38 protein-coding genes (1 of these 38 running past the window's edge) are annotated in these 57,671 nt (G+C 49.9%); 28 read left to right on the forward strand and 10 right to left on the reverse strand.

Annotated features, from left to right (window positions below; all coding sequences use genetic code 11):
• Positions 1-232: 232 nt before the first annotated feature.
• The 3 genes from SE18_RS00010 to SE18_RS00020 form a co-directional block, all read right to left on the reverse strand.
• Positions 233-1,207, reverse strand: a complete 975-nt coding sequence (locus tag SE18_RS00010) for a hypothetical protein (protein ID WP_054532362.1) — start codon at positions 1,205-1,207, stop codon at positions 233-235.
• A 36-nt stretch (positions 1,208-1,243) separates the two neighbouring features.
• Positions 1,244-2,332 (reverse strand): hypothetical protein, encoded by a 1,089-nt coding sequence (locus SE18_RS00015; RefSeq protein WP_054532363.1) that lies wholly within the window; start codon positions 2,330-2,332, stop codon positions 1,244-1,246.
• Between the two features lie 258 nt (positions 2,333-2,590).
• Positions 2,591-3,805, reverse strand: coding sequence for a S1C family serine protease (locus tag SE18_RS00020; protein ID WP_054532364.1), 1,215 nt, complete (start codon positions 3,803-3,805; stop codon positions 2,591-2,593).
• A gap of 160 nt (positions 3,806-3,965) precedes the next feature.
• Here SE18_RS00020 and SE18_RS00025 point away from each other — a divergent pair, with 160 nt between their 5' ends.
• Positions 3,966-6,773, forward strand: a complete 2,808-nt coding sequence (locus SE18_RS00025) for a penicillin-binding protein (protein WP_054532365.1) — start codon at positions 3,966-3,968, stop codon at positions 6,771-6,773.
• Positions 6,774-6,838: 65 nt separating this feature from the next.
• Here the strand turns inward: SE18_RS00025 and SE18_RS00030 are convergent, their stop codons facing one another.
• The gene (locus SE18_RS00030) at positions 6,839-9,622 is read right to left on the reverse strand and encodes a helicase C-terminal domain-containing protein (RefSeq protein ID WP_054532366.1); all 2,784 of its coding nucleotides are present in this window, start codon (positions 9,620-9,622) and stop codon (positions 6,839-6,841) included.
• A gap of 450 nt (positions 9,623-10,072) precedes the next feature.
• On the opposite strand from SE18_RS00030, the gene SE18_RS00035 reads away from it, so the two are divergent.
• From SE18_RS00035 to SE18_RS00045, 3 genes are read left to right on the forward strand one after another with little or no spacing between them, the layout of a single operon-like run.
• Positions 10,073-10,396: a DUF2089 domain-containing protein gene (locus SE18_RS00035; RefSeq protein WP_236706777.1), complete on the forward strand. Its 324-nt coding sequence runs from the start codon at positions 10,073-10,075 to the stop codon at positions 10,394-10,396.
• An 11-nt stretch (positions 10,397-10,407) separates the two neighbouring features.
• On the forward strand, positions 10,408-10,770 hold the full coding sequence (locus SE18_RS00040) for an SHOCT-like domain-containing protein (RefSeq protein ID WP_054532368.1): 363 nt from the start codon (positions 10,408-10,410) through the stop codon (positions 10,768-10,770).
• A gap of 12 nt (positions 10,771-10,782) precedes the next feature.
• Positions 10,783-12,345 carry an SHOCT-like domain-containing protein gene (locus SE18_RS00045; RefSeq protein WP_054532369.1) on the forward strand — a complete coding sequence of 521 codons (1,563 nt, stop codon included), beginning with the start codon at positions 10,783-10,785 and terminating at the stop codon, positions 12,343-12,345.
• Between the two features lie 43 nt (positions 12,346-12,388).
• Here the strand turns inward: SE18_RS00045 and SE18_RS26610 are convergent, their stop codons facing one another.
• The gene (locus tag SE18_RS26610) at positions 12,389-14,767 is read right to left on the reverse strand and encodes a PAS domain S-box protein (protein ID WP_160319450.1); all 2,379 of its coding nucleotides are present in this window, start codon (positions 14,765-14,767) and stop codon (positions 12,389-12,391) included.
• Positions 14,768-14,958: 191 nt separating this feature from the next.
• Here SE18_RS26610 and SE18_RS00055 point away from each other — a divergent pair, with 191 nt between their 5' ends.
• The 8 genes from SE18_RS00055 (at position 14,959) to SE18_RS00090 (ending at position 28,960) form a co-directional block, all read left to right on the forward strand.
• Positions 14,959-15,873, forward strand: coding sequence for a PIG-L family deacetylase (locus SE18_RS00055; protein ID WP_054532370.1), 915 nt, complete (start codon positions 14,959-14,961; stop codon positions 15,871-15,873).
• A gap of 203 nt (positions 15,874-16,076) precedes the next feature.
• Positions 16,077-18,761 carry a hypothetical protein gene (locus SE18_RS00060; protein WP_054532371.1) on the forward strand — a complete coding sequence of 895 codons (2,685 nt, stop codon included), beginning with the start codon at positions 16,077-16,079 and terminating at the stop codon, positions 18,759-18,761.
• Positions 18,762-18,875: 114 nt separating this feature from the next.
• On the forward strand, positions 18,876-21,566 hold the full coding sequence (locus SE18_RS00065; protein ID WP_054532372.1) for a hypothetical protein: 2,691 nt from the start codon (positions 18,876-18,878) through the stop codon (positions 21,564-21,566).
• A gap of 209 nt (positions 21,567-21,775) precedes the next feature.
• Complete coding sequence (locus SE18_RS00070) at positions 21,776-23,227, forward strand: hypothetical protein (RefSeq protein ID WP_054532373.1); 1,452 nt, start codon at positions 21,776-21,778, stop codon at positions 23,225-23,227.
• Positions 23,228-23,414: 187 nt separating this feature from the next.
• A complete protein-coding gene (locus tag SE18_RS00075) occupies positions 23,415-24,977 on the forward strand; it encodes a hypothetical protein (protein WP_054532374.1) in 1,563 nt (520 codons plus the stop codon).
• 81 nt (positions 24,978-25,058) lie between these two features.
• Positions 25,059-27,452: a hypothetical protein gene (locus SE18_RS00080; protein ID WP_054532375.1), complete on the forward strand. Its 2,394-nt coding sequence runs from the start codon at positions 25,059-25,061 to the stop codon at positions 27,450-27,452.
• A gap of 20 nt (positions 27,453-27,472) precedes the next feature.
• Positions 27,473-28,585, forward strand: a complete 1,113-nt coding sequence (locus SE18_RS00085; protein ID WP_054532376.1) for a hypothetical protein — start codon at positions 27,473-27,475, stop codon at positions 28,583-28,585.
• 3 nt (positions 28,586-28,588) lie between these two features.
• Positions 28,589-28,960 (forward strand): hypothetical protein, encoded by a 372-nt coding sequence (locus tag SE18_RS00090; RefSeq protein ID WP_054532377.1) that lies wholly within the window; start codon positions 28,589-28,591, stop codon positions 28,958-28,960.
• Between the two features lie 53 nt (positions 28,961-29,013).
• Here the strand turns inward: SE18_RS00090 and SE18_RS00095 are convergent, their stop codons facing one another.
• Complete coding sequence (locus tag SE18_RS00095) at positions 29,014-32,067, reverse strand: M4 family metallopeptidase (protein WP_054532378.1); 3,054 nt, start codon at positions 32,065-32,067, stop codon at positions 29,014-29,016.
• Between the two features lie 420 nt (positions 32,068-32,487).
• Here SE18_RS00095 and hrcA point away from each other — a divergent pair, with 420 nt between their 5' ends.
• The 12 genes from hrcA (at position 32,488) to SE18_RS00155 (ending at position 47,029) form a co-directional block, all read left to right on the forward strand.
• Entirely contained in the window at positions 32,488-33,552 is a 1,065-nt protein-coding gene (gene hrcA / locus SE18_RS00100; protein ID WP_054532379.1) for a heat-inducible transcriptional repressor HrcA, read from the forward strand.
• Positions 33,553-33,608: 56 nt separating this feature from the next.
• Positions 33,609-34,124 carry a nucleotide exchange factor GrpE gene (locus SE18_RS00105; protein ID WP_054532380.1) on the forward strand — a complete coding sequence of 172 codons (516 nt, stop codon included), beginning with the start codon at positions 33,609-33,611 and terminating at the stop codon, positions 34,122-34,124.
• A gap of 94 nt (positions 34,125-34,218) precedes the next feature.
• On the forward strand, positions 34,219-36,075 hold the full coding sequence (gene dnaK / locus SE18_RS00110) for a molecular chaperone DnaK (RefSeq protein ID WP_054532381.1): 1,857 nt from the start codon (positions 34,219-34,221) through the stop codon (positions 36,073-36,075).
• 227 nt (positions 36,076-36,302) lie between these two features.
• Complete coding sequence (dnaJ, locus tag SE18_RS00115) at positions 36,303-37,439, forward strand: molecular chaperone DnaJ (protein ID WP_054532382.1); 1,137 nt, start codon at positions 36,303-36,305, stop codon at positions 37,437-37,439.
• 284 nt (positions 37,440-37,723) lie between these two features.
• A complete protein-coding gene (locus SE18_RS00120) occupies positions 37,724-38,134 on the forward strand; it encodes a zinc-ribbon domain containing protein (RefSeq protein WP_054532383.1) in 411 nt (136 codons plus the stop codon).
• Positions 38,135-38,378: 244 nt separating this feature from the next.
• On the forward strand, positions 38,379-39,254 hold the full coding sequence (gene ehuB, locus SE18_RS00125; protein ID WP_054532384.1) for an ectoine/hydroxyectoine ABC transporter substrate-binding protein EhuB: 876 nt from the start codon (positions 38,379-38,381) through the stop codon (positions 39,252-39,254).
• Entirely contained in the window at positions 39,251-41,392 is a 2,142-nt protein-coding gene (locus SE18_RS00130; protein ID WP_054532385.1) for an ATP-binding protein, read from the forward strand. Before ehuB ends, SE18_RS00130 begins: the two co-directional genes overlap by 4 nt.
• 672 nt (positions 41,393-42,064) lie before the next feature.
• Positions 42,065-42,697, forward strand: coding sequence for an HAD-IA family hydrolase (locus tag SE18_RS00135; RefSeq protein WP_054532386.1), 633 nt, complete (start codon positions 42,065-42,067; stop codon positions 42,695-42,697).
• A 96-nt stretch (positions 42,698-42,793) separates the two neighbouring features.
• Complete coding sequence (locus SE18_RS00140; protein ID WP_054532387.1) at positions 42,794-43,645, forward strand: aldo/keto reductase; 852 nt, start codon at positions 42,794-42,796, stop codon at positions 43,643-43,645.
• Positions 43,646-44,134: 489 nt separating this feature from the next.
• Positions 44,135-44,827, forward strand: a complete 693-nt coding sequence (locus SE18_RS00145) for a response regulator transcription factor (protein WP_054532388.1) — start codon at positions 44,135-44,137, stop codon at positions 44,825-44,827.
• Positions 44,824-45,636 carry a sensor histidine kinase gene (locus SE18_RS00150; RefSeq protein WP_054532389.1) on the forward strand — a complete coding sequence of 271 codons (813 nt, stop codon included), beginning with the start codon at positions 44,824-44,826 and terminating at the stop codon, positions 45,634-45,636. The genes SE18_RS00145 and SE18_RS00150 overlap by 4 nt, the downstream gene beginning before the upstream one ends.
• Positions 45,629-47,029: a hypothetical protein gene (locus tag SE18_RS00155; RefSeq protein WP_054532390.1), complete on the forward strand. Its 1,401-nt coding sequence runs from the start codon at positions 45,629-45,631 to the stop codon at positions 47,027-47,029. Before SE18_RS00150 ends, SE18_RS00155 begins: the two co-directional genes overlap by 8 nt.
• On the opposite strand, the gene SE18_RS00160 is transcribed toward SE18_RS00155, so the two are convergent.
• Both SE18_RS00160 and SE18_RS00165 read right to left on the reverse strand, forming a co-directional pair.
• On the reverse strand, positions 47,026-47,487 hold the full coding sequence (locus SE18_RS00160; protein WP_054532391.1) for an OsmC family protein: 462 nt from the start codon (positions 47,485-47,487) through the stop codon (positions 47,026-47,028). The two genes, SE18_RS00155 and SE18_RS00160, sit on opposite strands and share 4 nt — an antisense overlap.
• Positions 47,488-47,783: 296 nt before the next feature.
• Entirely contained in the window at positions 47,784-48,914 is a 1,131-nt protein-coding gene (locus SE18_RS00165) for a M20 family metallopeptidase (RefSeq protein WP_054532392.1), read from the reverse strand.
• Between the two features lie 120 nt (positions 48,915-49,034).
• Between SE18_RS00165 and SE18_RS00170 the strand changes: the two genes are divergently transcribed.
• The 3 genes from SE18_RS00170 to SE18_RS00180 all read left to right on the forward strand — a co-directional run bounded on the left by SE18_RS00170 (position 49,035) and on the right by SE18_RS00180 (position 54,139).
• Positions 49,035-50,279 (forward strand): PP2C family protein-serine/threonine phosphatase, encoded by a 1,245-nt coding sequence (locus tag SE18_RS00170; protein ID WP_083469615.1) that lies wholly within the window; start codon positions 49,035-49,037, stop codon positions 50,277-50,279.
• A gap of 97 nt (positions 50,280-50,376) precedes the next feature.
• On the forward strand, positions 50,377-51,246 hold the full coding sequence (locus tag SE18_RS00175) for a fumarylacetoacetate hydrolase family protein (RefSeq protein WP_054532394.1): 870 nt from the start codon (positions 50,377-50,379) through the stop codon (positions 51,244-51,246).
• Positions 51,247-51,532: 286 nt separating this feature from the next.
• Positions 51,533-54,139, forward strand: a complete 2,607-nt coding sequence (locus SE18_RS00180) for a choice-of-anchor J domain-containing protein (RefSeq protein WP_054532395.1) — start codon at positions 51,533-51,535, stop codon at positions 54,137-54,139.
• Between the two features lie 69 nt (positions 54,140-54,208).
• Here the strand turns inward: SE18_RS00180 and rpiB are convergent, their stop codons facing one another.
• Together rpiB and tkt are read right to left on the reverse strand one after the other, a co-directional pair.
• Positions 54,209-54,652, reverse strand: coding sequence for a ribose 5-phosphate isomerase B (gene rpiB / locus SE18_RS00185; protein WP_054532396.1), 444 nt, complete (start codon positions 54,650-54,652; stop codon positions 54,209-54,211).
• Positions 54,653-54,728: 76 nt separating this feature from the next.
• Positions 54,729-56,735 (reverse strand): transketolase, encoded by a 2,007-nt coding sequence (gene tkt / locus SE18_RS00190; protein ID WP_083469616.1) that lies wholly within the window; start codon positions 56,733-56,735, stop codon positions 54,729-54,731.
• A 160-nt stretch (positions 56,736-56,895) separates the two neighbouring features.
• Between tkt and SE18_RS00195 the strand changes: the two genes are divergently transcribed.
• Positions 56,896-57,671, forward strand: the 5' portion of a protein-coding gene (locus SE18_RS00195) for a hypothetical protein (RefSeq protein WP_054532397.1). Its footprint extends 556 nt past the window's final position; only the first 776 of its 1,332 coding nucleotides appear in the window; its start codon is at positions 56,896-56,898; its stop codon lies beyond the right edge, outside the window.

A 57,671-nucleotide genomic window follows, 5' to 3' on the forward strand; every position in this document is an offset into this window, starting at 1 on the left:
GGTGGCCACGCGATTTGAGAAACTGGCCCTGAACTATCTCGGATTCGTCCATCTGGCGATGATTCAACGCTTGGTGCGTATCCTTGCACCAGCGACATCGGTATCCTGAATTATCAGACAGAGCCTACTGATGGATGTGGTTTGCCAAGATGTGTTAAGCTGGCAGGCACCATCTTTCTCGATTCAAAATCTTGTTGAATCAATGTGATTAAACTACTGGTCGTACCAAAATCTAAGCCGAATGTTGCAGCCATTGTAATTCCCTTTCTACAAGCTGTAGAAGATTGTTTAATCGCTCTTCAACAACTTCCAATCGCTTAGGATCTGCTTGAATTGCTTCAATACTCGTAGTTAACCAACGTATCATTTGGCCTTGTAATACACCAGAAAAGTGCTCTCGTAATTCATTAGTTTTATATAAAAAAGATGCCTTCATACTATTAATATCATTTTCTAGATTATTTTTCTCTACCTCTAAATTTGTTACTTTATTTTCAAGATTATTGATTGTTGAATTTAATTCATTTATTGAATTAATATACTTATTATTCTGATCATATAGATAATTTGCTTTATTTATTAAAGCATTTGATTTATCATTGATTGAACTAATATAATCAGATAAATAACTTGATGATTCGGGATTAATAGTGAAATATGTTACTATATCTATAAGGTTATTATATGCATACTTTGAATTTGAGATTTCTTTGATTATGTATAAGTATTCATTTTCGTTTATTAGTTTATTTAATAAACTGTAATATAAATATATAGTTATAGTATTTATATTATAATCTTTATTATTTATGAAATTTCTAATTTTGGTTGATAATGAAATAATATCTCTGAAATCAATAATAGATATTATATTATCTCGTTCAATCATATATTCTACACATTCTGTTAGTAGTTTATTGATCTCAGGGATATTTTTTGTTTTATTTAAAAGTAAAAGAAATTTGTTTGTATATTCTGTTTTTTTAATAATGCACTCAATAAATTCATTTCTTTCCTCAATACTCATCTGAATTGGTTTTCTAGTTTTTTTAATTATAAGTTTGTTCGTGATTTTATCACGAGTTTTATTAGAATCATATTGAATATATTCAATAAATTGATCAATGTCTCTTTTAACCGTAGTGATAAATTCAATCCAAGGAGATTTTGGTTTTGCCGATTTTAGTGTTGAACTATCTTTTTGCATATCATTATTCCTTATGTAAATTTGAAGAAGGGATTATCAATATTGTAACCTATTTCTGTGAATCTCTGCTTTTGAATCTTGATGACTCCTTTCATAATAGGACAAACAGATTAGATGCAATTTTCTTGCATCTTGGTTGCTAACGAGATTATTAGAACTTCTGAATAATATATCTTCCAATTTATCAATGTCAATATTATTTTCTGAGTAATATAATTTATTACAAGAATCAATAACTAGTTTAGTGAGAGTATCAATTGGACATATATTTAAAGATACATTTGCCTGACTTCTCGGACAAGTACTATGAAATGTATTTATCTCTTTTTTTCTAAACATTTCTAAAGCTATTTCTAATTCTAGTAAATTTGTTTTCATCTTTGCATTAAAAATATTCAGATTTAATCTAATAGCATTCGCTATAATATTTGGGATAGTTCTGTTGTATTTTTTTAGAATGTTTAATGATGAACGCATTTTTTCATCAAAATCACCAAAATTAAATGATGATCTTCTATTTTTGGGATTATCCTTCATAACAATTCCTAAAGCATAATTAGCAAGAGCATTCTTGTAGTCTAAATATTTTGAATCAAAATTAGATTCTTCCATGAAATAATGTATATAATCATGATTTAATTGATCAATAGCTAGTTTGTCTATAAATATTTTATCAATTTCATTAAGAATGTCATCATTCATGATTTTGAATTCTATAAAATATTTTTGAATAGCATTAGGTTTATTTATTAATGTAATAATAATTACACAATCTCTTTCTTTGGAAAAGATAGATTTTAATTCTTGAATTGATATATCTTTTAGTAAACGATTATTATATTGTATTTGACATGACGAAGTATTCAATATCTCTATTGCATTAAATGATATGGGTCTTGTAATAATCTTTTTGCTAGTTATCTCTTTATCATGAATTATTAGCTTAGGAAGTTGTAGTGGATGCTCTAAATTAATATGAGCTTCACGTTCCCTTGAAGTATTGAATAAACGACCACATGTAGGGCAGGCAAATTGATGAGGTACTTTATGATCATCTTTAGCTACGATATGATTTTCCCAAAAGCGCTCAACATCATCTTCAAGTCTCCAGCCTAATGTTGGCATCTTTACTCCTTTATAAATATACATATATTCTGGTAAATTATTGATATTATGTTCTTTAATATAAGGAAAATGCAATGAGAATTCAATACCTAAAAACATCGGGCGGGTGCTATCAGTCGATTGCACCCGCCCGAGTTTGCTGTGTGGAGAGGTCTGGCATAAGGGAAACCGTGCAGCCTGCAAAAAAGATACGGCTCGCGATCCAGATCTTTGAAATATCCCCCCAAGGGGTGATAAAATTGGGCTAACCACTCCGTTTTAAGGGCGTGCCCCCAAGATTACCTCGACTGTTTGCTCTTGATCATCGCGAATAATCGTCAAATTAACTTTATCGCCAACCCGCGAATCGTTGATATGGGCAATCAGATCGTCGCTTGAGCGAATACGTTCGCCATTGAAGGCGGTCACAATATCGCTATCAATAATCAATTCAGCGCCTTCAACTTGGATGCTGTTTGTGCCCAAGCGAATGCCTGCTTGATCAGCGGGGCCATCGACAACGACATTGGTGACGAGTGCACCTTGGTTAACTGGCAATTTCAATTCTTCCGCCAATTGGGCGCTAATCGTGAGCATGCTCACGCCCAAATAGGCCGAATCGTGCTTGCCTGTTTTAATCAGATCTTCAACAATGATTTTGACCGTATTTGCAGGTACGGCGTAGCCAACCCCTGCAAAGGCTGGAGCTGCCGTCGGGTCGCTGACCCGAATTGCGGTGTTGATGCCAATCACTTCGCCGTTGCTGTTGAGCAACGGGCCGCCGCTATTGCCAGGGTTAATGGCCGCGTCGGTCTGAATGATGCGGCTGATCCGAAATTGGCCGCCATTGGCTAGGGTGCGCCCAGGCAACGAACGCCCTTCGACAGCGCTGACAATCCCCAAGGTCATCGTATTTTGCAAGCCAAAAGGATTGCCAATCGCAATCGTATCTTGGCCAACTTGAACCTCGCGTGAGTTGCCAAAAACCATCGGCGCGATGCTGCTTACTTCCTCGGCCTCAACCTTAATCACCGCAATATCGTTATCTTGATCAGCGCCGCGCAAGGTTGCTGGCACTTGGCGGCCATCGGAGAAGGTGACAAAAATGCGGGTAGCACCTTCGATGACATGGTTGTTGGTGGCGATATGGCCTTGATCATCGACCAAAAAGCCTGAGCCAAGCGCTTCTTGGGTCACTTCTTGGCTGCTTTCGCCAGCAACTTCGGTGTCGATACTGACGACAGCAGGCCCAACCCGCTTGTACAAATCGATGCGGGCTTGCTCATCGCTAAGATCATTGCTTGGGTTGGGATTAACCGAACTGGCTGCAACTGGCGTTGGATCAGCTGACAGAGTTGGCTTGAGATTTGTACTTTGCTCAGGAGTCGCTTGTTCGCTCGGAGCAAAAATCCAAATTAAGATACTGCCCAGGATACAAAGCCCTAGTGGAATAAGAAATGCTGGAATCAAAACACGCATGCTGCGTTGCTTCATGCAAAACATCCTTTCTGCATAATCACCGAAAATGGTGTAGGCTGCATGCTATAATTTTATCGCAAAATTTATTTGTGGGGGTCAGGGATTAGGGGTCAGGGATCGGGAATATGCTGATTTTAGCCAGCCCCATTGCCCAGCGACCAGTCCCCAAACGACTATGGCACAATCAAACAGCGATCAACCACAATTAACTGCTCGGCAGGAACGGCGTTCGGCGCGGGCTGCTCGTCGTCAAGCGCGCCCATGGTGGCTCAAAGCACTGATTCTTTTGGTGCAACTGCTGCTGATTGGGGTCTTTTGCATCCTTGCCGCTAGCTTGGGTGGCTATTGGTATTTTAGCCGCAATTTGCCGTCGATTGATAATTTGGGCACCCATCGCGCCTTTGAAACTACCAAACTCTATGCCCGCGATGGCACAACTTTGCTGTATGAGATTTTCGATCCTAACGCTGGCCAACGTACAGTCGTACCATTCAGCGCGTTCTCCGAGTATCTTAAACAGGCCACGATTGCGGTCGAAGATAGTAATTTTTATACTAATCCTGGGGTCAATTTGCCTTCGATTGCCCGGGCAGCGTTGGCCAATTTGACCGACCAAGAAACTGGCCAAGGCGGCGCTTCGACGATTACCCAGCAATTGGTGCGCAATGTGTTGCTTTCGCCAGAAGAACGCGGCCAGCAAACGCCCAAGCGCAAAATTCGCGAGGCAATTTTGGCCTACCAAATTAGCCAACGCTATTCCAAAGATCAAATTTTGGCCTTGTATTTGAACGAAATTCCCTATGGCAATAATGCCTATGGTGCTGAGGCTGCTGCCCAAGCCTATTTTGGGGTTAGCGTGAGCGATTTAAGCTTGGCCCAAGCAGCGATGTTGGCAGGCTTGCCCCAATCACCATCGCAACTTGATCCCTTGGTCAATGCAGATGCCGCCAAACAACGCCAAGAGATCGTTCTGGCGGCGATGGTGCGCAACAACACGATCACCCAGCAACAAGCAGAACAAGCGTTTGCTGAAGTTCTGTATGTTAAGCCGTCGCAAGTGAATTTGACTGCACCGCACTTTGTGTTTTATGTGCGCCAATTGCTTGAAGCGCGTTACGGCCCAGAATTGCTCTATCGGGGCGGCTTGCGAGTGACCACGACGCTTGATCCGCAATGGCAGGCAACCGCTCAGCAAGAGGTGCAGCAACGGGTCAGCGAAATTACGGCGCAAAACGCAACCAACGGTGCGGTGGTGATGCTTGATCGCAAAACCAACCAAGTCTTGGCGATGGTCGGCTCGGCTGATTACAACAATGCGGCGATTGATGGCCAAGTGAATGTGGCCTTAGCTGAACGTCAACCAGGCTCGGCGCTCAAACCGTTTGTCTATGCGGCGGCGATGATGCGCGATTGGACTGCGGCCAGCGTGCTTTGGGATGTACCAACCGAATATCGCTTTGCTGGGGGCGAGGTGTATGCGCCCAAAAATTATGATCGTAATTTTCATGGGCCGGTTTCGATTCGAGTTGCCCTAGCCAATTCATTCAACGTGCCAGCGGTCAAAACCCTTGATCATGTTGGCATTGACGAGTTTTTGCGCTTGATGCAGCGGGTTGGCATCAGCACCCTCGATGATCGCCCACGCTATGGTTTATCGTTGGCGCTTGGCGGCGGCGAAGTAACCCTGATGGAATTGACCACTGCCTATAGCGTGTTTGCCAACGAGGGCAATTATCGACCTGCCTCAACCATTTTGAAGGTGGTCAATACGCGCGGCGAAGTGCTCGAAGCTTGGAGCGAACCACCAAGCCAACCAGCCTTGGGGCCAGATGGCAATGGGTTGGCGTTTATCGTTTCAAGTATGCTAAGCGATAACCAAGCCCGCGAATGGATGTTTGGGCCAGACAATGCCATGGAATTGCCCAACGATCGGCCTGCGGCGGTCAAAACCGGCACGACCGACGACGACCGCGATAGTTGGACGGTTGGCTATACGCCGAGTGTGGTGATTGGCGCGTGGGTTGGCAATAGCGACAACAGCCCAATGGATGCAGTGCCTGGTTCGTTTGGCGCTGCCGTGATTTGGAATCGTTTGATGACCAAGTTTCACGAAGGCTTGCCAATCGAGCAATTTACGCCGCCAGCGAATGTTTCCGAGCACGAAGTTTGTATTCCAACTGGCACCAAACCATCGAAAGCCTGCCCTAACATTCGCAGCGAATATTTTGTCAATGGCACTGAGCCAGTTGAAACCGAAAATGTGTATCGCACAATTCGGGTTGGGCCAAGTGGCGATTGTGTGGCCTTGCCCGACCAGCCAGGCGAAGATCGGGTCTTTGCAATCTATCCCGATGAGGCTGGCAATTGGGGCGAGACTGGCGGCTTGGGCACTCCGCCAACCAAGCCTTGCGCTTTGGTGAACCCAACCAATGCAGGCAACGCCAATGTGCCAATTGCCTTGATCGAGCCAACAGACGGTGCAGCCTTAGCCGCGCCAATTCGAATTCGCGGCAGCGCTGCTGGCGATTACACGGTTGCTTGGGGCACTGGTGCGAATCCCAGCAGCTGGACGACGATTATCGAAGGCTTTGGCGGCATTTCCAATGGCTTGTTGGCAATTTGGAATGCTGATGGCTTGCCCGAAGGTCAATACAGTTTACGTTTGTTGGTCAAGCAAAGCAACGGCATGAACGAGCAACGAGTTACGATCTATCTTGATCGAACTGCGCCAACGATTAGCATCACGGTGCCAGCCACGGCCTTGCGCGGCCAATCGGTGCAGTTTCAAGCCAATGCCCAAGATGATCGGCAGCTTGCCAAGGTTGAGTGGACAGTTAATGGCGAGGTGTTTATGCGCGAGCAAGCGCCGTATAGTCTTGATTTCAGCCCAACCCAGGCTGGTACCTATCGCGTTGTGGCCACGGCAATTGATCAAGCTGGCAATCGCACAACCAGCAGCGTCAGTGTATTGAGCGTGAAATAAGTTCTTAACTAAAAAATGCTGCTGAATGTTTTTGCATTCAGCAGCATTTTTGCTTGCATTGAAATCTACACCAGCCAGCGGGCCGCAGTTGTTGCTAGCTCAGAGAGTGGCTTGCGCTGCACGGTGCACGCGGGCAATGATTCAAGGAACTGGTGGCCATAATTTTTGCTGAGCAAGCGCCGATCAAGCACCACCACAATCCCGCGATCATCCTTGGAGCGAATGAGGCGGCCAAAGCCTTGTTTGAAGCGCAAAATCGCTTGCGGCACTGAGTATTCTGCAAAGGCATCGTCGAAGCCTTCAGAACGCGCCGAAAACACTGGATCATTGGGCACGCTGAAGGGTAATTTGGTAATCACCAATACGCTCAAGGCATCGCCAACCACATCTACGCCTTCCCAAAACGAGGCTGTGCCCAGCAAAACCGTGCGTGGGTCAGATTTGAAGCGCTGGATCAACGAGCGTCGTGAGCCATCCATACCTTGCGCCAAGGTCGAAATATCTGCTTGCTCAAGGCTTTCGCTAATGCCATGATAGGTTTGGCGTAGCGAGGTATTGGCCGTGAACAAGGCTAAGGTGCGACCACCAGTCGCTTTGCATAAATGAATTAATGCATCTTCCATGGCGCGTTGATAATTGCGCTCGTTGGGTTCGGGCATATCGGTTGGCAAATAGATTAAGGTCGATTTGCTGTAATCAAATGGTGAATCGAGCTGCATGGCCGTGGCTTCGTCTAAGCCCAAGCGTTGTTTGGGATAATCGAAGCTATTGCTGACCGAAAGCGTGGCTGAAACCAAAATATTGGCCCGTTTCTTCATCCATAAATCTTCGCTGAGCAAGGGCCCGACATGAATTGGCGCTGCTTGGACTAACAATTCGCGGCGGCGTTGATCGGCGGTAAGCCAGGCCACGGTTTCTTCGTTGCCATAAATCACCAAATCAAATTGGCGTTGTAAGTCGCCGCAGGCATTGACAATGCCCTTGACCCGCATTACCAAATCGTCGTAGCCGTTAATATCGCGGCCTTCGAGATTATCCAAAATTGCTTGGAGTTTGCCAAAACCATCGCCAATTTTGCGCAAATTAATGCTCAAATTTTCCCATGTTTGCTCAACTTGGCTCCATTCGGCGTGGCGGCGAATTTTGGTCGTGATGCGCAATTGGGGATCGTATTGGGTTACGCTACGATCTTTGGCCATAATATCGTTGAAAATGCTGAACAATTGTTGGGCTGCATCGCGAGCTTTTTCAACATTCGGGCGCACATCGGCGCTAATATCTTCGAGCTTGCGTTGCTCTTTATGATCGACTGTGCTCAAACGGAAGAGCTGCGGCCACTCGTTGAGCACGCCGCTGGCCAAGCGTGCGCCGCCTGTGCTGTGCATATCGTTGAGCAAGCCGTTCAAGCTGTGCTGCGAAATCCGAAATCCCAATTGGTCGGTAGCAACATCTTCGAGGTTATGCGCTTCGTCGATAATTAAATGATCGTAGCGCGGCAAAATGCCAGGCGACTTAACATCGGCCATCAACAAGGCATGATTGGCTACCACGATATGGGCGTTTTCGGCCTCGGCGCGGGCCTTGAAGAAGAAACATTCGTTGTAGAGCGAGCAGCGTTGGCGCAAACATTGGTCGGGATCAACATTCACATTGTTCCAAACCTGCTGTTCGCCTTGAATCAACATCAATTCTGAACGGTCGCCATTGTTGGTTGATGGCAGCCACAGTTGTAGCTTCAACAAGCCGCGGGTTTGATCTTCGTTGTGGTCTGGCTGGGCGCGAAAGGCTTCGTAGCGCTTCAAACACAGGTAATTGCTGCGGCCTTTGAGCTGCACGGCGCGCAAGGCAGGCGCTTGGTCGGGATGCTCGGCCAAGAGTGCTTGCACGGTCGGAATATCTTTGGAGCACAATTGATCTTGCAAATTGATCGTGTTGGTCGAGATGACCACTCGTTCGCCGCGTTGGCGTGCCCATTGGGCGGCTGGCACGAGGTAGGCTAAGCTTTTGCCAGTGCCGGTTGGCGCTTCGATCATCAAAGTATCGCCTTGATTGAGCGCTTCGGCGATGGCCACGGTCATTTCGATTTGCGGTTGGCGTGGCTCATAGCCAGGAAACATACGGCTAAAGCCACCTTCGGCCCCAAACATTGCGCCAATCGCTTGGCTATCGAGCAACTCTTGGTTGCCAGTTGGTTCAAGCGCAACTGGGCGCACAATTGGTTTTGGCTGAAATTCAATTGGTGCTTGCCAGACCGTTTGCACGCGGCGTTTGGCAATTTCGCCAAATAATTTGGCCAGCGGCCATTGCAATTTTTGGGTGGTTTGAGCGATGTTATGCAATTCGGCGGCTGATAATTCGGCTAATTTATTGAGTAATGCGGTAAACACCAAGCGGCTAGCTTCTGCATCGGCCAAAGCGCGGTGGGCGTCGGGATGTTCAATTTGCAAATGTTCGGCGATGGTTGAAAGCGAATAATTGGGCAATTGGGGAATCAACAAGGTTGCTAAATCGAAGGTATCGTAATAGGGCTGGGTCACTTTTAGCCCTTGTTGCTGCAAAAAGCGCAAATCACCATCAACTGAATGGCCAATAATTGGGTAGCTTTTGAGAAATTTGGCCAACTGCCCGCCAATGCTATTGAAGCTTGGTGCGGTGGTCAATTCGTGAGCATCGATGCCAGTTAAACGAGCAATTTTGATTGGTAGCACCTGTTTGGGTTTGACCAACGTTTGGTAGGTTTCGAGAACCTCGTTGCCACGAAATTTAACGGCCCCAACTTCAATAATCTCATCGCGCCCTGGTTCTAAGCCAGTTGTTTCCAAATCCAAGGCGATATATATCGGTTCCACAGATGCTCCTCGCTAGCAAGCTCGATGTCGCTCAAATGTTTTGCCATTATACCTGTTCTAGGCCTCAAAACAAGTCGATCGCTTGGCAACTATAGCAGTTATGGGTTCGCGAATTATTATTTGTGGGTACTAATGATTCACCTCCCTTCCGTCCCTCCGCCGGAGGGAAACGCAAGGGGCTTTAATCCCCCTGCACCCCCTCAAGGACATGTGATGGAAGGCTAAATATCCACCGATGAAACACGGGATTGGTGCTTCTTACCGCGCTGCTATTGCATGCCACCCAGCGCTTTAACCAAATAGCAGCTATTTTTAGCTAAAACTTTCTAATCTAAAATTAATATAAGATAGATTGACAATTATTAGCAGAATAGGTTACACTTTTTCGCAGATGAACTGATACTTCGCGAGGTATTGATGAATCCTATCTTGACTCAATGTCCAGTTTGTATGGGCGAACTAACCAGCACTCGGTTGGAATGTGCAATTTGTAACACGGCGATTGAAGGCCAATTTACGCTCGGGCGCTTGGGACGTTTGACCCGCGAACAACTCAGCTTTGTGGAACTCTTGGCCCAACATCGGGGCAACGTCAACCAAGTCGCAGGATCGTTGAATGTTTCGTATACGACAGCGCGAATGCGCATGGACGAAATCGCTGCCGCCTTGGGTGCGCCGCCATCAATTTCGCGGCCTGATTCCCGCGAGGTGTTGCGGCAACTTGAAACCGGCGAACTGAGTGCTGAAGAAGCGCTCAAACTGCTGCAAGGCTAGGAAGGTATTCAATGGCAACCGAAGAACGCATGCGCATTTTGCGCCTGATTGAAAATGGCCAATTGACTGCCGAAGAAGGCGCACGTTTGCTTGGCGTGATGGAGCCAAACAATCGAATTTCTCGCCCAGTGCGTGCTCAATGGGTCCGCATTCGCGTCACCGATTTGAAGTCCAACCATCACAAAATCAATGTCAATATTCCAGTTGGCTTGATTAGCATTGGCTTGAAACTCGGCGCACGCTTTGCTTCCAACAAACATACGACGCTTAACTTTGACGAAATGTTGGAAGCAATTCGCGGCGGTATGACTGGCAAAATCGTTGATATGGAAGATCTCGAAGACGGCGAACGCATTGAAATTGTGGTTGAATAAGGAGTCTGAGCGATGCAACAACGAATTAATATTGGTACGAATCCAACTGTGGCGGTTCGCATTTGTGAAGGAAACTTACGGGTTATTGCCCACGATTTGGCCGAAGCTTGGTTTGATGTTGATGAAAATGAAATTAGTTTTCGTGCCCAAGAGGGCCATCTTTCGATCGAGCGCTGCTCCGATGATTTGGAATTGCGCTTGCCCCATGGCACAACCTTGACCCTAGAAATGGTGCAAGGCGACCTAGACATTAGTGGGATTGCGGCTGTGCACACCCGCCAAATCGAAGGCGATCTTAATATTCGCGATGTGCAAACCTTCGAAGGCGCTTCGGTGCAGGGCGATGCAGTATTAACCAAAAGCGCCACCATTAACATCGCCAACATTGATGGCGATCTCAAGATCTATGAGAACACTGATACTGTGGTAGTCAAAAATGTCAATGGCGATGCGAAAATTGGCCAAGTGCATAACCTGACGATTTTCAATATTCATGGCGATTTGAGCGCCAGCGATATTGCTGGCGATGTGGCAGTTACTCGGGTGAGTGGCGATGCAACCTTGCGTGGCACAATCAAAAGCCTTGCGCCAATTCACGTTGATGGCGATTTGAAACTGGGCATTGTTTGGGCGCCAGAGCATGTCTATCACGCCAACGCGAGTGGCGATCTGATTTTGGAAATGGCTGATGATGCTAATTTGACCGTCAATGGCTTTGTGCAAGGCGATGTTTCGGGGATGTCCGACCGTGAGCCTGGTGGAATTAGCCTGACCTGGGGCAATGGATCGGCCCGGCTCGAAGTCAATGTCCAAGGCGATTTGAGCATTCGCGGCGCTGCGGCAGCAGGCCAAGCACAGAGCGTTGGCAGCAATAATTGGGGTGGCAACTGGAATTGGAAGAGCGATGATTTCAACCGCGCAATTCGCGATTTCACCGACGATCTAGCCTCGATGGGCCGCGATATTGCCGCTCAATTCAGCGAACTCAGCCGCGATTGGCATGGTGGCAAGGGCGAAAAGGCTGCTGAACGGGCACGCCAAGCCACCGAACGCGCCGCCGAACGAGCTGCCAAAGCCGCCGAACGGGTCAGCGTGCGGATCAACGAACGCGAATATCGCTTTGACCCTGAGCGTATCGAGCGCTTGAAAGAGCAAGCCAAGCGGGCTGCTGATGAAGGCATTAGTCGCGCCTACGAGGCGATTGGCCAAGCGTTGGGCAATATCGAGAAAAATGTTGCTCGGCCAAATGCGCCACGCCCGCCAGCGCCGCCAGCAGCGCCAAATGCTCCAGCAGCACCAGCAGCGCCAAATGTGCCCCACCGTGTCTCGATTAGCGAAGATGATGGCTCATCATCAAGCCAACACGTGGCCTACACTGGCGATACCGTGCGGATTACGCCAGAGCAAGCAGCAGCCGCAGCGCAGGCAGCACCGGTTGCCCAAGCAGCTGAAACTCCAGCAGCTGCAGCGCCAGCGGTTGATAAAACCCAAGAACGCTTGGCGATTTTGAAGATGGTGCAAAGTGGCAAGATTAGCGCCGATGAAGCAGCGCTGTTGCTCGAAGCATTAGGCTAAAATTCGCTCAACAGGCGGGCTAGTTTGCTAGCTCGCCTGTTTTTCATTGCTCGCTGACTGGGTTGCGCACCTCGGCAACGCTCATGGTTTTGAGCAATTGCAAAAATACCTCAACCACCATTGGATCAAAATGTTTGCCCGACTCAGTCGCCAGATATTCCATAATTCGCTGATCCGACCAGCCTTTGCGATATGGACGATCAGAGCGCAACGCATCCCAAACATCGACCACAGCAAATACTCGCGCCGCCAATGGAATAGCTTCTGCTTGCAAGCCCTTGGGATAGCCCGTGCCATCCCATCGTTCATGATGATAATGGGGAATATCGAGCGAGCCTTGCAAGTAGAGAATTGGCGCTAGCAACTGGTAAGCATAGACTGGATGGCGGCGCATAATCACCCATTCGTCATCATCGAGCGGGCCTGGTTTGTGCAAAATTGCATCGGGCACGCCCATTTTGCCAATATCGTGGAGCAACGCGCCGCGCCGCACATGAATTAATTCCTCTGCGCTGAATTTGCCCATAGCCGCTGCGAGCTGTTCGGTCATCCACGTCACGCGCTGGGTATGGCCTTCAGTCTCGTGATCGCGCAGATCCAAGGCCCGCGACCAGCCTTCGATCGTCATATCGTAGGCGCTAGTAACTTCATGATTGATTTGTTGCAAATGCTGGAAGAGCAGGGCATTATCCAAGGCGGCGGCAACTTGGCTGGCATAGGTTTGCAGCATATCGTTGCGCTCAGCTTGAAAGAAATCTGCTTGGTTGCTTTGCAAATTGAGCATGCCGAAGGTGTGATTATGGCTGACCAAGGGAAAAGCCATGGTTTGGCTAATGCTGTCATCAAGCGGCTCGACTGCTTCTATTTCAATTTGGATGTTTGGTAGATGGGTTTTGTTATGATTGGTTTGGTCAAGCAGTTGATCACTTTGATTGAGCGTAAGCCAAGCCCGTTGCGCGCCAAAGATATTGACACAGCTATCAGCAACATCGCGGGCCAATTCTTCAACTTTGAGCTTGGTGGTTAAGCGTTGCGAGCTATAGTAGAGCGCGGTGAGCGTTTGCATTTGCAGGTCAAGCTGCTCACGGGTTGCCTTGTACGAGCTAAGATCTTCGATCATGGCGATTGTAAAGAGTGGCTGGTCGTCGCTATCTTGTACCAACGAGGCACACAAACGCCCCCAAACAATCCCACCATCGGAGCGTAAAAAGCGCTTTTCAATTTGATACGAATCGCATTGCCCAGCAAGCAACTCTTGGTTTAAGTTCATTTCAAATTGCCGATCATCGGGATGGGTAAAATTGATAAATGGCACTTGTTGCAGCTCGCGTTCGTTAAGATTCAGCAACATGCAGGCGGTCGGGTTAGCGCGGAAGGCCATCCCATTGCTATCAATTAAAACAATCCCGATCGCTGCATGCTCAAACATTGCGCGAAAGCGCGCCTCGTTGGTGCGCAACGCTTGTTCGGCAGCGCGTTGGGTGGTTATATCGCGGAGGGTGGCGATTGTCACCATTTCGCCATTGATTGGTTGAAGATCAATATTAACCAAAGTCCAAACTATGTGGCCATCGCGATGTTTAAAGGCCATTTCATAATCACGAACCTTGCCTGTTTGTTTTGCCGCCTGCAGCAGGGTGCTGCGTTCTTGGGGATTGGCATACAAATTTTCGAGCTTAAACTGCATAAATTCTGCGTGCTGATAGCCCAACATCTGGCTGCCGGTAGGATTGACTGCGATGACCGTGCCATCGATTTTGGCCATGCCAATGCCTAAGGGAATCGTCTCAAATAGTAAGCGATATTGTGCTTCAGAATGGCGTAATTCAGCTTCGATTCGTTGGCGTTCAGTCAACTCAGTTTGGGCTTTTTGCAAGGCGTTATAAACCAATCGCCCACTGACAATTTGAAAAACCAGCATCAAGCCAAAGTAAAAACTATAGCTGAGCCAGCGCGAAAATGGCGTATAAACAATTAATGACTTTGGCAGCAGTTGCTTGGTTTCGAGCACCACGGCGGCTAAGGTTACACCTAAACTGAGCATGGCAACCAGTAAGCTAGCCCGTTCGCTGAGCAAAAAGCTGGCAGCGAAAATAACGAAAAAATAGGCGATGATCGCAGGCGAGCTAATTCCGCCAGTGCTGAGCATCAAACCGCTAAACACCAGCCAAAATAAGCCAACAAACAGCTTGGCTGCCAGATTAAGGTGGTCGTGTTTGACCAAACTCCAGAGCCAAACGCAGATCAGGTTGACTACTGCAATGATTGCTAGGCGGGGCCAGCTAATATTTGCCTGCATCAAACTTAACAGAATTTGGACGGGCGTAAAAACAAAAAAGACACCCCTAAGCATCACCAGCAATAACTGTTGGCGTGCTTGAGCATCGCTTAATGTGCGTGGAATCAACGAGCGCCAATGCATAACTCTCACCATAGAATGAACGTAAACTAGCGTGATTGAGCAATGTTGGGCCGGAATGAAGCTAGGTTCGTTGGAGAACAGCGTAGCTTAAGTATACTATAGGCTTGGTATAAGGCGAAGTCGAATCTGCCTGCTTGACAAACCGCCCAAAGCGTCCGACCATAGCTATTGTTTGTGTGAGGAACGCTCCCATGCATTTTCCACGCGATCTGCGCGCTTATGGGATTGAATCGCATTGGCTGAATACTGCGCCAATGACCCGCCGCTTGCTGTTTGTTTATGCTCACCCCGACGACGAGAGTTTTGGTAACGCTGGCACGATTGCCTATTATGCCCATCACGGGGTTAGCGTGCATTATGTTTGTGCCACCCGTGGCGAGGCTGGCGATGTTGACCAAAGTTTGTTGCATGGCTATGGCGATATTGCTACCTTGCGGGCAACCGAGTTGGGCGATGCAGCTAATGCAATGGGTTTGGCCGCCTATCATTTTTTAAATTATCGTGATTCGGGCATGGCGAACACGCCCGCCAACGAGCATCCCGCAGCCTTGGTGCAAGCCCCAGTCGAAGCAGTTGCGGCCAAAATAACCGCCGCAATTCGGGCAATCCAACCGCAGGTTGTGATTACCTTTAATGAATATGGCGGCTATGGCCATCCCGATCATATTGCAATTCATCATGCAACCCATATGGCCTTTGAGCGAGCTGGCGCTGGCTCGTGGTTGCCCGAACAACTTGATGCTGGCTTGCCTACTTGGACTCCGCGCAAACTCTATTACTCGACCTTTAATCCCTTGATGATTAAATTGATGGTACGGGCATGGCGACTTTCTGGCCGCGACCCGCGTAAGGGCGGCAACAATGGTGATGTTGATTTTGTAAAGATTTTGGATGCGGTCAATCTGCCAACTGCCAGCGTCGATTGCTCAAGCGTGATTGACCAAAAAGTTGCTGCTTGGCAGGCCCATCGCAGTCAATTTGGTCAAATGGCGCTGAGCCTCAAACTTCCCCGTTTGCTGCGCCAGCGCTTTCTTGGCCGCGAGCAATTTAGCCGGGTTGTACCAGCGCCAAACGGCCACGAGCACGATTTGTTTGAAGGATTGTAATGATGAAGAGCATAGAACAGAGAGCATAGAACATCAAAAGTCAAAAGTCAGAAGTCAGAAGTCAAAAGCCCAAAGCCTTTGCGATCTTCGCGCCCTTCGTGGTTTCAAAACGAGGGGTCGAGGATCGGCCGCCCATGCTATTCCAATAGCCAAAAGCCTAGTGCCAATAGCCATTCATGATTGAATAGAGAGGAGCAATTCTGATGCAACCACAACGGGAACGAGTGAAACTGGGCAAAGATCGCAATTGGTGGCGTTTGCTGCCAGTGCTTGGGGCGCTGGGCTTAATTGGCTTCATGCTGGTGCTCACATTCATGCCAAGTAGGCTTGATGATGCCAACCTTGAACCAAGCGTCGTGGCCTTGCTTGGCTCGCCAACGCCAAGTATTCAGCCAAGCCCGACCTTGATTGCTGCGCCGTTTCCTGCGTGGCAACCAGAGAAATCAGCGCCGCCAATCCAAGTTTTGCCAGCAGACCCAGGCGAGGTTCGTTTAGCGACGATTGAACCGGCATTCACCAGCGTTCCAACCAAGGATCTGCATGATGCCGAGTTGTTGCCAACGATCGTGCCCATCATTGAACAACCAACCACGATGATTCCAGCAGCAACGATTGTGCTTCAAACGCCCACGACGCTGCCAACGTTAACTGCGCAACCTACGCCTGTTGGCCAAATTCATAGCTATGCAATTATTGTGCGTGCTGATACAGCACAATATCAATTGGTACTGCTTGAGGCCACAGACTTTGTGCCAATTGCGACCGTCGATGAGTATGCAGCAAGCTTTATGGCGCTGTTGCCTGAGCAACAAACTTTGCTGTTGCCGCGCAACCAAAACTTAGTTGCAATTGATCTCAAAACGGGCCAGCCACGTTGGAGTATGCAATTATTGCCTAAAAAACCGTATGATCGTAAAAGTAGGCTGACGATCGACAATACTGGTAGCGGGGTCTATGTGCTTGATCAAAGTAGCGATGATGCACGTTGGACGTGGAGCCATCTCGCGATTCAGGATGGTCAACTACTGGACGGTCCAAGCTCATTGCCCCTTCCAGGCCATAGCCATACCATGACCAGCGATGGCAAGATTTGGGGTATCGACGATGATCAACTGTTTCAATTTGACCCCAGAACCATGACAAAACGTGATTTTGGTGCACTTAGGATTAATTCCATTACTGGTGATGGCACGCAACCATTCTTGGGTGTGTTTCGGGCTTCAACCAGTGTGAGCCTGATCGATTGGGCAAGTGGCAACGAGCAGCAAGTAGCATTAAATCCGCCGTTTCATGGCAATCTATTTAGCGCCACGTTCTCGAATGACCAACAAACCTTGGTGGTTGAGAGCATTGTGAGCAGTGATGATCCACGTGCTGATGATGTTTATCTTAGTTCGGTCTACAACCTGCAAACTGGGCAATTGCTTGGGATTAGCGAAGTTGCCAATCTTAGCTCAATCTACCCTGGCATAACCGCTGATCAATGGTTAATCTCTAGCTCCGATTGGGAGCGTGAGCAACGGTTGGTGAGCCGATGGAATGTCGCAACCAATAGCTTGACTGAGGTTGTTCCGGCTTCAGTTTGGGGCGATCATGGCATTGTATGGCTGGGTGATCTAGCAGGCCCAGCGATTAATCTGCCAAATAGCGACTATCAAGCGGCGGTTACGCCATTACCAACCATAGTGCCAATGTATGATCAGCCGAATTTGCCAACGATTCAGCCCCCAAGCATTGAGCCAGTGGCAATTTTTGGCGATCGACTTGGCACGGATTTGCGCTTGCAACGGCTATCGTCTGATCAAACGCTTGACGTTCTGGTTGAGGAAGGCGCTAAGCTGTTTGAGCGTTATAATCAGCCGCCCTTAGTGCTGCACCATCCCAAATCAAAAACATGGCAATTGGTTGATCTGGTGAGCCAGCAAACGGTCGAATGGGAATTTGAAAAGATTTTGAGCGACGAAAGTTTTATCAACAGCATCCTTGCGCCAAATTATCAAAGCATGGTGGCGCTGGTGGGCCAAGATCTGCGCAGCAACGATCAATTTACTGGGGCAAGCCAACTGCTGCAAATTAATACCCAAACTGGCGCATGGAATGTGCTCGCCGATTCACGCAGCTGGCCAGAATTGAAATGGTCTACGCCGCTTGCTTGGCAAGGCGATAGCATCTATTTTCTGCAAGCCAGCAAAAACCCCCAACTGCTCTGGCGGGTGCAGCTTGGGCCGCCATTTCAAGCAGAAAAAATCGCTGAAATTCCAGCAATTGTGGCCAACATTCCTGATGTGAGCAGTGCGATTCTGGCCCGCGTATATGTTTCGCCCAACCAACGTTGGCTAATCTACCCGCTGGCTACTGCCAATAAAACCATGGTGCTGCGGGTGCTTGATTTGGTTAAGCAGCAAAGCCACGATATTGCGCTGCCCTTGATGCCCTTAGCAGCCGATGATCTCAGTTTTTCGCCCGAAGGCAATAGCTTTGCTTTTATGTTGCCAACAGCTGAGGGGAGGAGTGCTCCGGCCTTATACCAGTTTGAGCAGCAACGCTGGTATCAACTAGATTCAGGCGAGTATTTCGAGAGTGGCGAAAGCCCATTTTTATGGTCGCCTGATGGGCATTGGTTGTTGCTGGATTTTGCAACTATTAGCCGCGAACAACGGCTCGGCGTTTATAACGCCCAACAGCCAAGCCTCGTATTTAGTACACAGCGCGATCCCCTCAAAGAACCAGTCGCCTTGTATAACGATGGCAAAACGCTGCTCGCCCAACATTTGTGGCAACCAAGCCTTGAGCAACTCAGCTGGAATGGCCAAGCATTGCAGATTGATTGGCGTATTAGCGAGGATGTTGGCCTTTCCGAAGAGATTTATTATGTGTATCCCCGTTGATTGAGTACCGGTGTTGGTGGCGAGAGTTCAGGGGTCGGGGATCAGGGATTAAGTATGAAGCCAAGAGCTAAAAGCCGATAGCCAATCAGGTTTGAAGAGAGAGGAGTAATGCTGATGCAACCACAACGAGAACGGGTAAAACTAAGTAGGGATCGCAATTGGTGGCGGGTGCTGCCGGTGGTAGGTGCGCTGGGCTTAATTGGCTTGATGCTGGTGCTCACATTCATGCCAAATAGGCTTGATGAAGCCCATATTGCAGTGAGTGCGGTGGCCTTGCTTAGCTCGCCAACGCCAAGCATGCAGGCTATCCCGACTATGGCTGATTCACCATTTCCAACAACGTTGCTGAGCGAGCTACCGCCAAGCAGCGATTTGCCTGTGCGGCCAGAGTTGAGTGTACAACCTTCAGTCCTAGCTTTGACAGTTGATCCAAACAGCATGCCAAATGATCCAATGCTGTTGCCAACAGTTGTGCCCGTAATTGATTTTCCGACAGCAACTATGCCACCGCCAGCCAGCGCAACTGTGCCCGTGGTAGCGCAAAGCCCCACTCCCATCCCAACCTCAACCTCATTGCCTATGGTAGCTGAAGTCGTGCATAGCTATGCGCTGATTCATAGTACGCCGAATCAATCTCAATTAGTCCGTATTGAGGCGGATCAATTGATCCCGATTGTTACTGCTGATAAATCTGCCAGACCCTTGACGCTGCTGCTGCCCAAACAACAAACCTTGTTCATTCCGCGTAATCAAACCTTGCTTGCAATTGATCTTCTTACTGGGCAACCACGTTGGACATATGAATTATTGGAAAAAACAATTAATTCCTCTAGCAAAAGCCTCATCCTTGATCAGGCTGGAACGGGTATCTACCTAGTGTATCGTAACAATCAAGATCGACATTGGCAATGGAGGCATTTGGCGATTCACGATGGTAAAACCCTCACTGCACCAAAACAGCTGAACTTATCCCTCGGTCCATTCAACATAACAAGTGATGGCAAAATTTGGAAGGTTGAAAAAGGAACGCTCGTTCAGTTTGATCCATTGACTACAACCAAACGGAGTTTCGGTTTAGTCAAGCATCCTCAAATTATTGGTAATGGCCACCACCCGCTTTTAGCGGTATTGCGGACTTCAACCACGTTGAGCCTGATCGATTGGGCGACTGGCAATGAGCGGCAGGTGCCATTAAATCCGCCGTTTCAGGGAGGGATGACGCAGGCCAGCTTTTCAGACGATCAACGTATTTTGCTTGTTAGAAGCATTGTGCCCAATAGCAATGAGCTTGCTAAGCGCGATTCCCTGCTTTCGGCCTATAATCTGGATAATGGCACCTTAATTGCGACTAGAAATATTGGTGCTGCTTCCTTGTTCTACCCAACCTTGATCGCTGATCAATGGATGATTGAGCAACTTGATGCTCATAGCGAACAATCGAGATTGCTGCGTTGGAATGTGGCAACTAATCAAGTGATCGAAGTCGTTGGGCCAGTAATTTGGAGTAAGGTTAGGGCTGCGTGGATGGGCGAATTTACTGGGGCACCGATTAATCCAGTGAGCATAGAGCTTCAGACAGCAGTTACCCCACGGCCCCTTGAGGTGTCGTATGATCGCTCATCACCGTTGCCCACAATTGAGCCGCCAAGCACCCAGCCAATTGTCCTTCTTAGCGAGCGACTAGGTGGGGGGGAAACATTGCAACGCTTCAATACGGATCAATCACTTGAGGTGCTTTTAGAGGATTTTAGGTATGAGTTTCCTCGCTACAATCAACCACCTCTCTTGCTGCAACGTCCTACATCAGATACATGGCGTTTGGTCGATGGCGCAACGCTACAAACAGTAGTTTGGCAATTTGAGGCTCCGATCAATGCAGAAACGTATATCCCGATCATTCTTGACCCAACTTATCAAAGCATGGTGGCGGTGGTGCACAAAGATCTGCGCAAAGACGACCAATTTACTGAGCCAACCCAATTAGTGCAAATCAATACTCAAACAGGCGCATGGAATGTGCTGGCCGATTCGCACACATGGCAACATTTAATCGGGTCTGCACCAATCGCATGGTATGGTGATACAGTTTATTTTAATCAATGGAACGAAGGAAAATCAATTAGGCTTTGGCGGGCACAACTCGGGCCTCCATTTCAAGCAGAAAAAATTGCTGAAATCCCAGCAATTGTGGCCAACATTCCTGATGTAGACAGTGCGCTTCAGGCTAAAGTGTATGTCTCGCCTAATCAACGTTGGTTGCTGTATCCCCTTGCAGCTGCTAATAAAACAATGGTATTGCGCGCGCTCGATGTAGTTAATCAACGCAGTCATGATATTGCTTTGCCCTTGATGGATATTAATGAGCTAAGCTTTTCGCCTGATGGCAATAGTTTTGCTTTTATGCTGCCAACAGCTGATCGAGCAGCCGAGTATCCCGCGTTATACCAGCTTGAGCAGCAACGCTGGTATCAGCTCGATCTTAGTAGTAACGGTTATAAGCACAAGTTACCGTTTTTGTGGTCGCCTGATGGACACTGGTTGTTGGTCAAACTTAGTACCAAGAGCCAAGAAACCCTGATGGCTGTCTATGATGCTCAACAACCAAGCCAGGTCTTTCGTACAGAGCTGGCTTTTCGCACCCAGCCATTGGCCTTGGATAACGATGGTAAAACATTGCTCGTTACCCATTTCTTGCAACCAAACCTTGAGCAGCGTACTTGGAACGGCCAAGCATGGCAGAGTGATTGGCGCATTGATTCCCCAATTAGCAATCCTGAAGCAATTTCTTATCTTTATCCCCGTTAGGCACATATGCTATTGATCCTGCCAACCCGACTCCTCCTAAATGCGAAAGTCGGGTTGGTATGGGCGTAGCGTTAAAATCGTTTGTTTGTGGCCCTGCATTGCGTGGCTCAGCTTGGCATCAGTTTGCTATCATTGTGCAACCCATGCTGCTTGCGCTAGGCTGGATCATACTATTCCCCATGATCAAACACGAGTGAGAGGGTTTGCTGATGGACGATCGTTCTGCCGCCAAGGCTCGCAATGGACTGCGCCGTTGGTGGGTTTGGCTGCTAAGCGGCGCACTGATTGGGCTTGGCGTACTTGTCGGGTTGCTGTTTGGTTTAAGCCCTGTTGATCAAGCCCAACCTAGCCCTACCAACCAGCCAACAGCCGTGGCGCTTGCCGCCTCGCCCAGCCCCAAACCAAGCGCGACTGCCACGATTGTGCTGTTTCCAAGCACAACACCCATGGCAACCCTTGCAACACAAGCTCGCACAGCGCTGCCAATCAACCAATTTGGCCCGCTAGCTACGCTCGACCCCGAGTTGATTAAGCCCGAACCAACTAAGCCAGCTGCTGTTCCGCTGGCGGTGGCAACCCGTGATATGTTTGCCAATGCTTCGCCATTACCAACTGTAACCGCAATTCCCGAGCCTGCGCTTGAGCGCCATATCTATCTGATCAATCGCGATACTGCTGGCTCGCAGGTGTATTTGAACCGTGCTGATCCCAATCAGTTAGTGCCAATTGCTGCGATTGATGCCAATAGCGAGGGCTTGGTTGCGATTTTGCCAGCCCAGCAAACCTTGCTGATTCCCCGCAATCGGCAACTGATTGCAATCGATTTGCTGAGCAAGCGTGAGCACTGGCGCTCCTCATTAGCCCCCACATTGGGCGGCATGTTGGCGCTTGATCAAGCCAAAACTGGCATTTATGTGCTTGAGCAAGGCGAACAGCATAATCTTTGGCACTTAAGTTATTTGGCCTTGGCTGATGGTCGGGAGTTGGCGCCAAGTAACGATTTTCAGTTTGTACCTGATAGTGCGCCAGTGGTGACTGCTACTGGCCAGATTTGGTTTGTCCAGCAGCGCGAACTCTATCGTTTAGACCCAGCAACCAACATTCAGACCCGCTTTGGCATGAGCTACAACAACCAGCTTATGGGCAATGGTCAACAAACCGAATTGGCTATTTTTCGCGCAAGCAACGAGCTTGGTTTGATCAATTGGGCAACTGGGGCCGAGCGCAGCGTGCGTTTAAAGCAGCCGATCAAGGGCGTGATTTTCAATAGCAGCTTGGCGCTTGATCAAACCATGCTGCTGGTTGGCAGTGATCCGAATGAACAGGCAGTCGATATTGATCAACAGCGGAACTACTATTCAGTCTATCGATTGACCGATGGCGAACTGCAAACACAGCGCTTTCAGAATTCATCTACCCTATTTTACCCAGCAAGCATTGCTGACCAATGGCTTGAAGCGCCGACCAGCGTAGAATTGCTTTTTTACCACTCGTTGGTATATCGCTGGAATAGCTCAACCGCCACAACTGAGAGTTTCGTAGCTCCGATTGAAGCGCATACCCAACAGATTTATTGGCTGGGCGAAGTTGTTGGGTCGGCAGTTGCGCCTTTAGGCCCAGAGTTTCACGCAATAGTCGACCCAACGCCCACGCCACATTAGTTGCTTGACTCTTTGGCACCGCCTGCGCCGCTTGCGCCGCCAACCAATTCGCCCAATTCGCGTTAACCGATGCTGAATGGGAGCTTGCTTGGTGCATCTAACTCGAACCCACGCCTAGCAGCAGGGTGAGCTATATGTATTCCAGCTAACACAGTGAGTAATAGTGCATATATTGAGAGGATTGCAGATGGAAAAGCATTCGCAGCGTGCCAAAATTGGTCGTTCATGGCGCAAATGGTCTTTGCTGATCGTGATCGCAGGCCTTGGTTTATTGATCACGCTGATTGTGGTGGCCCAAACCACCGCGCCATTAGTCTCGAACCCTACCCTAACGGCGCTTGCTGGTGGGCGTTGGCAAGCGCTCGATTCGCAAGCGCAGCTGACCACTACGCCGATTCAGCCAATTCCGCTTATTATGGCAACTGTGCCGAACATGAGCGAAGCTGCATCTGTGCCCGCAACGATCCTGCCAACCCTAACCAGCGTGCCAACCTTGGCGGTTGCAACTCCAGCGGCTGAAGATATGCAGCCTGATGATCTGGACTATCTTCAGACTGCGACAGCTCTCGCCTTAAAGCCAACTCCTCTGCCAACCAGTGTGCCTGCTACGCCTCAATTTATTGGCTTAATCAGCGCGGTGATGAATGGTGAGGGCGATATGGTGCAACAAATTGATACCAATCGTCAAGCCTATCTGGTGGCAGAGCATGTGGTTATAACTGTGCAGCGCTATGATCAGCCACCAGTCTTGTTGCAACAGTCTGAGCCAAATAGCATGCAGCTTACCGATTCGCTCAATGCCCAATGGTTTCAATGGCAGTTTGCCAAGCCTGTGGATGTGCGCGATTTTGAGCTTGTGCTCAGCAGCAATCAGCAGCAACTTTTGATTAAAACCCAACAAGACCTCTTTGCAACTGATCGATTTATTGGCTCAATTCAAGTAGCGACGCTCAACATACAAACTGGTGAATTGCAGGTTGTGGCTGATTCGTTGGCCTGGCCAGAGTTAAAATGGGCACGCTTGCTTGCCTGGCAAGGCGATCATGCCTATTTTTTCAACGAGCAACGCAAAACCAGAGATCTGTGGCGCTTACAGGTGGCACCTGAACTTCAGGCCGAAAAAATGCTTGAGATACCATTGGCCGTTGGCTTTGATGCTGCAACCGATACCCATTATGCTGGTGAGGTGCTGGTAGCGCCCAATCAACGCTGGTTGCTCTATTCATTACCCCATCCAAATGGCATGCTGTTGCGGGTCGTTGATTTAACGACCGAGCAGTTTGTTGAGCTTGAAATGCCCCTCCTCGGTCTGGATCAAATTAGTTTTGCGCCTGATGGCGAGAGTTTTGCAGTGATGCTGCCCGCAGCCCAGAGCACCCAAGTCTATCCTGCGCTCTATCATTTAGCCAGCCAGCGCTGGTTTCGTTTGGCTGCCAATCAGGAATATGCAATGCGCTTTGAGTGGTCTGCTAATGCTGATTGGTTGCTGTATCGAACGCCAGCAAATCAGCTGAATATTTACAATACCCGCCAACCAAGTTTAACGATTAGCGGCTATTTTGTTGATTCAGGTAGCGATTCGGGCTATCCACTCGCCCTGCTCAACGATGGCAAAACTATCTTGATCGATCATTATGAAAGTGATCGGCTTGAGCAATATCGCTGGAATGATCAAGCTTGGCAGTTAGAATGGCGAATCAAGGATGCCCCGATCAACCAGCTTAATCTTTTATTTGTGTATCCTCGCTAAGCAAATTCTACAGAGTTTGCTATGCTTGTTGGAAGGTTCGATAGTGTGCTCAAACAAGGGCAACCATGAGAGGTATTGATAATGGAAGAGCATTCGCAGCGCGCCAAAATTGGTGGTTCAGGTCGGCGCTGGCAAAGCTTGCCAGTGATGGCAGGGGTTGGTTTATTAATCGCCATGATTTTGGCGGCCCAAACCCCAGCGCCACCAGCGCCCGTGCCAACTGCCACGGTGGTTGCTGAAGCAATTGTAACCCCGAGTATTGCAACCCAGCCGCAACCGAGCCAGCCGCTTCCCGCCAGCAAGACGCTTGATCTGGGCGAGCAGCAACTCGTGTTGGTTGGGAGTGGGTCTGAGCTTACGATCTGGGATGGCGTTAATCAGCCAGAAATGCGAGGCAGGCTTGGAGATTGGGATGTGACAATCACCATCGATCGTGAGCGGGAAGTGCTGTTGAGTCGCAATTATGTTTGGCTGGAAGCCCGTTCGCTGCGTGATGATCGGCGTTTGTGGCAATTGCCAATTTATAGCCAACAAGCCCAACGTGAAACCACAATTTTGGATGTGGTTCGCGATCCGTTTATGAATGTAGTTTGGTTGCTTGAAAAGCAGGCCACCAATGATCCGTTTCAGCCTGCGACGGTGCGGTTGCGCGGGCTTGATAGCCAGAGTGGCCTAGAATTGCGCCAATATCAAGCGCCATTGCTGCGCCAACAACCAAAAATATTGCCAACCGCTGTTGGCCCATGGCTTTTGGCCGATGGCCAATTGTTTGGCTTTGATGCGGCCAGTGAAGGCTTTGCCGAACCATGGTTTAGCCAACTTGAGTTTGCTGCGGTGGCAGCCGATGGGCAGCGGGCCTTGGTTTTTGGTTCGGGCATGGTCAGCGAAATCGATTTGCTCAAGCGCCAAACGCTCAACCAAACTGAATTTTCACATCTACCCCGCGCCAATAGTATTCAGGAAATGCTGGTTTCGCCCGACCTCAACTACGTGGTCGCGGTTGTTAACAGCTCCGATAATTCAAGCATGAATTTGATCCAGCGTATTTTCGCCTACGATCGGGCTGGCAATGGGCTTGGCTTTTGGCAACGCCACTTAGTCTATGAAAGAACCCATACCAGTAGCTACGATATTAGTCAGTTGATTCGCTTTCTCGATGATCAACGTCTCATTCTGCTCAATCGCACTGGTAGCTTCGAAACGATTGATCTATCAACCAACCAAACCCAAATTACTGAACTGGCCCATCAACCTGAAGCAGTTCAGCCAGAATATAGCAGTTTTGCCCTCATTCCTAAGTTAACTCTCTTGCCCAGCGTCAATACTCCCCGCTTAGAACCCATACGGGTAACGCTGCTAGAGAATGCCCCGCTTGCTGCATCAGTCGCCGATCAACCCTTGGCCTTGGTCAATAATGGCAGCGAGATCAAGCAACTTTGGGCTGAAGATGTGCGTGGCGTCGTGCAACAAGCAAATAGCTATAGCATTGTACGGCAGAATGCTCCACCATTGCTGATCGAGCATGCAGAGCAAGCCTTGCAGATTTTTGACCCAACCACCCAAACCACAATGACGCTTGAGTTAGAGCCAGCAGAAGCCAAAAGTTTAAGTGATTTTGCGGGAGTCAGCGCGCCAGATAATCAAAGTGTGGTGCTCTGCTACAGCTATCATTTCGATGAGAGCGCCAATTCACGGGTTAATCGTTGCCTGGCTGTTGATCTCCAAACTGGCTATAAAAGGGTTTTTGCTGCATTGCCCGCAGCAACCTACTTAACGCCTATCTATTTGTATGGGCAGCAGGTGACGATTGTGGGTCGTACTTCAAACTCTGGTGATGACCGCTACTTGGTGTGGCAAACCACATTTAATGAGCCAGCCGAAGGCACAAATTTGCTCGATTCGACTGATGTGGAGCAGCTTTGGTATACGGTTGGCTCGCCAACAGTCGTCTATCAAAATCACAAAGATCAGCTCTACAGCTATTCAACCCTGCACGGGATTGCGCATTTGCTTATGCCAACCAGTGCCAGCAAAGCCCTTGAAATTGAGATAGCGCCCGCTGGCCAGACGATTATGCTGTTTGAGCGAACCTATCCCTTGCGCTATGGCACGCTGATGCTGTTCGATAGTGCAACGGGCTTAGAATTGCTGCGCCGGCCGCAAACTAAGAGTTTTCGAGGTACGTGGTCGGGCGATAGTCAATCCTACTTGCTTGCCGAGAATCAAATGATTAATTCTCGCTTGGATACGCTGAGCCGCAACGGCCAAATTGGTCATTCGCTGCTCGTGGCTGATTTGTTCAATTTGACCAAAAGCGATTGGTTTGGCGAGCGCTTAATCTTGGATACGCTCAATGAATTGTATGTTTTAGAGCGTATCAATCAACACTGGTTGCCGTTGGCCAAAGTTGCTGATTTAGAGTCAATTTATTCATCACGATCATCAACTGTTGAATATGTGTATCCGCAACCATAGGACCAGCAAGGGAGAAGGCTATGCAAAAAGTATATCGAATGGTTTTGCTCGGCTTGGTGGTTGGGTTGTTGTGCAATTGCCAAGCGCAACAGCCCACACCAACCGCCGTTAGCCAAGCCACGCCAACCGCGCCGTCTGCTGCTCAAGCTCGCCCAACCCTGCCAATTGCCACCCCAACCCAAGCCTTGAGTGTGCCAGCCAATGAACGAGTGTTGGTGAAGATAACTCGGCTTGGAACTCAGCTTGATAAGCATTATGCATGGCTAACCACAACTGGTACATTAACGGCCCAACGTTTGTATGAACCATGGCTGGTTGCTGCGATTCCAAACACCTCAACGATGATTTGCTTTAAGTATGAAACACTGTGTTTGTTTGATCTTGAAGAGAATAAGATCGTGTGGGAGGTGGCCGCGCCCGATTTCTTTGGCTCGCTTGATCCATTCGTTACTCTTGATCAGGATGCTCAAGGAATCTACATTGTGTATGGACGGCGTGGCAAAATACTTGATCTGCCGATGGGTTGGCTTCATGTGCGATTAAGTGACGGGATTGTTTTAGAGCAAACAATCCTCACAAAAGTTTCGACAATTAGATCAGGCTGGCTTAGCGCAACTGGCGATTTTTGGTTTCAACCGCACAATAGTGATCAGCTTTGGCTGTATGCACCACGCAACCACAACTTAACCTTTGCCAGCGTTGAAGGTTTAGTCACATCGAGCCAACAACGACTCTTTGTGCTCGCCAATCACCAAACCGTAATTGAGTTGAATGCGCTTGATGGCTTACTAATTCGAAGTATTGAGCTTTCACCAGCGTTAGCGCTCGATCCTCTTAATATTATGGTTGCACCCAACCTCGATCAAGTTGCGTTTGGGTATGGGTATCCGCCACATAATCATTGGCAAATCTATAGCCTCAAAACAGGTCAATTACTCGAAGACTATCATTCTGAGCTAGGGATTAACCTCGTTCCTAGCTATCAAGCTGGCTATTGGTATACCTATGAAACACAAAGCACAATGGCCAACTTTGTTGAGCTATGGCATCCTGCTACGCAGCAGCATACATTGCTCGATCTGCACCAACAATTTGGTGAAGGTATTGGAAGATTATGGCTTTGGCCTGAGTAAGTTATGCGGTGTTACGATCATGCTAGCCAAACATGGCAGCTGCTTGATCAACAACCAAGTGGGCCAATGATAACCACCACTCCAATTGTCGGTTGGTCGGCTGCTGGCACGCGCTTGTGGTGGCAACGCAGTGTGCAGCAGCCCTTGCTCAGCAAGCAATATCGGGTTTATGCCGCCGCAACTGGCGCCTTGGAATGGACTGATGAGTTGCCATTGCATAATCATGCGGTTGTTAGCGCCGATGCTGAAACGCTGGTATTGGTTGGGGTTGCTGGCAATTTGATTCAGCAGTGGGTGCATGGCCAAATTACTGCCCAGTTTCCGCTGCCAGCTGAACTATTGAGCCAGCGCGCAGTGACGGCATTTGGGCGCTAAAAACCAAAAGCTCCAGCTTAGCCTAAGCCAAGCTGGAGCTTTGAAGTTAATCGTTATTTGGTGACGGCTGGCAGATACACGCCAACGCCACGGCATTGATTGGTTTCAGTAATCAAACTGATGTCGTCAATGCTAAAGCGAATGATCTCCGCAGTCGAATTATTGACTGAATCGAAGCGCAAGACATGCGCGCCTGATTCAAGGTCGGTCAATGGAATCGTTACTTTGGCATAGCCATTGTCGTATTCGGTGTTTGCATCGGTGACACGGAACACTTCTTCACCATCAATGGTAAGCTTGACGTAATCTTGCGTGCCACGGCCATTATGCTCATAGATCGAAAGATAGAATTCAAGCGTTGCATCGCTCGCGGTTGAGGTGAAGGTTTGCTCTGCAAACGCGGTTTCGGTGCTGCCAGCGCGTGCACCAAAGCGCAACCAGCTATTGCCTGTGCGTGGCTCGCCAGCACAGCCAGGCAAGAAACACAATGGTGGTGAAACGTCGCCAAACGAGCTTGAGAAGGCTTCCCAGCCCTCGCCGCGCTCAAAGCCACCATCAATCACGCTTTGGCCAGCGGTTTCAACTTCAACATTGAACACTTGGCTGGCGGTGCGATTGCCGCTGTCGCGGACGGTTACGGTAATTGGGTAACTGCCAACTTCGGTGGCACAAGCACAATTGACCGTCGCTTTTAAGATCCCTGCTTGGTTGGCGATGTTGACGTTCAAGCCTGCTGGGGCGCCAGCAACGCTCACGGCCAACGAACCAGCCAAATCAATATCATCAGAGGCCGTGCCAATGACAGCACTGCTGATTTTGCCTTGTTGGGCCAAAACATCGCTGGTTACGAACAAGCTTGGAGCTGCTGGAGTTACTGCGCCGCTACAGCTGTAGATTGCGAAATCGTCAATTGACCAAGTGACCGAGCGGCTTGGGGTTGGGTTGTCGCCAAGCGCCACTTTGAAGCGGAAGCGTACTGATTGGCCAGCCAAACTTGAGAGATTTAAGCGGCTAGCGGTGTAGCCATTGCTGTTGCCAACATAGGCTTGCTCGCCTGCAAATTCGCCGCCTTCAGCGATGTTGTTTGGCCCGTTGTAGCTAAACAAGCCTGCTGCTGATTGCCAGCTGTTGCCGTTGTTGGTGCTATATTCAACTACGCCTGCATCGATTGGGGCATAGAAATCGTAGGCATGGCGGAAGTAGGCAAAGCCATTGGCTGGAACCGTCACAGCTGCATTTTGGCTGAAGGCCGATTCTTCAACATCTTGGTTTACACCATACACGCCATTGTAGTTGGTTGCCGAACCACTGCCGCTGGTTGCATAGGCGCCAACAATTTGGGCTGGATTGGTCGTCCAGCTTTCGTTGCTACCGCTCAAGGCGCTTGAAGTCCATTTGGTGTTTGGCAAGGCTTCAAAATCATCGGCGAAAACATTAACTTGGGTTTGGCCAGGGCTACATGCCTTGATGTCAGGTGCTGGCGCGTTGGTTGGCTGTAAATCCATTTCGGTGGCCAAAATGGTCTTATTAACTTCAGCACAATCAGCTGCCGTAATCCCATGATTGCCAGTCAGGCTGCTACACGCTTGGCGCAAGGCCGACGCTAAATCAGCATAGTCGCTGCCCGAAGTCAACGAGCTAATTTGGGTTTCATAGAATAAATGGGCAGTTTTGGTGATACCAATCGAGTTGATCGTTTGGCCGTTGAAGCTGTCGCCATCGGTCAACAGATAGGCAGCCTTGTTGGCAATCCCGCTGTTGGTGTGCACGCCACCATTATCAGCCAAACTTGCGTCAAGCACATACAATGGGCTGAGCATGCTATCAGGCTGGCCGCCTTGCGGTGGGTCTTGCATATCACGCAAGCCGCCCAAATCTTCGCCCATAATCCAACGAGTACTTGCATCATCGTCGGCGCTACCATTGGTTTGATCCATGAATTCGCCGAAGATATCCGACATAGCTTCGTTGATTGCGCCTGATTGGAAGTAGTAGAACAGGTTTGAGGTATATTCGGTTACGCCGTGCGACAATTCGTGGGCAACCACGTCGTCGGCAGCAGCAAAACCTTCACCATAGGTCATTTGGCGGCCATTCCAGAAGGCGTTGCCATAAGGACAGCCAGCGCCAGGTGGGCAGTGCTTGACCAATGAAATCAAGCTCATACCGTTGTTGTCGATGCTGTTGCGGCCAAAGAACAAGTTGAAGAAGTCGTAGGTATCGCCCGAATAATCATAGGCGGCATCAATATCTGCATCGCCACTGGCAGCTGAGTTTTCAACCCGCACATATTCGCTGGCTTCATCACAGTTGTTATTGGGCGTGTTGTCGTTATCAACCACGTTGTCGTCGTCGCAGACGAAGCGATTTTTGGCATAGCCAATTTGGTTGAAGGCTAAGCTAATCTCGCCCGACTGGGCATTGACAAACACATACTCGCGAATTGGCTCGCTGCTGGTTGATTCAATCGTGACCAACCAAACTAAGCTATTTTTTTGAACGCCAGTGCCACCCAACAAGGCTGGGTTGTAAATTGAAAGCTCGCTTTTGCGCACATTCAAGTTGGCAACGTTGGCATCGTATTTGGCGGCAACATAGTTTTGGGCTGTGCTGTTGGCGGTAGCTTGGCTCAGTTTGGCGCTGGTGCTCAGATTGAGATTTGGCAACACCTCGCCATTCATGCTCAGCAATTCGCCTGCTTGGTTCAATTGCACTTGCAATTCGCCAGCAACCACTGGCACGCCTTGGTAGCGTTGTTGATAACGCACAACTTGGCGACCGTCTTGGGTGGTGGTCGTTTTGACAACTGCTGCATCGCTTGCTTGCGCTAAGCCAAATAAGCTGCCATATTCGGCCAGATAGGCGTTGGCAACATTCAGCGTATCAGCCCGATTCAGGCCGGCTGGCTGATCAAGGGTTGTGCCTGCTGCCGCGCCAATCCAACGCACATAGCCAGTTTGGCTGTGGCGGGCAAGCTTAGCTCCTTGGTTGAGCAAGCGATTGATTGGTGAATTGGTGGTTGGAGTTTGGGCATTGCTTCGGCTCAATGGAAGCATGCTCACCACAATTAATGCTGCTAGCAAACGCAGCACACGCATCGAACGCATAGACCTTCCTTACACACTAAAAACTATTGACATTCAGCATCACGCTATAAGGAGAGTTGCCAGACCCCCCAGATGCTACCTGCTCCTCAATCAGCAGAGTTTCTCCCCGACCCAGATTTGTACCCTCCTCATAGCACTTGATGATCATATTGCAATAGCGTTTGGCGATTATAGCCGATTCTGGGCAAAATGTGCATAGTTCTTATGATAGAGATCTATCGAAAATTGGGCCAATTTTTGAGATTAAGTCGCAACTGGTCTGAATTGGCTGAATGTTAGAGCGATGTAAGAGCTAGTCCAGCCCCGTTGCTAGCTCTTTCGCGGCGTGTTACAATATTCAGCGGCGTGCGGCGAGCACGCCAATCTTATAACTTACCGAGTTAGCACTCGGCGGCCAAGAGTGCTAAAGCGAGGTGAGCGATGAATCTAGAACTCAATGAGCGGCGACGACGGGTGCTTAAGGCGGTTATCCAACAATATATCGATACGGCAACGCCTGTCGCCTCGCAAGATCTTGCGCGGAGTTTAGGGGTTAGCTCAGCAACTGTTCGCAACGAAATGGCAGCCTTAGAAGATGCTGGCCTTTTGACCCATTTGCACACGTCGGCTGGGCGCTTGCCCACCGATGCTGGCTATCGCTTCTTTGTCGAAAATTTGATGGATCGGGCGGCGCTTTCCACCCAAGAACAGCGCATGATCCAACATCAGTTCTATCAAATCCGCTCGGAATTGAACCAATGGATTCATTTGGCAGCAGCGGTTTTGGCTCGAACTGCCCAAACCGCAGCCGTGGTTACCCCGCCGCGTGCCTATGAAAGTCGCTTTAAACATATTGAATTGATCGCGATCAACGATGCTTTGGTGTTGATGGTTTTGGTGTTGCACGAAGGCTCGGTTAAGCAACAAACGCTGCCCGCCGACCCCAACACCACCCAAGAGCAGCTTAGCAGAATCGCTGGCCGGATTAATGAGCTTTGTCATGAAGCTTCGGCCAGGGTGATTACGGCCCTCGCGCTAACGCAGCCTGTGGCTCAGCCACCGCTCAGCAGTTTTGAAGTGCTGGTGATCGAGAGCGTGGCGCGGGCAATGCAACAATTCGAGGAGCATGTCAACGAATTAATTCATCACGATGGCTTGCTCGAAATGCTGCATCAGCCAGAGTTTGGCCAGGTGACGCGGGTGCGCGAGGTGCTTTCGATTCTCGAAGGCGGCACGATGCTCGAATCGCTCATTCCCCAAGCGTTGGCCTCCGATGGCGTGCAGGTAATTATTGGCGGCGAGCATAGCCGCGATGAGTTGCGCGATTATAGCGTGATTCTTTCGCGCTACGGAGTCAACGGCGATGTTGCTGGGGTGGTTGGGGTTTTAGGGCCGCGCCGCATGGCCTATCCGCGCTCAATTTCCAGCGTGCGCTATATCGCTGGGGTCATGAGCGATCTGATGGGCGATTTATACGGCGAACGCAAAATAGAACCAACAGAATAGTCGCATGACTAGGCTGAATTAATACTGTTTGATCTTTACGGAGGTATGGAGTTCTCATGACGGAAGAAGTGCAAGCACAATCAACTGACGATACCAATCCTCAAGGCGATCCAGAAAGCCTGAACGAACGGATCGCCACGCTCGAACGCGAAGTTGAAGAACATAAAACCAACTGGATGCGCGCAATTGCTGATTTCAAAAATTACAAACGCCGCACCGAAAGCGAACGCGAGGAGTTGATTCGCAATGCTAGCGCTGGTTTGATGTTGAAATTGCTTCCAGTGCTCGACGACCTGCTCTTGGCGATGGGCCAAATTCCTGCTGAAATTGAAAACAATCAGTGGATTGGCGGCGTTAAACAAGTACAACGTAAATTTGAAACGGTGCTTGAGGGCGCTGGCCTGCAACCAATTCCCGCCGTTGATGAAGAATTCGACCCCAATGTTCACGAAGCAATTATGTTTGAAGAAGGCGACGAAGCCCAATCCAACAAAGTCGTGGCCGAATTACGCCGCGGCTACAAGCTCGGCGAACGGGTCTTGCGTCCAACGGTCGTCAAAGTCGGCAAGTAGGAGCACCTAGGCAAAGCATCGTTTAAGTGGCATCGCTGCCGTTTGTGGCTGTCGCTTAGCGATGCTTTGTCGCTGTCTGTGGAGCAATAACTATATGGGTAAAGTGATCGGTATTGACCTTGGAACAACCAATTCAGTGGTTGCGGTCATGGAAGGTGGCGAGGCGGTGGTGATTCCCAACGCCGAAGGCGCACGCACCACGCCTTCAATTGTCGCCTTGAGCAAAAACGGTGAACGCACGGTTGGCTTGGTGGCCAAGCGCCAATCGGTCACCAATCCCGAAAATACAATTTATTCGGTCAAACGCTTTATTGGCCGTAAATTAGATCATCCTAGCGTTCAACGCGACAAGGATCTGATTCCCTATCGCATGACCAGCGCGCCCAATGGCGATGCACGGGTCTTGATGGGCGGTCGCGATTATTCGCCCCAAGAAGTTTCGGCCATGATTTTGCAAAAGCTCAAAGCAGATGCTGAAGCCTATTTGGGCGAGCCTGTCACCCAAGCAGTCATTACGGTTCCAGCCTATTTTGATGATTCGCAGCGCCAAGCGACCAAAGATGCTGGCAAAATTGCTGGCCTCGAAGTATTGCGCATCATCAACGAGCCAACCGCTAGCGCCTTGGCCTATGGCTTGGATCGCAACACCAACGAATTAATTGTCGTCTATGACCTTGGTGGCGGCACCTTCGACGTTTCAATTTTGGAGCTTGGCGATGGGGTGTTCGAGGTTCGGGCAACCAACGGCGATACCCACCTCGGCGGCGATGATTTCGATCAAAAGATTATCGATTGGCTGGCAAGCGAGTTTCAGCGCGAAAATAATATCGATTTGCGCAGCGACCGTATGGCCTTGCAACGCTTGAAAGAAGCTGCCGAAAAGGCCAAACAAGAGCTTTCGAGCGTGTTGCAAACCGATATTTCGCTGCCATTTATCAGTGCCGATGCCAGCGGCCCCAAACACTTGAACACGACCTTGACCCGCGCCAAACTTGAGCAGTTGACTGGCGATTTGGTCGAACGCACGCTCAAGCCAATCAAACTTGCCTTGCAAGATGCTGGTTTGAAGGCCAGCGAAGTTGATGAAGTGATTTTGGTTGGTGGCCAAACCCGGATGCCAGCTGTGCAAGCTGCCGTCAAAAAATTCTTTGGCAAAGACCCACACAAGGGCGTGAATCCTGATGAAGTGGTGGCGATTGGCGCGGCAATTCAGGCTGGTGTGCTTTCGGGCGATGTGACCGATGTGCTCTTGCTTGACGTAACGCCATTGACCTTGGGCATCGAAACCTATGGCGGCGTGATGACACCATTAATTGATCGCAACACGACGATTCCGACCAAGCGCTCGCAAATTTTCTCAACCGCGAGCGACAACCAAAATAGCGTCGAAATTCATGTGTTGCAAGGTGAGCGCGCCGAAGCCCGGCATAATAAATCATTGGCCCGCTTTACCCTCGATGGCATTCCTGCCGCGCCGCGTGGCGTGCCGCAAATTGAAGTTATTTTTGATATTGATGCCAACGGGATTGTCAACGTCAGCGCGACCGATAAAGCAACCAATAAAGAGCAAAAAATCACGATCACGCCATCGTCGGGCTTGAACGATGAAGAAATTGCCTCGATGATTCGTGATGCTGAAGATCACGCCGATAGTGATGCACGCCGCCGTGATCAAATTGCAACCCGCAATAAAGCAGATGGCGTAATCTACGCCGCCGATCGCATGCTGCGCGAAGCAGATGAGAATGTTGATTACACAGCGCGCAACACGGTCGAAGATCGAATTGCGGCCCTGCGGGCGGTGCTTGATGGCGACGATATGGAAACGATCAACAATCGTACTGCTGAATTGAGCGTAGCAATGCAACGGCTCAAGCCAGCGCCCGATTTTGGCATCGAGCCAGAAGCCCCCAGCCAAGAACAAGGCAATGCCGACGAAGTGGAACTCTAACGAAATTATGAATTATGAAGGATGAGGGATGAAAAGGGAGGATGAGCGATAAGGAACACTATTAACTGATTTGAATAAGTTTTTTAATCTAGCAAAAATGTGAATGATGGGGATGTTCATAATTCATCCCTCATCCTTCATCCTTCTACAAGATTAACCAAGGTATGAAGCTTTGAGGGTTTCATAATTCATCCCTCGTCCTTCATCCTTCTACATAAGGGATATGTATGGCAACCGAGGCAAAACGCGACTACTACGAGGTACTAGGTGTGGGCAAAAGTGCCTCACCTGACGAGATCAAAAAGGCCTACCGCAAGTTGGCCATGCAATATCACCCCGACCGCAACCCAGGCAATGCAGAAGCCGAAAACAAATTTAAAGAGGCAACTGAAGCCTACGAAGTGCTTTCGAACGATCAAAAGCGCCGCATGTACGACCAATTTGGCCATGCTGGCAGCAGCGGCCAAGGCTTCGACCCATTTTCGGGCTTTGGTGGCGCTGGCGGTGATCCATTCAGCACCATTTTCGATGCCTTCTTTGGCCAAGGTGCGCGCGGCGGCAGCCGTGGTGGGGCACGTCAAGGTGCCGATTTACGCGCCGATTTAGTGATTAGCTTTGAAGAAGCGATTTTTGGCACCGAAAAAGAGATCGATTATCGGCGGCTTGAATCGTGTACAACCTGTGGCGGTAACGGTGCTGAACCTGGCACCGAGCCAACGCGCTGCCCCAAATGCCAAGGTTCAGGCGAGATGCGCGTGCGAACCTTCCTGAATATGGTCACCGTAACCACCTGTGATCAATGTTCTGGGCGCGGCGTAATCATTCCGATTCCTTGTAAAACCTGTCGTGGCGAAGGCCGGATTCGCGAAACCGTCAAGCGCAAATTGACGGTGCCTGCTGGGGTTGATGATGGCATGCGGATTCGGATTGGTGGCGCTGGCGATAGCGGGCCAAGCGGTGGCTCGGCTGGCGACTTGTATGTTAATTTACGTGTCCAATCCCACGATTTCTTTGTGCGCGAAGAGAACAATATTCTGTTGCAACTGCCGATTAATATTGTGCAAGCAGCCTTGGGAGCGCAATTGAATGTGCCAACCGTTGATGGCGATGAGCCGCTGAACGTCCCAGCAGGTACGCAGGATGGCACAGTCTTTACCTTGCGTGGCAAAGGCGTGCCCTACATTGATTCATCGGGACGCAACTTAGGTCGCCGTGGCGATCAAATGGTCGTAGTAAAAGTGCGGGTACCAACCAAGCTTAATGACGACCAGCGCGAACTGTTCCAGAAACTGGGCGAGACCATGGGCATGGATCATTTCGAGCAAAAAGAACGTGGCTTCTGGAGCAAAATCTTCGGCAATTAAGCTCAATGGGCTAAAGGGTAGGGTTTGCTAACTAGCTACCTACCCTTTGCCACCATAGTTTAACCGTTTTTTCACCCCTCACTACCCCTCGTGATTAAATTCGTGGTAAAAAAGTACATTTTGCCTCTTGTAAATCGTCGATACTTTTGGTACAATAGCTACGTTGACATGGTTTGGTTCCTCACATTACCTCGGACTGAGTGGATATGCAATCTCTTCCCTGAGCTTCGTGACTCCAACCTGAAACAATTGGAATCCCTTACCATAGTTGGAGAAACAAGCTAATGAGCTTTACCGACAAGACGTTGAACTGCCGCGATTGTGGCAACGAGTTCGTATTTACCGCTGGCGAACAAGAATTTTATGCTCAAAAAGGCTTTGACAACGAGCCAACTCGCTGTTCAAACTGCCGCCAAGCCCGCAAACAAAATCGCGGTGGCGGTGGCTACGAAAGCTCAAGCCGTGGCGGCGGTGGTGGCTATAGCCGCAGCAGCTATGGCTCAGACCGTGGTGGTTACAGCTCAGATCGTGGTGGCTTCAGCTCAGATCGCGGTCAACGCGAAATGCACACCACCACCTGTTCATCATGTGGCGGCCCTGCACAAGTGCCATTCGTACCACGTGGCGACAAGCCAGTTTACTGCCGCGATTGTTTCCAAAGCCAACAATCATCATCACGCTCGAACCGCTGGTAAGAACCCTGGGGAATCAATCCTCACTCTTATAAGCAAAGCCTGGACTCTTCCGAGTCCAGGCTTTTTGCTGGCTTCAAGCTTAGGCACTAGTTCTTTAGTACGGATAACGACGTAGTACTAGTGCTATCCTCAACTAGCTGCGTTATACTATAGCCCAATAGTATCAGGCACTTTGCGCTTGACTTGCTGCTTGCCACCGGCGATCAGTGAGCTTGCTGCAACCTCTTGCACTGAGGGTTTTGGCATGCGTCGAGTTTGGTGGGGCTTTGCTTGCTTAACGCTGATCGTCGTTAGTACTGCTTTAATCTGGTGGTTGACAACCCCAATTGAAACAAGTTTAGAACGTGCCCAACGCACTGGCATGATCCGCATTGGCTATGCTCCCGAAGCTCCGTTTGCCTATCGCACTGCCAGTGGCGAGCTGGACGGCGAGGCAGTTGTGGTTATCAGCTGGGTTATGCAACGCTTAGGTATCTCGCAGCTTGAATGGGTTCAGACCGAATGGGCCGATTTAATACCTGGCTTGCAGGCTGGCAAGTTTGATCTGATTGCTAGTGGCATGTTTATTACCTGCGAACGTGCCCAGCAGTTGGCCTTTAGTCAGCCAACTTTTGCCCTTAGCCACGCAATCTTGGTGAAGCTTGATAATCCGCTACAAATTCAGAGTTTTAACGATTTTCGGCGGCCTGATCGGCGTTTGGCGGTGATGCGCGGCGCTGAGGAAGCGACAATTGCTCAAGCGCTTGGGATTGATCCTCAGCAATTATTATTTGTGCCCGATGTGCAAACTGGTTTGGCGGCGGTGCTCGCAGGGCGGGCTGATGGCCTAGCCTTAACCGAGCTTAGCGTCGATCTCTTAGTTCAGCAAGCGCCGGATTTGGTTGAACGCGCTCAGCCATTTGTGCCGCCAATTATCGATGGCAATCTGAGTATTGGCTATGGTGCGTTTGCGATGCGCCCTGCTGATACCCATTTGCGGATCGCAATCGATCAGCAGTTGCTTGGATTTATTGGTAGCGACGAACATTATGCGTTGATTGCGCCGTTTGGGTTTTCGCGCGAACACTTGCCCAATCGTTCAACTGCCAGTATTCTCCAGTCGTGCGAGCATGGCTCATGAAGGTTGTGGCTTGGCTGCGACGTAAAGAATTACGTCCATTAATTGCCTTATTGAGCGTGGCATTCGTCTCGGTTGGCCTGTTGCAGGCCAATTATTACCAAATGCGCGCGATGATTCAAACCCAAATTACTGCATTTAATGGCTTGACTCAAGCTCGCTTGAATATGCAACGCGGCTATTTGATTGCCGAGCAAGTGCTGAATGGCAACCAAACCTTATTGGCTCAGGATGCAATCGCCTATCTTGATTGGGCGATTCTAGCGGTTGATGATTGGCAGCAAGGCCAAAATCCGGTTGCGGTGTTTGATCAATTGCTGCCGCCCGCGCCACCCATGGCCCAAGCGCTTAGCCAATATCGCCAAGATTTGGGCGATTTTCGCAGCTTGTTATTGGAACACCTTAATCGTCCTCAAAATCAGGCTCAAACCACGATTGATCGACGGATTGCCTTCTCGCAACTTGAGTTAGAAGCAGAACAGTTGGAAAATCGGCTGTACCTTGATTTGGAAATAGCGATTAAACGCCAATCGGAACGCTATTCGCTGATTTTAGTTGGTTGGTCGATCTTTTTGATTATGATTGCTGGCCTCGTCTATCGGCTGGCAAGTTTACAGCGTTTAGCAGTTGCCCAATTAAGCGCTAGCGAAAATCAGTTTCGGGCTCAATATGCTGGGATTCCGATTCCAACCTATACATGGCGCTGTGTTGATAATGATTTTATGCTCGAAACCTATAATGATGCAGCGATTTCTATCACTCAAGGTACAATCACTCAATTGATCAATCAATCAGCTAAGCTTTTCTACCAGCATGATTCGGAAATTCTCGATCATTTTCAGCGTTGCTATCAGACAAAAAAGACTATTCATCAAGAGTTGCGCTATCAATTTAAATTTAGCGATCAATTCAGAGATTTATATGTAAGCTATGTTTTTATTGAGCCAGATTTGATCATGGTGCATACAGAAGATCGAACTGATCGTAATCAATTACAAATGCAATTGATTCGTGCTCAGAAAATGGAAAGTATTGGGCGTTTAGCTGGTGGTGTAGCTCATGATTTTAATAATTTGCTAACAGCAATTAGTGGTTATACAACCCTTGCGATCGATAGTTTTCAACATGGCTTGCCTGTGCTCGAAGAGCTAGCTGAAATTCAGCATGCAACCAATCGTGCTGCCTTGCTCACAAGTCAATTATTAACGTTTGCCCGCAAGCAACAGCTCCAACCAAAAATCATTAATCTCAACGATTTAATTATTGCCATGGAGAAATTAATTAAGCGTGTCTTACCTGAATCAATTCATTGGAAAACTGTGCTTAATCCTGCCATTGATGTTGTTGTGGCTGATGCAGGCCAAATTGAGCAAGTGCTTTTAAATCTTGTGGTGAATGCGCGCGATGCGATGCCCAATGGTGGGCATTTGTTGGTTGAAACCTATAATCTGGTGGTTGATGCAGCCTATGCGCGCAGCCATGTTGATGTGCCGATTGGTCAGTATGTGGTGTTTGCGGTAAGCGATACTGGGATTGGGATGAGCCAGGCAGTCCAGAGCCGAGCCTTTGAGCCATTTTTTACCACCAAAAGCGATCATGAAGGCACTGGGTTGGGCTTGGCAACCAGTTATGGCATTATCAAACAGCATGGCGGCCAGATTAGTTTGTATAGTGAAGTTGATCGTGGCACAACGATCAAAATCTATTTGCCGCGTTCGGAGCAACTGCCCGCCATTGAGTCGCCCCATTTTAGCCAAAACCTGCCCCGAGGCAACGAAACCATCTTGGTCAGCGAGGACGAGCCACAGGTGCGCGCTGTCTTGGTGCGCATGCTGCAAGGCTTAGGCTATCGTGTGCTGGAAGCAGCTCACGGCTCGGCTGCCTTGGAAGTCTTGCAGGCTCACGCTACAGGCACGATTAAGTTGTTGATCAGTGATCTGGTTATGCCCCAGATGGGTGGTTTTGAGCTAGGCCAGCTGGTGAGCGAGCTTGATCCAAGCCTCAAAATTTTGTTTATTTCAGGCTATTCTGAACATAGTTTGGCCCAACAACAGCAATTTACGCAGCAACCATTGTTGCTCAGCAAGCCGTTTTCATTGGCAACCTTAGCGCAAACTGTGCGCAATATCTTGGATGCTTAGATATCTCGTCGTTCGCCACCCTTCCGTCCCTCCGCCGGAGGGAAACGCCGGGGGTTTTCATCCCCCAGCACCCCCTAATAGTTGCTTGTTGGATTGTTGTTATGGTTCCAATTCCCAAACTTTGTGTGCTTTGCATGCAAAAAAACACTCTGCACCTCTGCGTTAAGCGTTTAGGTTTCATTGGCAACTTTGGCCCAAACTGTGCGCAATATCTTGGATGCTTAGATATCTCATCGTTCGCCACCCTTCCGTCCCTCCGCCGGAGGGAAACGCCGGGGGTTTTCATCCCCCAGCACCCCCTAATAGTTGCTTGTTGGATTATTGTTATGGTTCCAATTCCCAAACTTTGTGTGCTTCGCGTGCAAAAAAATACCCTGCACCTCTGCGTTAAGCGTTTAGGTTTCATTGGCAACCTTGGCCCAATGGTACGCACAGTGCTGGATGCTTAGATAGCTCATCGTTCGCCACCCTTCCGTCCCTCCGCCGGAGGGAAACGCCGGGGGTTTTCATCCCCCAGCACCCCCTAATAGTTGCTTGTTGGATTGTTGTTATGGTTCCAATTCCCAAACTTTGTCTTCTTCTGGTTTAAACATGGACTCTGCAACTCAAACATTGGCAACTAGCCCAGCACAAGGTATGCTTAGCAATGAGCAATTTTAGTGGTGTGGTGTGATGAAAAAATATGAATTAATTTTGTTTGATTTTGATGGCACGTTGGCTGATTCGATTCCCTGGTTGGTCAAAGCGATCAACGGGGTAGCCGAAAAATATAAATTTCGCCAACTTACGCTGAAGGAATTTACTGAATTGCGGGGCCGCAGCCCGCATGAGGTCATGAAGTATATGCAGGTGGCTTGGTGGAAAGTGCCATTAATCGCCCGCCATATGCGCCAGCTGGCGGCCCAGAATATTCGTCAGATTCAGCTGTTTGAGGGCATGGACATCATTTTGGCTCAGCTGAGTGCCGCCGATGTGCGGTTGGGCGTGGTCAGCAGCAATAGCGAAGAGAATGTGCGCCATGTGCTCGGCGATGCCTTGGCGAATGTAGTTGAGTTTTATGAATGTAGTGTGCCGATTTTGCGCAAACGAGCACGTTTTGAGCGGATTGTGCGCAAAGCCAACCTTGAGCGCGAAAAAATTCTGTGTGTTGGCGACGAAATTCGCGATGCAGAGGCGGCTAAGCAAGCGCAATTGGCTTTTGGCGCGGTTGGCTGGGGCATGAGCCGCATCCAAGATTTTGCACCGTATGCACCACGCGAGGTTTTTTTTCAAGTTTCCGATATTGCTACCCGCTTGATCGATTAAATTGCCCAGCAACAAACCTGAATTTTAGGGTTTTTGGGGGTACAATAGATGAAGTTCCGTACTGAACGGTATTGATTGTGTTTTGGAGGAAGCTCGATGAGCCTCGGTTCTCTAACATTTAAGCTTGGTGGCGATCTCGAAATTCGGCGGTTGGGCTATGGTGCGATGCGCATCACTGGCGATGGAATTTGGGGCGAGCCAAGCGACCCCGAACAAGCGAAGGCTGTCTTGCGTCGCGCTGCCGAACTTGGGGTTAATTTTATTGATACCGCTGATTCGTATGGCCCCGATGTGAGCGAACGCTTGATCGGCGAAGCCTTGCATCCGTATGCATCAGACATGGTGATTGCAACCAAAGGTGGTTTGTTGCGCGGCGGCCCAAACATTTGGTATTCCAATGGGCGGCCTGAACACTTGCGGATTTCGCTTGAAAAAAGCTTGCGCCAATTGAAACTCGAACGCATCGATCTCTATCAATTGCACCGCATCGATGCTCAAGTGCCTTTGGAAGAATCGTTGGGCGCGTTGAGCGATTTGCGCAACGAAGGCAAAATTCGGCATATTGGCTTGAGCGAAGTTAACAATGAACAACTGGCCCAAGCTCAAAAAGTTGTGCCAATCGTTTCGGTGCAAAATCGCTATAGCATTGGCGACCACGAATGGGAAAGCATGGTCGATGCCTGCGAAGCCCAACAAATTGCCTTTATTCCGTGGTTTCCCTTGGCTGCTGGCAAACTAACTGCGCCTGGCGGCACGCTTGATCAGATTGCCAAGAAACATGAAGCCACAGTTGGCCAAATTGCCTTGGCTTGGTTGCTCAAACGCTCCCCAGTGATTTTGCCAATTCCTGGCACCTCGAAAATCAAGCACCTCGAAGAAAATCTGGGCGCTGAAAAAATTGCCTTGAGCGATGAGGATTTCCAAACCTTGCGCGAATTGCAAGCATAAGTTAAAGGTCAAAGGTCAGAAATCAAAAAGCAAAAGGGATTAGGCTATGGAGGATGTATTCCATCAAGCCTAATCCCTTTTTAAAAGTCAGAAGGCAGAAATCAAAAGTCAAAAAGCAAAATAGAGTACGCATTTAACGCAGAGGCGCAGAGCTTCAAAAATATGAAGGATGAGGAATAAAGGATGAAATGCACGGCAGAGGGAATGAGAAAATTTCGCGACCTTCGCGCTCTTCGCGGTTTCTCAGCTTCGTATCCTTCGTGGATTAAATTAAAAAAGGGTAGCAATGCTACCCAATCAACCACCACATATCACTTCCACACACTAGTTCGCACCTCTCACTGATTATTGTAGCAACTTCCTACGTAACTGCCTAGCACCCTTGTGTAACAATTAGGTAACAATTGGCTGATAAAGCGCTGATGTGCTGCTGAGAGTGCGCTTTTATAGCTAAAATAGCCCTATGCAACAATTTGGAGGTTTTGGGCTATGAGTGGTCGCATCCTGATTGTCGATGATGATCCAGCAATTTTAAGTGGCGTAAGCACCCTGTTGGAGCAAGCAGGCTATGAGATTGCTCAGGCTGCAAGTGTGGCCCAGGCGCGGGCCCAATTACAGGCATTTAATCCCCCAAGCTTAGTGATTCTCGATTTAATGTTGCCCGATGGCGATGGCTTTGAGTTGTGTCGCCAAATTCGCCAAAGCAGCCAATATTTGCCAATTTTGATGCTTTCGGCGCGTGATGAATTGCATGATCGGGTTGAAGGCTTGACAGTTGGCGCTGATGATTATTTAACTAAGCCGTTTGCCCCTGCTGAATTAGTGGCACGAGTACGAGCAATTTTGCGCTTGGCTCAACATCAACGCGAAACGCTTGGCGCATTGGAATGTGGCAAATTGCGCTTCGATTGCGAATTGCAGCGCGCCTGGTGGGATGAACAATTGCTTGAATTAACCCCCAAAGAAAGTGGTATTTTAGTACAATTAATGCGTCAGCCAAGCCATGTTTGGGGCCGTTTGGCCTTGTTGCAAACTGTTTGGGGCACCAACTTTTTGGGCGATTCACGGATTGTTGATGTATGTGTGCAACGCTTACGTGCTAAAATCAACCAACTTGATCCTAGTGCCGACCCAATTCAGACGGTGCGTGGGTTTGGCTATCGCTTGAAGTGTGAGCCATGATTGTTCTGCCGCTCAAAGCTATGATTTTTGGGATATTGCTGCTGCTGTGGCTGGTTGCCAGCCTTGGCTGGTGGTTGGGCCAGCGTGGCAAGCGCCCAATTATTCAACATAGTGCTGATCCGATTTTGCGCCAGCAAATTGCCCAACATCGGGCTTTTATTGGCACGCTTTCGCATGAATTGCGCACGCCGTTGACCGCGCTTTTAGCTCATACCGCAATTGTGCGCAACCAACAAAGCGAGCAAACGGTGCGCGACCATTCGTTGCTGACGTTGGAACGCGAAGCCCAACGCATGGCGCGCTTGGTACGCGATCTCTTAGAATTGCATCGCTTAGAATTGAGCGACGAATTGCCGTTAGTGCCGGTCAATGTGGCGCTGCTGGCCGAAGAAGCGATTGCTAGTATTTGGGTGATGGCCGATGAAGCACAAATCGAATTGCAATTTGAGGCCGACCCAACCCACAAGCGCGTTTTGGCCCATCCTGATCGCTTAAAACAAGTTTGGTTGAATCTGCTAATCAATTGTTTACGTTATTGTCGAGCTGGCGATCGGGTGTTGGTGCGCGTAGAGGCCAGCGAGCAAGGGTTGCGTTGTAGTGTTGAAGATAGCGGGCCGGGGATCGCCGCCGCTGATTTGCCGCATGTAACTGAGCCATTGTATCGTGGCGTGCTGGATAATCAAGGCAGCGGCTTGGGCTTGAGCTTGGTCAAACAGATTTTGGCCCGCCATCATAGCAGCTTGCAGCTTGAAAGCAGCACCAGCCCGCCGACTGGCACCCATGTATGGTGGATTTTGCCCTATGACTAAATGGCGTTGGCTTAGCCTACTCGTTCTTGGTTCAATCATCTACTGGCTGTTGCCAATTGACGGTAATTTAGTGCTTCAGACCAACCAACAGGCTGGCTGGCCGCAAATTTGGTTCGAGCGCGATGCCGAAAATCAGCAATGGGTCTATGTGCGCGATAACCAGCCTTGGGTGTATGTGGCCCTAACGCTTGATGGCGCGACCTTGAGCCGCGACCAACAATTTGCCACTGGCAGCGACCCATGGACATGGCGTTGGAACACAACAGGCAATTTGACCCAAGCTGATATTCGTTTTTACCACGATTGTGATCGTGGTTGCCAAGAGCGTGGTAGTTTGATGCTTGGCCAGCCTGCGCCAACCCCGATGCCACGCCAAAGCACCTTGCTTGGCGCTGTGTTCGCCAATCCTGAGCGCGATTGGCATGGCCGCGCTGCTTGGACGATTGAATTGGCCTATGCGTTGCGGGCCGATGAAAGCCAATGGAGCATCGATGCCTTGGCCTCGCGGGTGGCGGCGGCGCATAAAGCTGGCTTGCGGGTGATTATTCGGGTTGCCTACGACCAAGGCCAAAGTTTGCCGCCGAATGATGATGAAACTGCCTTGGCGATCTTTTTGCGTTTTTGCCAGCGCTTGGCTCATGATCAACGCTTGCAGGCGGTTTATGGCTATAGCATTGGCAATGGCTACAATAGCATTGGCGAAAATACCCTGACCCAAGAACCATTAACTCCTGCTTGGGTTGCGCGCATGCTGGTTGGTTATGGAGTTGCAGTTGAGCGCCACGATAATGTGATTGAAACCATGCGCGGCTTGAATCCGCAGCTCAAATTGTTGGTCGGGCCAGTGCGGCCTTGGAGCAACGATGCTGATGGCGCTTGGGCCGATCCGCTGAATCAACCATGGCTTAATTATTTTAATAGTTTGTTGCTATTGCTGGATCAAACGATTCGTTTGAAGCATGCGCAGCAAATTAATGTTGCCCCCGATGGCTTTGCCGTGAGTACCTTTGGCTGGCCAGAACAGAGCGCCGACCCTGCCCAAGAGCCATTACGCGATCTGTATCGGGAGCAATCGGGCAAGGCCCAGCGTGGGTTTCGGGTCTATCGCGATTGGCTGGCGATTATCAATCGTTATCCAAGTATGGCCAATCGTCCGGTGTATATCACGGCTACCAACACGTTTCACCCTGAGCAAGGCCAAACGCCGCTGGAGAATTATCCCCAAGGGTGGCTGCGCAATGCGCTGCGCGAAGTGAGTGGCAACCCGCAGGTGCAGGCCTTATGTTGGTTTGTTGATCAGCCATTTGGCCAACAATGGCGCGAATGGAGCCTGAGCGAGCCGCAAGGCAAAATGCATGAAGCCGCTCAGGAGTTTGATCAGCTGTTGCGCTAGGTTTGTGGCTCGATGCTAATTTCGGTATAGACTGAGTTGGCCAGAAAGCATTTGTCGTGGGCTTGATGATGGAAGTGCTCGATTTGCTCGGCACTGGGTGCTGGCTCGACCCAGGTTATGCTTGGGCGCAAGGTTACGTTGCGCATAACAATTTTGCCAGCACTATTTTTGCCCATTTTGCCGAGGGCCTGATCGGCATAGTGCTCGACGACAAAGCCTGCTTCGGCCACGATTGATAAAAACCAGAGCATATGACAGCTTGATAAGGCTGCCACAAAGGCTTCCTCAGGATCAACTGCCTGTTCGTCAGAGTAGGGCAGAGGCACAACATGTGGCGATGAAGAGCCTGGCACAACCTGGCCGCCATCGAAAATCCAACGATGAGCGCGGCTATACTTGCCGTCGCTAAATAAAGCCGCCTTGCGCTCCCATTCGAGGGTAACTGTGTAGCCTGCCATTGTTTAACTCCTCAACTATGATCCACGAAGGGTGATGGGCTATAGGCTGTAGGATAGCTGAAACCGCGAAGCACGCGAAGGACGCGAAGGCTGATTTTTAGCCACAGATTGCACTGATTTGTTTGATTTGGTTCTTCTTAGCCACGAATTCCACGAATTCCACGAATGATCACTATTCATCCTTCATAATTCATCCCTCATCCTTTGTTTCTCTGCGCCTCTGCGTTAATGAATTGATCCACGAAGGACACGAAGATGAGGTTATTGATTTCATCCCTCATCCCTCATCCTTCGCTCTACAACGTTTCAATCAAGCGGGCCAATAAGGCAGCGCGGGGGGCGAATTGACTGATTGAAAGCCATTCGTCGAAGCTATGCGAATCGCTGCCCCAGCCGCCAAGCCCATCGAGGGTTGGCACGCCAATCGCCGAGGTAAAATTGCCATCCGAGCCGCCGCCTGTGCCACTGGCTTTAATCGGCAAATTGAGTTGCTTGGCAATTTGTTCGGCAGCAGCATATAAGGCCATCGTCGCAGGCGTTGGTTCCATGGCTGGGCGATTTACGCCGCCTTCCAAGCTCAATTTGGCTCCAGCAAGCCGCGGCGCTAATTGATGTAATGCTTGATCGACCCGTTCGGCCTCGCCAACTTTGCGTGCGCGCACGTCGATTGTGCAGTGGGCTTCGGCGGCTACCACATTGGCAGCAGTGCCCCCGCTAATTTTGCCAATATTGATCGTTGTGCCAATTTCGGGCCGCGCTAAAGGCAAAATCTGACCAATTTGGTAGCTTAATTCATGAATTGCGCTAATGCCAAGCTCTGGGGCAACGCCTGCGTGTGATGGCTTGCCAGTAATTACTAAATCATACATGCTGACACTTTTGCGCCATGTTTTGAGCCAGCCACCTTCTTCTGCCGATTCGATAATCAGCGCAGCGCGACAGCCACGGGCCTGTTCTTCAATATAGCGCCGCGAGGTTGGGCTACCAATTTCTTCATCGGTGGTAATTAAGAATTTCAAGGGGCGGCTAGTCCAGCGTCCAAAATGGCGTAAGGCTTGCAAGGCAGCGCAGGTCAGCAAAATACAGCCCTTCATATCGCTCACGCCTGGCCCGCGCACAACATCACCATCAATTCGGAAGGGAAACTCATCGATCGTGCCTGGGGGATAAACAGTATCAACATGGCCGACAATCAGGATTGGCTCGCCCTCGCCTGGCCAGCTGGCCAACAAATGGTCGGCTTGGGGTTTGCCATTGTATTTGCGCACACTTGCGCCAAGTTTGCTCAAGCGCTCGCCAACCACATTGACCATCCAAGAAACCGCCGTAATATCACGGGTAAACGACTCAATTTCGATCCATTGACGCATTTCATCCAACAGATCCGGTAGGCAAGCATCAAGATAGGTTAAAAGCTGACGAGGCATGGTCTTCCTCCATCACTAAGCAGTTATAGCTGTATTGTACCGCAGCCATTGCGCAAGCCTGTCTTGCATCAGGCTAACGAGCGTGCTATGCTGCATTTTGGTCGTTGCTAGGAGGTGGGTATGTCCCAAATGGAGTTCCTCCGTCGAGTGCCCCTATTTGCAGACCTTTCGCTCGAAGGCTTGCAAATGCTCGACGGTCAGGCCCGAATTCGTGGCTTGCCAGCAGATGCGTGGTTGTTTCACCAGCGTGATCGTGGCGATGCCTGTTATGTGGTGGTGAGTGGCACCTTGCGTTTAGTGCTCGAGCAAGGTAGTTCTGAGGAAACGACCCTTGGTTTGTTAGGGGTTGGGGCATTTTTCGGCGAGCTGAGCTTATTGGAGCCTGATGGCACGCGGGCTGCTGGCGCAATTGCGGTTGTCCAAAGCGAGGTTTTGGAGATTCCGATTGCGGCATTTGAAACCTTGTTGCATACCTACCCCGCGATTGCCTACAATATGTTGCGGCGGGTTGCGGCCCATGTGCGCCGCTCCGATGAACGACGTTTGGAAGATTTGCGGCATAAGAATCGGCTGTTAACTGATGCCTACACTGCCTTGGAGCAAGCCCAAGCAGAGGCTTTGCGCCGTGCTCGCGCTGCCCGCGAATTGGAGTTGGGCCGCGAATTGCAACGCCGCTTGATTCCTACCACTTTTCCAAGCGTGCATGGCGTGGTGATTGCCGCCGCGACCTTCCCTGCCTACGAGATGAGCGGCGATTTCTACGAGGTTCGCCAACTCAGCGAGCATATGCTTTCGATTATGATGGCCGATGTTTGCGATAAAGGTGCGGGCGCTGCCTTGGTAATGGCGATGGCCAAAGGCTTGTTGCTAGGTATGGATCAGCGCGATCCGCTGGCCTTGGTCGAACGCTTCAATCAATTGATTCGCACGACCAATCTTGATGCAGCAGTGATTACTATGGTCTATTCGCATTTAGATTTGGCGCGACGCCGCTTTACCTATGTGCGGGCTGGCCACGATTGGCCATTGCATTATCGGGCCAAGCAAGGGCGGGTTGCCATGCTTGAGGGTGGCGGTATGCCCGTCGGCATCACCGAAGAAGCCTTTTTCGAGGAGATGCACACCGATTTAGAGCCAGGCGATGCCTTGGTGTTTTATACCGATGGCTTGTGCGATGCGCGCAATTTTGCTGGCGATACGTATGGCCGCGAACGCTTGATTTCAGCAGTTCAAGCCTATGGACGCTTACCAGCCCATGGCCTTGCAGATGCCATCCTTGGCGATGTGCGCGCCTTCCAAAGTGGCACGCCGCCGATCGACGATTTGACCTTGTTGGTCGTCAAGTTCAATCCTGAACCAAGCTAAGCTTCATCAACATAAGCGAATATCGTTATAATGCAAGCATATTCTTTGCCAAAACGATGGTGTGAAAACGCTATCATGGCGATATTGCGGAGATACCATGCGATTTGTAACGCTCAAAACAGCGGTTGGGCCGCGCCCAGGCATTGTGCTCGGTGATCGGGTGATGTTGCTCGATGGCTATCAATCCCTCCAAGCCTTGATCGAGGCTGGTGATGCTGGCTTAGAAATCGTCAAAGCAGCCTTGCCTGAATATCAAAGCCGGGCAGGGATTCAGCTCAATCTTGATCAATTATTAGCTCCGTTGCCGCGCCCATTGAAAAATGTGTTTTGTGTTGGCTTGAACTATGCTGCCCACGCCCGCGAATCGTTGCAAGCCAAAGGCCTCGAAGTTAAAATGCCTGAACATCCGGTCTTTTTTACCAAACCACCAACCGCGATTAATAGCCCAACCGGCGAAATTGTGATCGATCCAGCGGTTTCCGAACGGATTGATTGGGAAGTTGAGTTGGGGGTGATCATCGGCAAAGCTGGCAAAAACATTAGCCGCGAGCAAGCCATGGAGCATGTTTGGGGCTATACTGTGATTAACGATATTTCGGCCCGCGATTTGCAAACTCGCCACCAGCAATTTTTCAAAGGCAAAGCGCTCGATGGCTCATGCCCAATGGGGCCGTGGATTATTACCAAGAGCGAGTTGACCGACCCGCATAATTTGGTTGTGCGCTTACGGGTTAATGGCGAGATCAAGCAAGAATCCAATACCAACGATCTTATTTTTGATATTCCAACCTTAATTAGCGTGCTCTCGCAAGGCATGACCCTTGAACCAGGCGATATTATTGCAACTGGCACGCCTGCTGGCGTGGGCTTTGCCCGTACCCCGCAAGAATTTTTGCGCCCAGGCGATTTGCTCGAAACTGAAGTTGAAGGCATTGGCATGCTGCGCAATCCAGTTGTCGCTGGCTAATTTTTCACCAAAACAGCATTCTGACAAAAGTGTATTATTTGAAGAATGCTGTTTTTTATTGCCCGCATAAGTTATTTAATTGTAGTTGAATTAATCGAAATCTCCATCTAGCTAGCTAAATTCAACCGATTAATCGAGCGCCAATTTGAATATATATCGGCTTATCGCGATAAGACAATAGTTAATAAATTTGACAAATAGCCTAAATCTTTTTATATTAAGCTTATTAACAAATCCTCTCAATTCCCCTCAGTGTTGTGTGGAACTCACCTCAGGAGGTTAAAGCATGGTTCGATCCCGTTGGCTCTTTGCTTTACTTGCGATTACCGTTTTATTATCGGTAATTGGGGCTAAGGTACCGTTCACTGCTGCGCAAAATCAAGCCAGCACGTCCGACCGACCGTTGGCATTGGCTCAAGGCTTGAAAGATTTGGCGACTGTAGCCCAGATTGCGGTGCCAGAACTTGATGTAGCCAAAGAGCGTTCAGATGCCGCCAAGCGCCCAAGCAATAGCCCAATGCGTTTTGCCAAAGATTACCAAACCTCGCTTGATCTCAAGCAGGTCTCAACGATCGAAGTTGTTGGCAATCGCACGGTAGCGCGCTTGCGGGTTAGCGCTCCCAAAGCCTTGTCGATCAACCTTGGCTATACGCGCTACAACTTGCCCAAGAGCGGCCAATTGTTTATGTACAGCCCTGATTATCGCTCAGTTATTGGGCCATATGGTGCTGCTGATAACGAAGTTCATGGCCAACTGTGGACGCCAATTGTCGCTGGCGATGAAATTATCATCGAATATAGCGCTGATAGTGGCGAGTTTGCCACAGCCGATCTTATCCTGAGTGCAATCAACCGTGGCTTTAGTGGCTTCGGGGTTCCGCGTGATCTTTTAGTTGATAAATCAGGTTCATGTAATGTCGACGTTATTTGTCCAGAAGGCGACGACTGGCGCGCAGAAATCAATGCAGTTGCTGCCTACACCCTCGAAGGGATCGATACCTGTACTGGATCGTTGGTCAATAACACTGCCCAAGACCAAAAACCATACTTTTTGACCGCCAACCACTGTGGGATTGATCCAAGCAATGCTGCTTCGATGGTGACATATTGGAATTACGAATCAACCTTGTGTCGCACGGTTGGCTCGGCTGAAAATGGCACGCCATTGCCCAAGCCCAACACAACCATGACTGGGGCAATCTTACGGGCTGAATATGCCCCATCAGACTTTGCCTTGGTTGAGCTTGATGATGAAATTCCAACCGAATATTCACCATACTGGACTGGCTGGAATGCCCAAAGCGGCGATTTCGCCAGCGTTGTGGCGATTCACCACCCTGGCGTTGAAGAAAAACGGATCAGCTTCGAAAACCAAACAACCCAAACCACTGGCTACGGTGGGGAAACTGTTCCAGGCGATGGGACGCACATTCGGGTTGTTGACTGGGATTTAGGCACGACTGAAGGTGGTTCATCGGGGTCGCCATTGTACGATCCAAACCATCGCGTGGTTGGCCAACTCCATGGCGGCGGCGCTGCCTGTGGTAACGATGAATCTGACTGGTATGGTCGGATTTCAGTTTCGTGGAATGGTGGCGGTACCAGTGCAACGCGCTTGAAGGATTGGCTTGACCCAACCAACTCAGGTTCGTTGGTGCTTGATGGCAATGGTGGTACCCCTGCGTTCACCATGAATCTCAACCCTGCGAGCTTGGCAGTTTGTGCTCCAGCCTCGGGCCAAACCACGGTTAACTTAAATTGGATCTCAGGGTTTAGCGAGCCAGTAAACCTTTCTGCAAGCAACTTGCCTGCTGGGGCAACCGCAACCTTTAATCCAAACCCAGTGATTTCACCAACCTTGAGCAGCCAACTAACCATTGGGAATGTAAGTGCTGCTGCGGCTGGCGATTACACGGTTGTGGTGCATGCCGATAGCGCGAGCATTACCCGCACCGCCGACTTGGATCTCAGCGTCTCAGCTGGTATTCCAAGCGCAGCCCCAACCTTGACTGCACCAGCCAACAATGCTAGCGATGTCAGCGATACCCCAACCTTCAGTTGGACAAACGCTAGCGGAGCAGATAGCTATGTGCTCGAAATTGCCAGCGATGCGAATTTCAGCAATTTGGTTTACACGGCTACGACCGAGTTGACCAGCTTGACCAGCGCTCCTTTGAGCACCAACACCAAACACTACTGGCGCGTGCGCGCTGCCAATGCATGTGGAGTTAGCGCCAATAGCACAACCTTCAGCTTTACCACTGAAGCAGCACCTGGCGATTGTTCAATTGGCACCGAAACCGTGGTTACCTTTGAAGAAGATTTCGAAACCAATCCAAATTGGACCCACGGTGGCACTGGTGATACCTGGGCACATGGTGCATTTGGCTACGGTGGCACCTCAGGGATGAAGGCAATCGATCCTACTTCGGCCTCTGATCAATGGCTGACTACGCCAGCAATTAGCTTGACCGAAGGTCTGACCCATACCCTGCAATTCTGGAACTCACAAACGATTGAAGATCGCGCAGCTGGCGGCTGTTATGATGGCGCGTTGATTGAAGTATCAACCGATGGTGGCTCAGCATGGCAGCAAATTCCTAATGCAGCCTTGTTGACCGACCCATACGATGGCGCAATCACCGCCTCGTCGAACCCACTCAATGGCCGCGATGCCTGGTGTGGCGACCCACAAGACTGGTTGAAGAGCGTGGTTGATTTGTCAGCCTACAACGGCGAAACGGTCATGTTCCGCTTCCGCCTTAGCTCAGACAGCTCAGTTGGTCGCCCTGATGGTTGGAAGATCGATAATGTCAGCGTGAAGGCTTGTAGCGAAGAAACTGTGCCAGAAGGCCCAGCCTTGGTCTACTTGCCAGCAGTGATGAAGAACTAAAGCTCTGCGCTGAATAGCACAAAGCCCCGCCCTTGGTTTGCATCAAGGGCGGGGCTTTTTTTGCCAAATCTATTGGTTTTCGAGGGCAATCACTTTATCCAAGCGGCGGGTAAAGCGCGCTTCGTTGTGGAAATTAGCACTCAAAAAGGCTTGAACAATTTCATCGGCCAAGGCTGGGCCAATGACGCGCCCGCCCAAACAGAGCACATTTAAATCATCGTGCTCAACGCCTTGATGCGCCGAGTAGGTGTCGTGGCATAAGCAAGCCCGAACCCCTTTGATTTTGTTGGCAGCAACGGTCACGCCAACACCACTGCCGCAAATCGCAATCCCACGTTCAGCTTGGCCGCTGACCACCGCATTGCCCACCGCAGCCGCAAAATCAGGGTAATCGACTGAGGCTGGCGAATCGGTGCCAAAATCGAGCACTTCATGGCCCAGCCGCTGCACAGCCTCAATTACTGATTGCTTCAAGATCAAGCCACCATGATCGGTTCCTACCGCAATTTTCATGATTTTATCCTTTCAACAGCACAACGCGAAGCACGAATTGCTCGTACTTCGCGTCATATGCTCAATCAAGCACCGATTACCCAGCCAACAAGGCCTTGGCGCGGGCAATCAGGTTTTCAGCGGTAAAGCCAAATTCCTTCATCAAAATATTAATTGGCGCTGATGCACCGAAGTGATCAATCCCAATAATATCGCCTTCAGTGCCAACATATTTGTACCACGTGACTGGATGGGCTGCTTCAATCGCAATCCGTTTGGTCACAGCCTTGGGCAGCACGCTTTCGCGATATTCTGCCGACTGCGCATCAAACAAGAAGGTTGATGGCATGCTGACGACGCGGACTTTAACTCCTTCGCTGCTCAATTGCTCGTAGGCTGCGACTGCATGTTGCAATTCCGAGCCGGTAGCAATAATGATCAGTTCTGGTTGACCATCGCTATCAGCCAACACATAGCCACCTTGGGCCACGCCTTCTGCCGAAGCGTAGCGGCTCCGATCAAGGGTTGGCAAGTTTTGGCGGGTCAAGGCCAGCAAGGTTGGGCCTTTGTGGGTGACGGCTACCCGCCAAGCTTGGCTGGTTTCGTTGGCATCACCAGGTCGCATCACATTCAAATTGGGGATAATCCGCAACGATGGAATGTGTTCAATTGGCTGGTGGGTTGGGCCATCTTCGCCAACCCCAATGCTATCGTGGGTAAAGACTTGAATTGTGCGAATGCCCATCAAGGCTGCCAAGCGAATCGAGGCCCGACAATAATCGCTGAACACCAAGAAGGTTGCGCCGTAGGGAATCGTGCCGCCATGCAAGGCCATGCCGTTGACGGCTGCGACCATCGCATGTTCGCGAATCCCCCAGTGCATGTTGCGGCCTTGGGGCGTTGCTGGTTGGAACGATTCTGCATGCTCAATCAAGGTAAAGGTCGATTCGGCCAAATCTGCCGAGCCGCCAATTAAGGCCGGAATTTGTTCGGCCAAGGCGTTGAGCGCTGCTTCTGATGATTTACGGGTTGCCACGCCTTTGGCATCAGCTTCCCACACTGGCAACTTGCTATCCCAACCATCTGGTAATTCACCAGCCATACGTTGCTTGAAGTCGGCAGCCTTTGCTGGCTGCGCCGCAGCATAACGGTCGAACAATTCGTTCCATGCTTGCTCAGCGGCAGCGCCCTTGGTTAAGGCCTCGCGGAAGTGCGCCGACACTTCTTCGGGAATGTAGAAGGTTGGTTCGAGCGGCCAGCCGAGGGCTTCTTTGGTCAATTTAACTTCATCGGGGCCGAGTGGTGCACCGTGAGCTTTGGCCGTGCCAGCCCGATTGGGCGAGCCGAAGCCAATCACGGTATGAGCCACGATCAATGATGGCTGGTCGGTCACTGCTTTGGCGGCGGTCAAGGCTGCATCAACTTGCTCGGTATTAAGCCCGTCGATCTCTTGCACATGCCAGCCATAGGCGCGGAAACGAGCTGGCACATCTTCGGTGAAGGCAATTGAGGTGTCGCCTTCAATCGAAATTTCATTATCATCGTAGAGATAAACCAACTCGCCCAATTTGAGGTGGCCTGCCAACGAAGCAGCTTCGGCGCTAATGCCCTCTTCCAAATCGCCATCGGAGACAATCGCATAAATATGGTGCTTGACGATTTCGAGATCTGGTTGATTGAACGTGCCAGCCAAATGGCGGGCAGCAATTGCCATGCCCACACCAGTTGCAAAGCCTTGACCAAGCGGACCAGTGGTGGTTTCGATCCCAGCTGCATAGCCATATTCTGGGTGACCAGCAGTTTTGCTATGCCATTGGCGGAAATTCTTCAAATCATCGAGCGTCATGTCACTGTAGCCCGTGAGATGTAATAAACTATACAACAGCATTGAGCCATGGCCCGCCGACAGCACAAAGCGGTCGCGGTCAGCCCAAGCTGGATTAGCCGGATTATGTTTGAGGTGTCGGGTCCACAGCACATAAGCCATGGCCGCAGCCCCCATTGGTAAACCTGGGTGGCCCGAATTAGCCGCTTGCACACCATCAACCGCCAACATGCGGATTGTATTGATGGCCAGTTCATCGAGTGTATGTGCTTGAGTCACAAATCCTCCTGCGGTGATGTATCAGTTCCAACTGTCAATTATAGCAGAGGCCGATCCATTGTAATTCTATGGTACACTCATAATTGCAACTGCTTGGTTGTCCTTCTCACGCCTCAGGGCATGCAGCTATTCACCAGCGTGCAAGGCTAGGAGCGCAAATATGAATTTAACCCAACAAATTCTTGAATTATATGTTGAAGTCCAACAGCGCCAACGCCAGCGCTTATTGATTCGCGCCGCTTGGATAGCTTTGGCAGTCTTATGCCTTGGCCTAATTGGCCGAAACTGGCTAGCTTGGCCGCTCTCGTGGCCAATTTTGGGCTTAATTGTGATCTTGGTGGCTGCCTTGGGCGGAGTCTATGCCTGGAAATCAATTCTTGCCCCAGCTGAATTTGTGCAAATGCTCGATCAGCAATATCAATTAAATGCCCAATTGAGCACTGCCAGCGAGTTTCAAGATCAGCGTGGTGGCTTTCACGCAGTGAATGTTGAACGCGCCAAGCGGCGTTTGCCCAGCGTTGCCCGCGATACCACTGCCCGCGTGCTGGCGCCAATTGCGCTTGAATGGCAAAGTTTGGGCTTGGCTGCGGTGTTAGCCACGGGCTTGGTTGTTTTGGGCCAAATTAATGCTGGCTTGCCTGCCCCTACCACCGAGCCATTGCGCGAGTTGGCGAGTTTAACCACAACTGAACCGCCGCAACAGCCTGCCACTGAGCAAGATCCTGCTGCTGATCCTAATCAGCCAGTGGGCAATCAGCCTGATCAACAACCAGAAATCAGCCCCGAAGGCCAAGAAATAGCCGATGCCTTGGCTGATGGCTTAAGTGATAATGGCGCAACACGAGCCGCAGCCGATGCTTTGCGTCGGGGCGATGTGCCACAAGCTGCCGAAGAATTGGCCAAACTTGCCGATCAAGCTGATCAGCTATCGCCGCA

Source organism: Herpetosiphon geysericola, assembly GCF_001306135.1.
GTDB lineage: Bacteria > Chloroflexota > Chloroflexia > Chloroflexales > Herpetosiphonaceae > Herpetosiphon > Herpetosiphon geysericola.

Coding starts and splice junctions, on each gene's coding strand:
- SE18_RS00010 (WP_054532362.1), bottom strand. CDS start 1,207: ATGCAAAAAGATAGTTCAACACTAAAATCGGCAAAACCAAAATCTCCT.
- SE18_RS00015 (WP_054532363.1), bottom strand. CDS start 2,332: ATGCCAACATTAGGCTGGAGACTTGAAGATGATGTTGAGCGCTTTTGG.
- SE18_RS00020 (WP_054532364.1), bottom strand. CDS start 3,805: ATGAAGCAACGCAGCATGCGTGTTTTGATTCCAGCATTTCTTATTCCA.
- SE18_RS00025 (WP_054532365.1), top strand. CDS start 3,966: ATGGCACAATCAAACAGCGATCAACCACAATTAACTGCTCGGCAGGAA.
- SE18_RS00035 (WP_236706777.1), top strand. CDS start 10,073: ATGGGCGAACTAACCAGCACTCGGTTGGAATGTGCAATTTGTAACACG.
- SE18_RS00040 (WP_054532368.1), top strand. CDS start 10,408: ATGGCAACCGAAGAACGCATGCGCATTTTGCGCCTGATTGAAAATGGC.
- SE18_RS00045 (WP_054532369.1), top strand. CDS start 10,783: ATGCAACAACGAATTAATATTGGTACGAATCCAACTGTGGCGGTTCGC.
- SE18_RS26610 (WP_160319450.1), bottom strand. CDS start 14,767: ATGCATTGGCGCTCGTTGATTCCACGCACATTAAGCGATGCTCAAGCA.
- SE18_RS00055 (WP_054532370.1), top strand. CDS start 14,959: ATGCATTTTCCACGCGATCTGCGCGCTTATGGGATTGAATCGCATTGG.
- SE18_RS00060 (WP_054532371.1), top strand. CDS start 16,077: ATGCAACCACAACGGGAACGAGTGAAACTGGGCAAAGATCGCAATTGG.
- SE18_RS00065 (WP_054532372.1), top strand. CDS start 18,876: ATGCAACCACAACGAGAACGGGTAAAACTAAGTAGGGATCGCAATTGG.
- SE18_RS00070 (WP_054532373.1), top strand. CDS start 21,776: ATGGACGATCGTTCTGCCGCCAAGGCTCGCAATGGACTGCGCCGTTGG.
- SE18_RS00075 (WP_054532374.1), top strand. CDS start 23,415: ATGGAAAAGCATTCGCAGCGTGCCAAAATTGGTCGTTCATGGCGCAAA.
- SE18_RS00080 (WP_054532375.1), top strand. CDS start 25,059: ATGGAAGAGCATTCGCAGCGCGCCAAAATTGGTGGTTCAGGTCGGCGC.
- SE18_RS00085 (WP_054532376.1), top strand. CDS start 27,473: ATGCAAAAAGTATATCGAATGGTTTTGCTCGGCTTGGTGGTTGGGTTG.
- SE18_RS00090 (WP_054532377.1), top strand. CDS start 28,589: ATGCGGTGTTACGATCATGCTAGCCAAACATGGCAGCTGCTTGATCAA.
- SE18_RS00095 (WP_054532378.1), bottom strand. CDS start 32,067: ATGCGTTCGATGCGTGTGCTGCGTTTGCTAGCAGCATTAATTGTGGTG.
- hrcA (WP_054532379.1), top strand. CDS start 32,488: ATGAATCTAGAACTCAATGAGCGGCGACGACGGGTGCTTAAGGCGGTT.
- SE18_RS00105 (WP_054532380.1), top strand. CDS start 33,609: ATGACGGAAGAAGTGCAAGCACAATCAACTGACGATACCAATCCTCAA.
- dnaK (WP_054532381.1), top strand. CDS start 34,219: ATGGGTAAAGTGATCGGTATTGACCTTGGAACAACCAATTCAGTGGTT.
- dnaJ (WP_054532382.1), top strand. CDS start 36,303: ATGGCAACCGAGGCAAAACGCGACTACTACGAGGTACTAGGTGTGGGC.
- SE18_RS00120 (WP_054532383.1), top strand. CDS start 37,724: ATGAGCTTTACCGACAAGACGTTGAACTGCCGCGATTGTGGCAACGAG.
- ehuB (WP_054532384.1), top strand. CDS start 38,379: ATGCGTCGAGTTTGGTGGGGCTTTGCTTGCTTAACGCTGATCGTCGTT.
- SE18_RS00130 (WP_054532385.1), top strand. CDS start 39,251: ATGAAGGTTGTGGCTTGGCTGCGACGTAAAGAATTACGTCCATTAATT.
- SE18_RS00135 (WP_054532386.1), top strand. CDS start 42,065: ATGAAAAAATATGAATTAATTTTGTTTGATTTTGATGGCACGTTGGCT.
- SE18_RS00140 (WP_054532387.1), top strand. CDS start 42,794: ATGAGCCTCGGTTCTCTAACATTTAAGCTTGGTGGCGATCTCGAAATT.
- SE18_RS00145 (WP_054532388.1), top strand. CDS start 44,135: ATGAGTGGTCGCATCCTGATTGTCGATGATGATCCAGCAATTTTAAGT.
- SE18_RS00150 (WP_054532389.1), top strand. CDS start 44,824: ATGATTGTTCTGCCGCTCAAAGCTATGATTTTTGGGATATTGCTGCTG.
- SE18_RS00155 (WP_054532390.1), top strand. CDS start 45,629: ATGACTAAATGGCGTTGGCTTAGCCTACTCGTTCTTGGTTCAATCATC.
- SE18_RS00160 (WP_054532391.1), bottom strand. CDS start 47,487: ATGGCAGGCTACACAGTTACCCTCGAATGGGAGCGCAAGGCGGCTTTA.
- SE18_RS00165 (WP_054532392.1), bottom strand. CDS start 48,914: ATGCCTCGTCAGCTTTTAACCTATCTTGATGCTTGCCTACCGGATCTG.
- SE18_RS00170 (WP_083469615.1), top strand. CDS start 49,035: ATGTCCCAAATGGAGTTCCTCCGTCGAGTGCCCCTATTTGCAGACCTT.
- SE18_RS00175 (WP_054532394.1), top strand. CDS start 50,377: ATGCGATTTGTAACGCTCAAAACAGCGGTTGGGCCGCGCCCAGGCATT.
- SE18_RS00180 (WP_054532395.1), top strand. CDS start 51,533: ATGGTTCGATCCCGTTGGCTCTTTGCTTTACTTGCGATTACCGTTTTA.
- rpiB (WP_054532396.1), bottom strand. CDS start 54,652: ATGAAAATTGCGGTAGGAACCGATCATGGTGGCTTGATCTTGAAGCAA.